The sequence below is a fragment of the Bradyrhizobium sp. AUGA SZCCT0105 genome (assembly GCF_018129565.1).
Classification (GTDB): Bacteria; Pseudomonadota; Alphaproteobacteria; order Rhizobiales; family Xanthobacteraceae; genus Bradyrhizobium.
This window is the reverse complement of the sequence record NZ_JAFCMK010000012.1, coordinates 57,672-113,179: the sequence shown is the minus strand read 5'-3', so window position 1 is coordinate 113,179 and position 55,508 is coordinate 57,672. Positions and strand designations below refer to the sequence as shown.

Here is a 55,508-nt window from a genome sequence, read left to right as displayed (position 1 = left end):
GGCGTCAGGGGCGGCCTGATGGCTTCCAATGCCTGGCTGAAACGGCATGGCGGACAATTGCTGTTCTGCATGCCCAACGACCTCGCGCTGACCAGCGAGCAAACCGAAGAGATCATGCTCAAGTCGGCCGACAAGCGGTCCGCGAAAGGCGAGATGGTGATCGCTCTCCTGCTGCTGTGGGGCATGCAGGACACCTACCCCTGCGAAAAGCCCGCCAGCCAACAGACGGCGCCCGCACCGCCCGATTGAATCAAACGCCGTTTGAAACGGGCATGATCGCCGTCCCGCCCGTCCATCGCGGGAAAAGCCCGGATTCGGCCGCTTTGACCTGACATCAATGCGGCCAAATGCGCGTTATGAGCCCTTGCGCAAACCGCGGAATGAGAATGTAATTCGGTAAAACATGTCGCGCCGGCGATGCCCCGGCAGCGAAACGGTTGAGGAGCCGCTCATGCACGGGACCATCGATCTGGTCGACGACACCAATCTGGACGCTGCACGCGAACGCGCCAACACGCTTGCTCTCGCGGATTACGATCCCGGCCATCCCGAGTTGTTCAAGACCGATACCTTCTGGCCGTATTTCGACCGGCTGCGCCGCGAGGATCCGGTACACTACTGCAAGGATTCGATGTTCGGTCCGTACTGGTCGATCACCCGCTACAACGACATCATGGACATCGAGACCAACCACGCGGTGTTCTCCTCGGCCGCCTCGCTCGGCGGCATCACCATCCGCGACGTGCCGCCGGACCTGCGCCGCGAAAGCTTCATCGCGATGGACCAGCCGCGCCACTCGGCGCAGCGCAAGACCGTGGCGCCGATGTTCACGCCGACGCACCTCGACGAGCTCGCGATCAATATCCGCAACCGCTCGACCGAGTGCCTCGACAATCTGCCGCGCGGCGAGGTGTTCGACTGGGTCGACAAGGTCTCGATCGAGCTGACCACGCAGATGCTCGCGGTGCTGTTCGACTTCCCGTGGGAGGATCGCCGCAAGTTGACCCGCTGGTCCGACGTCGCGACCACCCTGCCCGGCGCGGGCGGCCTGGTCGCCACCGAGGACGAGCGGCAGGCCGAACTGATGGAATGCGCGACCTATTTCGCAAGACTGTGGAAGGAACGAGCTGACCAGCCACCGAAGAGCGATCTGCTCTCGATGATGGCGCACAGCGACGCCACGCGGAACATGGACCCGAAGAATTTCCTCGGCAACCTGATCCTGCTGATCGTCGGCGGCAACGACACCACGCGCAACACGCTGTCCGGGAGCATCTACGCGCTGAGCAAGCATCCGGAGCAGTATCGCAAGCTCAAAGAGAACCCGGCGCTGATCGACAGTTTCGTGCCCGAAGTGATCCGCTGGCAGACGCCGCTCGCCCATATGCGGCGCACCGCGCTCGCCGACTTCGAGTTCCGCGGCCGCCAGATCAAGAAGGGGGACAAGGTCGTGATGTGGTACGTCTCGGGCAACCGCGACGAGGAGGCGATCGAAAAACCCTACGAGTTCCTGATCGACCGCGCCCGGCCGCGCACCCACATCTCGTTCGGCTTCGGCATCCACCGCTGCGTCGGGCTGCGTCTCGCCGAGCTGCAGCTCAAGATCATCTGGGAGGAGATCCTCAAGCGCTTCGACACGATCGAGGTGGTGGAGGAGCCGCAGCGGGTGTATTCCAGCTTCATCAAGGGCTACGAGACGCTGCCCGTGCGCATTGCCGCCTGACGCATCGCGAGCCAACCGGGATCAAGAATCATGAACGTCCAGACCGCCATCCGTGCCGACCGGGCCGAGCTGTTGCGCCAGGCGCGCGAGGAAGCCTATGCGACGCCCCTCAGGGATTTTCACCCCGGCGCGCCAAAACTATTCCAGAACGACACGTTGTGGCCGTGGTTCGAGCGGCTGCGCAAGGAAGAGCCGGTGCACTACTGCACCAATTCGCCGATCGAGCCCTATTGGTCTGTGGTGAAGTACAACGACATCATGCATGTCGACACCAGCCACGGCATCTTCTCCTCGGACTCCACGCTCGGCGGCATCTCGATCCGCGACGTGCCGCCCGGCTACGACTATCCGAGCTTCATCGCGATGGACCAGCCGAAGCACGCCCACCAGCGCAAGACCGTCTCGCCGATGTTCACGCCTAATCATCTCGACGAGCTGGCGAAGCTGATCCGCCAGCGCTCGGCGAGCGTGCTCGACAATCTGCCACGCAACGAGACCTTCAATTTCGTCGAGCGCGTCTCGATCGAATTGACCACCCAGATGCTGGCGACGCTGTTCGACTTCCCCTGGGAAGAGCGACGCAAGCTGACGCGCTGGTCCGACGTCTCCACCGCGCTGCCGAAGAGCGGCGTCGTCGACTCGCCGGAACAGCGGCGGCAGGAAATGGACGAGTGCTACGCCACTTTCTCAAAGCTGTGGAACGAGCGCGTCAACGCGCCGCCGAGGAACGACCTGCTGTCGATGATGGCGCACAGCGACGCCACCCGGCACATGGACCCCGACAATCTGATGGGCAACATCATCCTGCTCATCGTCGGCGGCAACGACACCACGCGCAACACCATGAGCGGCTCGGTGCTGGCGCTGCATGAGCATCCCGACCAGTTCAGGAAGCTGAAGGAGAACCCCGCGCTGATCGACACCATGGTGCCGGAGGTGATCCGCTGGCAGACGCCGCTCGCGCATATGCGGCGCACCGCGCTCCAGGACACCGAGGTCGGCGGCAAGACGATCAGGAAAGGCGACCGCGTCGTGATGTGGTACGTCTCCGGCAACCGCGACGACGAGGTGATCGACCGCCCCGACGAGTTCATTATCGATCGCGCCCGGCCGCGCATCCATCTGTCGTTCGGCTTCGGCATCCACCGCTGCGTCGGCATGCGGCTCGCCGAGCTGCAGCTCAAGATCGTCTGGCAGGAGATGCTGAAGCGCTTCGACCGCATCGAGGTGGTCGGCGAGCCGAAGCGGGTCTATTCCAGCTTCGTGCGCGGCATCGAGAACCTGCCGGTGCGGATCCCGGGCTGAGCCTGGAGCCGTTTCGGCGCGCTGTCCGGCAGCATCTTGCAGTTTGGGCCAGTTGACGGAACATGAACCGAAAAGAACGGCGTGCGGCCGGTAAGCGACGGGACGAGTCCGCCGGAAACGCACCCGCTTTCGGTTCCGCAGGCATCGGCATGGCCGGCCTTGCCGCCGAGGCAAGCCGCTTCTACGGGATGCGCCGCTTCAACGAAGCGCAGGAGATTTGCCGGCAAATTCTCGCGCGTGAGCCTTGCCATGTGCAGAGCCTGAACCTGCTCGGCCTGATGGCGCAGTCAGCGGGTGATCACCGATCGGCCGTGAAGACGTTCGCGAAGGCAATTGCCTCCGACGAGGTCAACGCCGCCTGCCACTACAACGCCGGAAATTCCTACCAGGCGCTGGGCAATCGTGCCAAGGCGGCCGCGCATTTCAGCAAGGCGCTCGCGCTCGGCATGGATGCGAGGGCCGTCAGCTTCATCCTGCAGAGTCCAACCGTCACCAGCTATGTCGGGCGGATCGCCGGCAAGTGGCCGCTGCCGGTGACGAACGCCGAATTGTTTGGCACTGACAGCGTCGCCCCGCTTGCGCGCGACCTGTTCCTGCGCTCGGCGATGGAAGCGACGACACTGGCGAACATGCAGCTCGAGGTGCTGCTGGGACATGCGCGGGCCGAACTGCTGCGGCTCGCGAGCAATCGGGACGCAGCGGACGACGAGATCGTCGCCTTTGCCTGCGCGCTTGCCCGGCAATGCTTCATCAACGAATATGCCTATGGGCAGGCCGAGCTGGAAAGCGAACTTGCGGGCGCATTGCGCGACCGATTGCTGCGCGACCCGGCATCAGGGGCTGCGATCACGCCGCTCGTGCTCGCGGTCGTCGCAGCCTATTTCCCGCTTCACGCGCTCCCGCAGGCGGACGCGCTGCTGCGCCGGGATTGGCCTGCGGCCGTCGCCGGCCTGTTGCGGGTGCAGCTCCGCGAGCCGCGCGAGGAAATGGCAGGGCGCAGCTCTATTCCAACGCTCACCCCGATCAGGAACGATGTATCCGTCGAGGTGATGCGCCAGTACGAGGAAAATCCCTATCCGCGCTGGACCGTGAACCCGCTGACGGCATTCGCGGCCGACCGGGCGCGGGGACGAACCGTCGCGACGGCCGAACAGCAAGCCAGGCTGGATATCCTGATCGCGGGCTGCGGCACCGGCTCGCACGCGATCCAGATCGCGCAGGTCTACCCGAACGCCCGCTTGCTCGCGGTCGACATCAGCATGACCAGCCTCGCCTATGCGCGCCGCAAGACGCGCGAGCTGGGCTTGACCAACATCGAATATGCGCAGGCGGATATCCTGGAATTGGGCGCGATCGACCGCACCTTCGACAGCATCGAGTCGGTCGGCGTGCTGCACCATCTTGCCGAGCCTTTTGCCGGCTGGCGCGTGCTGGTCTCGCTGCTGCGGCCGAGCGGCACGATGCGCATCGGCCTGTACAGCGACCTGGCCCGCCGCGTCATCGTGGAGGCCCGCGCCCGCATCGCCGCGCGCAACTATCGCGCCACCGCCGACGACATCCGACGGTGCCGGCGGGACATTTTTCGCGAGGCCGGACAATGGAAGCCGCTGATCGGCGCCAAGGACTTTTACAGCATGAGCGGCTGCCGCGATCTGCTGTTCAATGTCATGGAACACCGCCTCGCGATTCCCGAGATCGCGGCATTCCTCAACGAACACGGTCTGACGTTCCAGGGCTTCGAGCCGTTTGACGATCCGACGGTGCTCGACCAATTCCGCAAACAGTTTCCGGGCGCGGCCGACGAGACCAATCTGGACCAGTGGCACCGCTTCGAGGTCGATCATCCCGAGACGTTCTGGGACATGTACGTTTTCACGGTCGGCAAGACCGCAAGCTGACGGCAAGGCGCTAGCGCCATAAGGTCGAGCAGTGACCGCGATGGCACTGCGCTCCCTCTCCCCGTTCTTGCGGGGAGAGGGTTGGGGTGAGGGGCCGTCTCCGCGTATCCGGCGATAGTTGTGCTTGCGGAGGCTCCCCCTCACCCGGATCACATCCAAGGATGCGTTCCGACCTCTCCCCGCACGCGGGGCGAGGTGAAGCGGAGCCTGCCGCTCGACTCGGAGTAGGGTCATCCCTCTAGCGAACGTGCTGGCTCTTGTTCGTCGGCAACGGGCAATTGGTGCAGACCCGGTCGTCGCACATCCGGCAGATCGTGAAGCGGTCCATCTCCGAGGTATCCTGCCTTGCCAGCAGCTCGCGGATCAATGTCGCAAGCTGCTTCCGTTCGGCCGACGACAGCACATCGAGCAATGACGTGACCGCCGATATCCGGGACGCCAGCAGTTCGTTGCGGGATGCAGCGCCTGACGCCGTCAGGTGCAAGGCGACCTCGCGGCCGTCCTTTCCGGGGCGACGTTCGACAAGCCGATCCGAAACCAGGCGATCCACCAGCCGGACAGTTCCGGAATGCGACAGGCCGAGGATCCGCCTCAGCTTGTCATTGGTCATGCCCTGGCCATAGCCGATGACGATGAGCGCCGCGGGTGTCTCGCCGCCGCGGCCGACCACTTCGCGTGCGCCTTGCTCGATACGATCCGTAACGGCGAGCGACAGCGCCCCCAGCAGATTGGCGATTCCGTTTTCCATGCGGGGAATAATATGTGCGCTACGCACAAAAAACAACTTGACCAGATATGTGCGCAACGCACATATTTATCCAGGAGAGCAACGACGACAAAATATGGAGCGTAGCGATGACGACCCGAAGCACCGCACTGGCAACGCCTGACCCCGCCGGCAGCGAACCCACGCTGAAATACGTGCAGGCCAACGGCGTGCGGTTTGCCTATCTCGAACAGGGCAGCGGACCGCTTGTCATGTTCATGCACGGCTTTCCCGACAACGCCTGGTCCTATCGCAAGCAGCTGCAGGTGTTCGCGGATGCCGGATATCGTGCGGTCGCACCGTTCCTGCGCGGCTATGCGCCGACCGAGATTCCGGCCGACGGCATCTTCGATCCGATCGCGCTGGGCCAGGATCTCGAAGCGCTGATCGCGGCGCTGAGCGACGACGGACAGGCGTGTGTCGTCGGCATGGATTGGGGCGGCACGTCGACCTTCCAGGCGCTGGCCACGGCACCGTCAGCGATCAAGGCCGCGGTCGTCATGAACACCGCGCACCCGATCACAATCGCGAGCCTCAGGAGCGATCCCGATGCCGTTCGATCGGTCTTCCATGTCTATTTCTTTACGGTGCCTGGCGCTCACGCGGCGGTCGACATCGAGGGACTTCCCTTCGTCGACTACCTTTGGAAGTTGTGGTCGCCAACCCTGGAGAACGACGAGCATCTCCGCTCGGTCAAGGAGACGCTCAGCTCTCCCGGCACCATGAAGGCGGCGCTGAAATACTACAGTGGCCTGGTCGATGCGGGAGTTGCGGGCCGGCTGCCGATCAACGACATGCATACGCCGACGCTGACGATTTATGGCGGCAACGATCCGACGGCGCGGTACTCGATGAAGGAAGAGCCGCTCTTCAAGGGGCCACATCAGCGCGTTGTCCTGCCCGATGTCGGGCACTTCCCGCACCTTGAGCGCGAGGCCGAGGTCAACAGTCTGATCATGGACTGGTTCAAGACCCACGCCGCCGGCTGAACAGCCGTACTGCAACCAGCGACCACGTCACGAAGTCTTTCAATCTCTCTCTGAACAGGAGTGCGCGCAATGGACGCCACGACACAGCAGCAATACGCCGAAGCGTTTCACGGTCTTCACAGGACAGGCGATCCACTGGTCCTGTTCAACGCCTGGGATGTCGCGACCGCCAAGGCGATCGCGAAGACCTCGCCGGCCATCGCGACCAGCAGCGGCGCGGTGGCGTCCGCACTCGGCTTTGCCGATGGCGAGAATGCCCCGCTCGACATCGTGGAAGGCCTGGTCTCGCGAATGACCGCTTCCATCCCGGTCCCGGTCTCGATCGATCTGGAGGCCGGATATGGCGACACCGCGGACGCCGCAGCGCATTCGGCGGCGCGGATCTTGAAAGCCGGCGCGATCGGCATCAATATCGAGGACGGGCTTTTGCGCGGCAAGCGGCAGCTCGTCGACCCCGAGCAGCATGCCGCGAAGATCAGGGCGGTGCGGGACACCGCGCAACAGCTCGGCATTCGTCTCTTCATCAATGCGCGAACCGATCCGTTTCTGCTGAAGTTCGGCTCGCCGGAGCAATGCCTGGATGAAGCGGCGCGGCGCGCGAAGCTATATGCCGATGCCGGCGCCGACGGCATTTTTGTGCCGGGCTTGACCGATCTCGCGCTGATCGAGCGGCTCGTTCAACTGACGCCACTGCCGGTCAACATCATGGTGACGCGGGGCGTTCCCGAAATCGGCGAGCTCGCCCGCGCCGGCGTGCGCCGGATCAGCCTTGGGCCGTGGCCGATGATGGCGGCGATGCGCGTCATCGGAGAGGCCGCTGTCGCGGTGGTCACGAGAAAGCAGTACGGCACGTTTCTGCAGCCGAACGCCTGAGTTCGAAGACACTAGCCATCCTGATCCCGCAACTCGTCATTGCGAGGAGCGAAGCGACGAAGCAATCCATCCCTCCACGCATGAGGAGAGATGGATTGCTTCGCGGAGCCTGTCATCGGGCGCGCGTTCGCGCGACCCGTTGGCTCGCAATGACGGGATATACAATTCCGGCATAGCTGCGCGACACAGATGCGACGGGAGCTAAACGTCCTCACGCGCTATGGCTTCGGTGAGGACGCGCCACTGCGCGCCCCTAGCCGAGGCCATGATGGACCAGATTGCCGTTCACCAGGACAGCGCGACCAGCACCGACTGGCCGGTTGCGATCTACCGCACGCTGAAGGATTTTGGCGTGGCGCAGGTGTCCTACGTCCCCGACGCCGGACACTCGAAGCTGATCAAGCTGTCGCACGCCGATGCCGACATCAAGACCACGGTGCTGACCACCGAGGAGGAAGGCGTGGCGATGGCCGCCGGCGCCTGGCTCGGCGGCGACCGCGCGGTGCTGCTGATGCAATCGAGCGGCGTCGGCAATTGCGTCAACATGCTGTCGCTGATGGCGAGCTGCCGATTCCCGCTGCTGACGCTGGTGACGATGCGCGGCGAATGGGCCGAGTTCAATCCCTGGCAGATTCCGATGGGCCGCGCGACGCCGCAGGCCTTCGAGATCATGGGCACCACCGTGCTGCGGCTGGAGAACCCTGACGACGCCGAGGAGGTGATCTCGGCCGCCGCCTCGCTCGCCTATGACGGCGACCAGCAGGTCGCGGTGCTGATCTCGCAGCGGATGATCGGCCGCAAGAAGTGGACGAAGGAGACGCACTGATGTCAGCGCCAACAGGCACTCTCGATCGCCGCGCCGCCGTGAAGGCGCTGCTAACCGACCGTGGCGACCTGCTCGTGATCTCCGGGCTCGGCTCCTCGTCCTATGATGTGTTCGATGCCGGCGAGCATCCCGGCAATTTCTATCTCTGGGGCGCGATGGGCGGCGCGGCGATGGTCGGGCTCGGCCTCGCGCTGGCGCAGCCGAAGCGCCCGGTGCTTGTGATCACCGGCGACGGCGAGCAGCTGATGGGCATCGGCAGCCTCTTGACCATCGCCACCAAGCAGCCCGGCAATCTCTCGATCGCGGTCCTCGACAACGGCCATTTCGGCGAGACCGGGATGCAGCTCAGCCATTCCGGCTTAGGGGCCAGGCTCGAGGTGATCGCTAGCGGCGCGGGCATCGGCCATGTCTCCGACATCACCGACATGGCCGGCATTCAACGCTTCCGCGCGAGCCTGCGCGATCTCGGCGGCGGTCCGCGGCTGGCACGCATCCGGATCGCGGCCGGCGAAGTCGAACGCGCGCTGCCGCCACGCGACGGCACCTACCTGAAGAACCGCTTCCGCGGCCATCTCGGCTTCCAGGTGAAGTGATGCGAAGCCGCGCTCAGGCGAGCTGGATGTCCCAGAGCCCTTCGGCGCGGCACGCGGCGACCTCGTCACGCAGCAATTTGGCGATCAGCGTGATGGCGTTGGAGCCGGGATGCTCGACCGGCGAGGCCAGGGTCAGCTCGCGCCGCGGCGCCGGCCGCGCGATCGGCGCGGTCTCGAGCCGGCCGTCGGCGACCTCGCCGCGCACCGAGGATGGCGGCAACATGGTGTATCCGAGCCCCTCCTCGACCAGGCTCGTCAGCACGCGGAACGAATCCGCCTCGAGCTTGACGTCGAGCGTGACCTTCTTCTTTGCTGCCGCATGCTCGATCATGGCGCGGAGCCCGTGCGAATGACTTGGCAGCACCAGGCGCTGGCGCAGCAGCCATCCGATATCGACCTGCTTCTTCTGCTTCAGCCCGCTGCCGCGCGGGCCGACCGCGACGATCGAGTCGCGACCGAGGCTCTGCACCGCCAGGTGCAGATCGACCGACGGGCCGTAGATCACCGCAAGGTCCATCTCGCCGCGATGCAGCCACTCGATCAGATGGCCGCTGTAGCTTTCGACGATGCAGAGCGAGATGCCGGGATAGCGTTCCACCGTGCGCCGCGCCAGCCGCGCAGAGATCACGCAACTCACCGTCGGCACCAGCCCGAGCACGACGCGCCCGGATGGCGCGCCGCCCGCGGACTGGATGTCGTCGCGGATCTGGTCGATCTGCCGCACGATACCGCCGGTGCGCGCGAGCAGCAGCCGGCCGGCATCGGTCAGCACCATGCCGCGGCCGTTGCGCGTGAACAATTCGGTGCGCAGCTCGTGCTCCAAGAGCTTGATCTGCCGGCTCAGCGCCGGCTGCGCGACCCGCAGGGTATCGGATGCCTTGCTCAGACTCCCGAGTTCCGCGACGCACGCAAAGGTCCTAAGCTGGCGGAAATCCATACTTGCCAATCCTGGAAGGCAGGTTCATACGCTATAACAAAACAGCATAGGGAGTTTACCGGGACCCCACAACAGCGGGCGTTTTCCTCACGCGAACCGGCTTCCGCTTCGCTCGACAACGCTCTGGCGCAACCTCTCGGCAAAACGAAATCATGACCGCACACGAACAGCACACCGACGACCACACAGACATCCGCGACGCCGTCGCAAAGCTCTGCGCGCAGTTTCCCGGCGAATACTGGCGCAAGCTCGACCGCCAGATGGCCTATCCGAAGGAGTTCGTCGATGCGCTGACGGAGGCCGGCTATCTCTCGGTGCTGATCCCCGAGGAATATGGCGGCGCGGGCCTCAAGCTGTCGGCGGCGGCGGCGATCCTCGAAGAGATCCAGCGCGCCGGCTGCAACGGCGGCGGCTGCCATGCCCAGATGTACACGATGGGCACCGTGCTGCGGCACGGCAACGACGCGCAGAAGGCGAAGTATCTGCCGAAGGTCGCGACCGGCGAATTGCGGCTGCAGGCGTTCGGCGTCACCGAGCCGACCAGCGGCACCGATACCTCGTCGCTGAAGACCTTCGCGCGACGCGAGGGCGACCACTACGTCGTCAACGGCCAGAAGATCTGGACCAGCCGCGCCGAATATTCCGACCTGATGGTGCTGCTGGCGCGCACCACGCCGAAGGAGCAGTCCAGGAAGCGCACCGACGGGCTCTCGGTGTTCATCGTCGACATGCGCGAGGTGAAGGGCAAGGGGCTGGAGATCCGCCCGATCCGCACCATGATGAACCACGCCACGACCGAGGTGTTCTTCACCGACATGAAGGTGCCGGCGGAGAATCTGATCGGCGAGGAAGGCAAGGGTTTTCGTTACATCCTGTCCGGCATGAACGCCGAGCGCATCCTGATCGCGGCCGAATGCGTCGGCGACGCCAAGTGGTTCATCCAAAAGGCGACCAACTACGCCAAGGAGCGCAGCGTGTTCGGCCGGCCGATCGGCCAGAACCAGGGCATCCAGTTTCCGATCGCGAAGGCCTACGCCTCGATGCGCGCGGCCGAATTGATGGTGAAGGAAGCTACCCGCAAATATGAAGCGGGTCTCGACTGCGGCGCCGAGGCCAACATGGCCAAGATGCTGGCGGCGGATGCCTCCTGGGAAGCGGCCAATGCCTGCGTGCAGACCCATGGCGGCTTCGGCTTCGCCGAGGAGTACGACGTCGAGCGCAAGTTCCGCGAAACCCGGCTCTATCAGGTTGCGCCGATCTCGACCAATCTGATCCTGTCGTTCGTCGCCGAGCACGTGCTCGGCATGCCCCGCTCCTACTGAGTTCTCGGATCATGCTGCCGCTTGAGGGATTGACCGTCATTGCCGTCGAACAGGCGGTCGCTGCGCCGTTCTGCTCGTCACGCCTGGCCGATGCCGGCGCTCATGTCATCAAGATCGAGCGGCCCGAGGGCGATTTCGCTCGCGGCTACGACGCCGCGGCGAAGGGCCAGAGCAGCTACTTTGTCTGGCTCAACCGCGGCAAGGATTCCGCCGTGGTCGATCTCGCCACCAAGGAGGGCCGCGCGCAGCTCGAGGAGCTGATCGCGGGCGCCGACGTGCTGCTGCAGAATTTGAAGCCGGGCTCGATGGACAAGCTCGGCTTCTCGCGCGAGCGGCTGCGCAAGGCCTATCCGAAGCTGATCATGTGCACCATCACCGGCTATGGCGATACCGGCCCGTATGCCGACCGCAAGGCCTATGACCTGTTGATCCAGGCCGAGAGCGGTCTCGCCTCGATCACCGGCGGCCCCGAGGGCGCCTCACGCGTCGGCATGTCGATCGTCGATGTCGCGACCGGCGCCACCGCGCATGCTGCGATCCTCGAAGCGCTGATCGGGCGCGGCCGCACCGGAGAGGGTGCCGACATCCGCATCTCGATGTTCGACGTGATGGCCGACTGGCTCACCGTGCCGCTGCTCAATGCCGAGGACGGCAAGTCGCCGAAGCGGATCGGCCTCGCTCATCCCTCGATTGCGCCCTATGGCGTGTTCCGCTCGAAGGACGGCAAGGAGATCCTGATCTCGATCCAGAGCGAGCGCGAGTGGAAGACGCTGTGCGCCAAGGTGCTGGGCCAGCCCGGCCTGCCCGACGATCCGCGCTTTGCCAACATGGTTGAGCGCGTGCGCAACCGCGCGCTGACCGACCAGATCGTTAGCGACAGTTTCGGCAGGCTCACGCGCGAGGATTTGCTCGCGAAGCTCGCCGAGGCCGACATCGCCTTTGCCGAGGTCAACAGCATGGACGACCTCGCCAGGCATCCGCATCTGCGCCGCATCGAGGTCGACACGCCGAACGGACGTGTCAGCTATCCGGCGCCGGCCGCGATCGTGGTCGGCGAGGACAGGCACTACGGCAGGGTGCCTGCGATCGGCGAGCGCCTCAAACGATCCTGAGATCCCTCCTGCCCCGGGCAACCCAGTCATGACCGATAAACTCGACCTCGATCATCTCCGCCAGTGGATCGGCAAGACCACTGAGGCCTCCGACGTCGTCACCAAATATCTCGTGATGGGGCTGCGCGCGACGCTGTTCCAGGAGATCGGCGAGCCGAAGGTCGGCGATGCCGCGCCGTGGACCACGCATTGGTGCCTGGCGCAGCCGGTGTTTCCGATGTCGCAATTGAGCCAGGACGGCCATCCCACCCGCGGCGGCTTCCTGCCGCCGGTGCCGCTGCCGCGCCGCATGTGGGCCGGCGGCGAGCTCGAATTCTTCGACAGCTTGCGCATCGGCGACGACGCCAAGCGGACCTCGCGTATCGCCGACGTCACCGTGAAATCAGGCTCGACCGGCACGCTGTGCTTCGTCTCGGTTCATCACGAGGTGACGACCTCGCGCGGGCTTGCGGTCCGCGAGCGGCAGGACATCGTCTATCGCGAGATGACGAGCACACAAGCCGCAGCGCCCGCCAAGGCGGCGCCGCCTCCGCCGGCCGCGCAGCATCGCGAGAGCCACGTCTCCGATCCGGTGTTGCTGTTTCGTTATTCGGCGCTGACCTTCAACGGCCACCGCATCCACTACGATCGCGACTATGTCACCAAGGTCGAGGGCTATCCGGGCCTGATCTTCCACGGCCCGCTGCAGGCCTCTTTCATCGTCGAGTTCGCCGCCAAGCTCCGCGGCGGCAAGCCGCCGAAGAAGCTCACCTATCGCGGCGTGCAGCCGCTGTTCGAGGGCAGCGAGTTCTCGATCAACGCCAACGACAAGGACGGCGGCATGGAGCTGTGGACCGCGAATGCCGAGGGCCAGCCGACCATGAAGGGCACGGCGACCTGGTAAGGCACCAGCGCAGCACAGATCAGAATGCGAGGAAATAAAGAGGCGCTTTCATCAGCGCCTCGTATTCCGTATTGTGATCGCATTCACCCTTGGATCACGGGATCATGAGTCGCTTCTGGAGTTCGGTCGTCCACAATCTGTCGCCATACGTGCCCGGCGAGCAGCCGAAGATCGACGGCCTCATCAAGCTCAACACCAACGAGAATCCCTACCCGCCGTCGCCCCGCGCGGTAGCGGCGATCACAGCGACCACGGATCGCCTGCGGCTCTATCCGGACCCGCGCGCATCCGCCCTGCGTGAGGCGATCGCGACGCGCTACGGCGTCACGTCTGACGAAGTGTTCGTCGGCAACGGCTCGGACGAGGTGCTGGCCCACGCCTTTCCGGCGCTTTTGAAGCACGACGCGCCGCTGCTGTTCCCCGACATCACCTACAGCTTCTACCCGGTCTATTGCCGCCTCTATGGTGTCGGCTACGAGACGGTCCCGCTCGATGCCGCGATGCGGATACAGCTTGCGGACTACCGGCGGCCGGCCAGCGCCATCCTGCTGTGCAATCCCAACGCGCCGACTGGCATCGCGCTGCCCCGCGCCGCGATCGAGGCGCTGGTCACCGAGCATCCCGACCGTCTCGTGGTGGTCGACGAGGCCTATGTCGATTTCGGCGCCGAGAGCGCCGTGCCTTTGGTCGCGCGCAACGACAATCTGCTGGTGATCCAGACGCTCTCGAAGTCGCGCGCGCTGGCGGGATTGCGGGTCGGCTTCGCCATCGGCCAGCGCCCGCTGATCGAGGCGCTGGAGCGCGTCAAGGACAGCTTCAACTCCTATCCGCTGGATTGCTTCGCGATCGCGGGTGCCGTCGCCTCGATCGAGGACGACACATGGTTTGAAGAAACCCGGCAACGCATCATCCGGAGCCGCGAGGCGCTGGCCCGCAGCCTCACCGAGCTCGGCTTCGAAGTGCTGCCATCGCATGCGAACTTCGTGTTCGCCCGCCATGGCGCCCATCGCGGTGCGGATCTCGCCGCGAAGCTGCGGGAGCGCGGCGTCCTGGTGCGGCATTTCCAGAAGCCGCGGATCGAGGATTTCCTGCGCATCACGGTCGGCACGGACGATGAATGCGGCCGCCTGATCGGCTTGTTGCGTCAGATGGTCTGATCCCGCAGCTGCGACGACGACGCCGGCGACAAGGTCTACTCGGCGGGCGTGCACCATGTGCCGGCAACCTTGACGCCGAGTGCCGCGGTCTCCTCGCGAAACTGTGCGATCGATCGCGCATTGCGATGCGCCGCGAATGCGGCGTCATCCTGATAGACCTCGTAGAGCAGCAGCTTCGAAGCGTCCTCGCGGGGCACCAGGACATCGAACTGCAGCGTGCCCGGCTCATCCCTCAGCGAACGGGCGCGGTGCGCCAGCAACAGCGGCAACACCTCATCCCGTTTGCCAGGCGCGACCTCGATGGTGGCAACGATTGCAAGCTTGGCCATGATGGATACTCCTGCGGTTGTTTTGAATATTCAGATCAGCTGCGCAACGGTCGAAACGCATCCCGAACCTCTCGGCTGAAGATGTCCGGTTGCTCCCAGGCGGCGAAGTGGCCGCCGGCTTCGGCCTGATGGAAGTAGATCAGCTTGTGGTAGGCCTTTTCCGCCCAGCTCCGCGGCGCCACAAAGCTCTCGCCGGGAAACGCGGTGACGGCGGCCGGGATCGTGACATTGGCTGGCAGATAAAGGTTGGTCTTGTTCTCCCAGTACAAGCGGCCCGCAGAGACGGCCGTGTTGGTCAGCCAGTAGAGCGTGATGTTGTCGAGCACGTCGTCGCGGGTCAGTGCGCCGGCGGAATGTCCATTGACTGCGCGCCCGAGCACGGCTGATTGCATCGCGGAGGCCGGCTGGGCATAGCCGTCGCCGTGATCGAGCAGCCAGGCGGCGAGGCCCGCCGGCGAATCCGCAAAGGCCGCAAGCGTCTGGGGGCGCGTGCCCATGATCTGCGCGTAGGCGCGCCGTTTCGCGAATTGAAGCTTGATCTGGTCGAACGCGTGCTGCTCCTCCGCGGACAGATTGTCCGGCGCAGGGCCGCCGGTGCTGACCGCCTTGACGACCTCGGGCGGAACGACGCCGGGCAGATTGACGTGAATGCCGAGCAACTCCGGCGCACCCAGCTTGGCCATTTCATTGGAGACCGGCGAACCCCAGTCGCCGCCCTGCGCCACGAACTTGCTGTAGCCGAGCCGCTTCATCAATTGAACCCAGGCCCGTGCGATGCGCTGGGGATCCCAGCCGACCGTGGTCGGTTTGCCGGAGAATCCGTAGCCCGGCATCGACGGGATCACGAGATGGAACGCGTCCGACGCGCTGCCGCCATGCGTGGTGGGATCGGTCAGGGGGTCGATGATCTTCATCTGCTCGATGACTGAACCCGGCCAGCCATGCGTGACGATCAGCGGCAATGCATTGTCGTGCTTCGAACGAACGTGAATGAAATGGATGTCCAGCCCGTCGATTTCGGTGATGAATTGCGGCAGGGCGTTGAGCCGCGCCTCCACCTTCCGCCAGTCGTAGTCGGTCTGCCAGTAGCGCACGAGATCGCGCAGCATCGCCTGCGGAACGCCTTGAGAGTCGTCATCGACGGTCTCCTTGTCGGACCATCGGGTCGCGGTCAAACGGCGGCGAAGGTCGACAAGGTCTTCTTCGGGAATGTTGATGCGGAATGGGCGGATCGCATCACCGGTGGCCGCCGCGGCGGGATGCGAGGGGAACAGGCTGGCAGCACCGGCAGCAATCAGGCCCAACGCCGCGCCCGTCAGCAGCCTGCGCCGGTCCTGGTCGATCGCGTCCTGGTTCAATTGGCCTATCGCGATTGCAACTGGTGCCTTCGACGTCGTGGTCATTTGACTGTCTCCTTGGAAAGAGAGGCCGCCGGCAACGCCGCGATCACCTCGGCGGTTGTCAGGATGGAATGGGCGTAGGTCGGGCCATTCAACTCGTGAGCGGCGTGCATCATGTCGTGCGAGAAGGCGGCGGTGGCATCGCGCACCAGCGTCACGTGATAGCCGAGCTCCATCGCGAAGCGGCCGGTCGACTCGATGCAGGTGTTGGCCAGCAGCCCGACCACGATCACATGCGTGATGCCCTTCTGCTTCAGCAGGAAATCGAGATCTGTGTTGGCGAACCCGCTCTGCCCCCAATGCTCCCCGGCGATCAGATCGCCGGGCTTGGGCGCAAAGTCCGGATGCCAATCCCCGCCCCATTCACCGCGCGCAAAGCTATGGCGCTGCATGATCAAGCGCTGGGTTGGATTGGGATGGTCCCAATCCTCATAATCGCCTGGCTCCCAGCGCCGGTGCGGGACGATCACCACCTGGATGCCGGCGGACCGGACCGCGCCGTCGAGCTGGCGCAGATTGTCGAGCAGCCCGACCTCGTCGGCGATCGGCTTGATGCGCGGAAAGACCATGCCGCCCTCGGAGAGGAAATCATTGTAGGGATCGACGAGAAGCAGCGCGGTTCGCTCGCGTGGATAGGTGATCTGGGACATCGCTCGCTCCTTGGCCGTCAGGGGGCCGGTTGGATTGACTTCAATGTCGCGCTCCGTTCACTCGGGCAGCGGCTTGCCGGCCTGTTCGCGGACGATGTACTCGGCGTACCAATCGGGCCAGTTCGCATCGTGGCCGCCGGTCCGCTTCTCATGCTCGCCATGGGCTGCTGCCGCGCGGCGCAGCGCGGCAGCGAGATCGGCCGATGACGAGAAATTCGTGCTGTTGCCGTCGACCCGCCCGGGCAGGCGTTGCGTCACCTGCTGCAGCAGCCAGACGTTTCCGTCGGGATCGTTGAACGTAGCGAGCGCGCCATAGCTCGGCCGTTCCGGGTCCGGCCCCTTGAGGCGGCCTTCGGCGCCGCGGTGAAACACCTCACTGACATCGGCGCCGCGCGCGATCAACTCGGCGCGTGCCGCTTCGATATCATTGACGATCAGGAAGCGCGGCAGCGCGGATCCCGAGCCGAGATGGATCGAGGTCGGCGAACCCGGCGGCGTCAGTTGCACGGCGCGCGAACCGTCGGGCCTGACGAAGTCGGCATCGAGCCGCCAGCCCAGGTCCTGATAGAAGCGCTTGGCGCGGTCGACATCCGAGACCGGAATGACGACGACTTCGAGCTTCAAATCGACTTTGGCCGCTGTCGGCCCCTGTTCAGTGGTCATGGCTCGCTCCTTGGTGATGACAGACCGGCCGATCTACGGCCCATTGCATTTGCGACGATGCCGGGCCATATTACTATGAAAATCATAGCAACAAGCCTGCTGAAGAAAACGTGATGACAAAAATGAAGGACAACACGGCTGACCAAACGCTGTGCCCTGTCGCTCGCGCCGAAACCGTTGTGGGCGACCGTTGGACAGTACTTGTTCTGCGCGAACTGTTCGCGCGGAATCATCGCTTCGAGGAGATCCAGGCGCAGTCCGGCGGCACGCCGCAGATGATCACGGCACGGCTGAAAAAGCTGGAAGCGGACGGTCTGGTGACGCGGCGCATCTACAACAAGCGCCCGTTGCGCCGCGAGTATCACCTCACCGAGAAGGGCGAAGCGTTTTTTCCGGTGATGATGGCGCTCCGCGCCTGGGGCGAGACCTGGTGCAAGTCACCGCGGGAAGGCCGCGCAATGAACTACACCCATCTCGTCTGCGGCAAGCCGGCCGGGCTCGGTCCGGTCTGCGAGTCCTGCGGCGAGCCGGTCCGCCGCGCCGACATGGTGGGCGAGCGGACGCCCAAGTACCAAAAAGAGCGCGACGCGCGATGGGACGCCTTCAAGGCAAGCCGCTGAGCCCCTTTGGCGCCGCCGCCGACGAAGCGGACAACGCAATTGCTGTCACACTGCTGAACCATTTCCATCACGCGGGTCTCTCATGGCCGAGCCCCGCATAACAAAGGAGACCACCATGCCATTCGTTCGTATCGATTTGAAGCGCGGCAAGTCCGCCGAGTATCGCAAGACGCTGGGCGAGATCGTCTACAAGGCGATGCGCGAGGTGATCAACGTGCCCGAGAATGACAAGTTTCAGATCATCACCGAGCACGACCGCGGCAACCTGAACTACGCCGAAAGCTATCTCGGCAATACCTACAGCGACGATCTCATCTTCATCCAGATTACGCTGAATGCCGGGCGTACGGTCGAGATGAAGAAGGCATTCTACAAGCGGATCGTGGACGATTTCCAGAGCCAGCTGCAGGGACGTCCGGATGACATCTTCATCAGCCTGGTCGAGGTCGCCAAGGAAAACTGGTCGTTCGGCAACGGCATCGCACAATACGCGAGCTGAACACGGAACAGGCATGCGCCGGACAGGCAGTGGCATGTCCGGCGCCCTGCTGTCCGTAGCTTGCGATCGACGTTGGCCGCACGCATAGTGCGCTCCCGTGCACAAGCAACAACAAACAGGGAGGCAACCATGAGGACGATCGCAGCCGCGCTGTGCGCACTCGCGCTGATCGCAACCGGTGCGCAAGCGCAGACGCTCAAGGATTTCATGGCTGTTGTCATGAAGAAATGGACTGCGCCGTTCGAACCGTACGAGCTGATCGACAATATCTACTATGTCGGCACTGACGGGATCGCGGTCTATATCATCAAGACGTCGCAAGGGCTGATCCTGATGGATACGGCGATGCAGCAGTCGACCGGCATGATCAAGGACAACATCGCCAAGCTCGGCTTCAAGGAAGGCGACATCAAGATCATCCTCAACACCCACGCCCATCTCGATCACACCGGCGGCTTTGCCGAGATCAAGCAGGAGACCGGCGCGCAGCTGATCGCCGGCGAGCGCGACAAGCCCCTGCTCGAGGGCGGCTACTATCCGGGCGACGAGAACAACGCCGATCTTGCCTTTGCGCCGGTCAAGGTCGACCGCACCGTCAAGGAAGGCGACAAGGTGACCCTCGGCGACGTGACGCTGACCGCGCACACCACACCCGGCCATTCGCCCGGCTGCACCAGCTGGGAGATGACGGTGAAAGACGGCAACCAGCAGCGCAACGTGCTGTTCTTCTGCAGCGGAACGGTGGCGCTGAACCGGCTGGTCGGCCGCCCGACCTATCCCGGCATCGTCGACGACTACCGCTCGACCTTCGCCAAGGTCAAGGCGATGAAGGTCGACGTGCTGCTCGGGCCGCATCCCGAGGTCTACGACATGCAGGCCAAGCGCGCGGAGATGAAGGACGGCGCACCGAATCCGTTCGTCAAGCCGGGCGAAAACGCCACCTATGTGGCGGGGCTAGAGCAGGATTTCGACAAGCAACTCGCCAAGCAGACCGCTGCGTTGCAGAAGGCCAATTAGGGAGCACAGCGAAACACCATCCCGTCATCCTGAGGAGCGCGAAGCGCGTCTCGAAGGATCGACGGCCCCACTCAGGCCACGCATCCTTCGAGGCTCGCTCCGCTCGCACCTCCAGCGACAATGGCGACGCCTTTGCGCGGGGACGACGTGGAACACGCGCCGCAGTTTTTCAGCCGTTGCCGCGGCAACTATGGGTGCGGCGGCTTGACATCATCAGGCAATCCATCGAGAGGTGGATTGCCTTTCCGCTTTTGCTCCGGGCAATGACGGAACGTAACAAGACAGTAATGGGAGCCGCCCGATGTCGTCTCGCAAACCCGCCGCCAGCAAAGGCAAGACCGTCACCGTCAAGGACGCCACCTTCGGCCTCCTGCGCGCGTGGGGCATCAAAAAGGTGTTCGGCAATCCCGGTTCGACCGAGCTGCCGTTCCTGAGCGACTGGCCCGACGACATCGACTATGTGCTCGGCCTGCAGGAGGCCTCCGTCGTCGGGATGGCCGACGGCTATGCGCTGGCGACGCGCAATGCCGGTTTCGTCAATCTGCATTCGGCGGCCGGCGTCGGCAACGCGCTCGGCAACATCTACAACGCCTATCGCAACCAGACCCCGCTGGTGATCACCGCCGGCCAGCAGGCGCGCTCGATCATGCCGCTGCAGGCCTTCCTTTATGCCGAACGCGCCTCCGAATTCCCGCGGCCTTACGTGAAATTCGCGGTCGAGCCGGCGCGCGCCGAAGACGTGCCCGCCGCGATCGCGCGCGCCTATTACGTCGCCATGCAGCCGCCCTGCGGGCCGACCTTCGTCTCGGTGCCGATCGACGACTGGGCGCATGCGACGCAGCCGCTCGATGCGCGCCAGGTCAGCCGCGAGGTCGGCCCCGATGCGGCCGCGATGCAGGCGCTGGTGGCCGCGCTCGGCGAGGCCAAGCGCCCTGCCCTCGTCGTCGGTCCTGCCGTCGATCGTGCCGAGGCTGTGGGCCTCATGGTTGACGTCGCCGAGAAGACGAAGGCCGCGGTCTGGGCCAGCCCGTTCTCGGCGCGCTGCTCGTTCCCCGAGCGGCATCCGCAATTTGCCGGCTTCCTGCATGCCGCACCGGGCCAGCTCTCCGATGCCTTGCGCGATCACGATCTCGTCGTCGTGGTCGGCGCACCGGTCTTCACCTTCCATGTCGAGGGCCATGCCGCGATCTTCGACGGCGCGACCACGATCTTCCAGATCACCGACGATCCCGATGCCGCCGCGATGACGCCGACCGGCCACAGCATCGTCGCCACCATGAAGCCGGCGCTGACGGCGCTGCTCGAGATGCTGCCCGAGACCAGGCGCACCGCATCGCCGGGCCGCGTCCTGCCGCCAGCGCCCGCGGCCGGCGACCCGATCCCTGCCGAATACGCGCTGCATGCACTCTCGGTCGCGATGGGACCGCACGATGCGCTGGTCGAGGAGGTGCCGTCGCATCGCCCGCTGATGCAGAAGGCGATGCCGATGCGCGGCCAGGACAGCTTCTACACCATGGCGAGTGGCGGCCTCGGCTACAGCCTGCCCGCTGCGGTCGGCATGGCGCTCGGCCGCCGCGAGGGGCGCACGGTCTGCCTGATCGGCGACGGCTCGGCGATGTATTCGATCCAGGCGCTGTGGACTGCCGCGCAGCGCAAGCTGCCGCTGACGGTCGTTGTGATGAACAATTCCGGCTACGGCGCGATGCGCTCGTTCAGCCAGGTAATGCAGGTGCGCAACGTACCGGGCCTCGACCTGCCCGGCATCGATTTCGTCAAGCTCGCCGAAGGCATGGGCTGTGATGCAATGCGGGTGACGAAATCGACCGAGCTTCCGGGCGCCTACCGGCGCGCCCTCTCGCATCAGGGCGCCAGCCTGATCGAGGTGATGGTGGATTCCGCGGCGCCGCTGCTCTACGCGCAGAAGAGCTGAGTGGCGAGAAGGCCGATCCGTCGGATGGGTAGAGCGCAGCGAAACCCATCATCTGCGCCGCGGATGCAAATTGATGGGTTTCGCTTCGCTCTACCCATCCTACGAGACTACGACGAGAGTACGTGTTGCTCCTCCAGCACCCGCTCCGATGGCGCCGGCACCTCGCAGCCGGTGGCGCAGCAGCGGCCGGGCTGCTTCGAGACCCGCTGTCCTTCGTCGACAAGGCCGCGGCCGAGCAGATTCTCGACCAGCTCGGCCTTCTCCATGACCGGATAGTTGCGCCAGATCTCGCGCTTCATCGCCTCCGGCGAGCCGCCGCCGTGCAGCGAGATCACCGAGTACCAGCCGGCTTCGTGCGACACCGTGAGGTCCTCGATCAGCCGCGCCACCTCGGCGCGCTGCTCAGCCGGAATATCGGGCCGCCCGCCCATGACAGCGGCGAGCGAGGCGCGCGTCTCCGGATTGTGGTCCTCGTCAGGACCCGGCAGCGCGACGATCAACCCGCCGGAGACGTAGTGCGCGACGCGGTGCATGTCGTAGATCTTGGTCGCCAGCAGCAGCTTGCCGATGTTGGAGAATACCGCATCGGGCATCACCGAGCCGGCCGGATCCTTGGTGCAATAGACCGAGGACGCGACGCCGCAGGCATAGAAGCTCTCGGTGATGGTGATGAGCTCGACCATCGCCTCGCGGATATGCGCGTGCTTCTCGGCATCGAGCCCGTTGGCCTCGATCATCAGCGCGCCGGCGCCGATCAGGAGATCACCGAAGCCGGCACGCGCACCGATGCAGGAGTGGCGGTGATGCGTGGCGTAGGACGTGGTGAGGAAACCGCCCTCCTCGGTCTCGCCGGCGAGGAAGACGCGGTCATGCGGCACGAACACGTCGTCGAACATCACGACGCCGACCGACTGGCCATACTTCGCCGAGAATTTCGCCGATGCATCGCCGGGCCGGCCCGCCGGGCGCGCGACGATGGTGACGCCGGGCGCATCGACAGGCACGGCGCAACAGACCGCGAAATCCCTGTCATCGGGCACATGGGTGCGGCAGGGCATGACCAGGAATTCGTGCATGTAGGGCGCGCCGGTGACGATCGCCTTGGTGCCGCGGATCACGATGCCGTCGGGGCGCCGCTCCTTGATGTGGACATAGACGTCCGGGTTGGCTTGCAGGCCCGGGCGCTTGGAGCGGTCGCCCTTGGCGTCGGTCATGGCAATACCGAGCGTCAGGTCCTGGTCCTGCACCTCGTGCAGATAGTTGAGGAAGCGCTGGCTGTAGTCGGTGCCGTGGCGATCGTCGGCCAGCTTGGTCGCCTGATAGAGGCCATTGAGCGCATCGTGGGCGAGGTAGCGCTGGGCACAGCCCGACGTCCTGCACACCAGCCGCACCGCCTCGAGCTTGTACAGCAGGTCCTGCGAGCTCTCATTGATGTGGAGCATGCGGTTGACGGTCTTGCCCGAGGTACCCTGCCGCGCTGTCATGATCGGCACGTGCTCGGCGCGATGCGCGAAATCGTAGGTCACGCCGACGCCGGCCACGCCCGGCGCCAGCAACGGCTCGTCGGCAACGCTCGCCACGGCCGCGCCATTGACGAACACGCGCGGCTTGTAGCGGCGCAGGGATTCCCGGTAGTCCGCGGCCGTCATCAGCATGGCATTTCTCCCTTGCTCATTTATTTTAACGTCGTTAAATTATCTAACGCTGTTAAAATTGAGTCAAGAACGGATTCGCCGATGCAGATGCGCGAGAGCAGGAAGGAAGCGGTCGGCCGCCACAAGCGGGAGCTGATCCTGGATGCCGCGCGAAGCGTGTTCGCGGAAGAAGGGCTCGAGGGTGCGAGCCTGCGGGCGATCGCGACACGGGCCGGCTACACCCCGGCGGCGCTGTATTTCCACTTCGATTCCAAGGAAGCGATCTATGCCGAGGTGCTGCGGCAATCGCTGGCCTCGCTCGGTGAAGCCGTCAGCGCGGCGGTCGCGACGACGCGCGGCGCCAAACAGAGGCTGCACGCCGCCGGCATGGGCTTCTTCCGCTATTATGCGGACCACCCGCGCGACCTCGATCTCGGCTTCTATCTGTTCCGCGGCGGCATGAAGCCGGCCGGGCTGGGCCACGACCGCGACCACGAGCTGAACGCCGCGCTGGAGGCGGCGCTACATCCGATCGCCGAAGCCGCCGAGGCGCTCGGGGCGTCCAGACAGAAGGCAAACACCGTGATGGTGGATTGCTTCGCCCACGCCACAGGCCTGCTGCTGTTGCTGCACACCGGCCGCATCAGGATGTTCGGCGCCTCCGCGCCCGATCTGATGGACGCGTATCTGCGCGACAAGATTGCGCAACTCGCGAGGGTGTGAGGCCACCTCACGCGAGGATGACACCGGCGGAAGTTTCGTAGCCCGGATGAAGCGGAGCGAAATCCGGGATTCATGCGCGCACGCTCGACCCGGATTACGCTGCGCTCCATCCGGGCTACGGATCCCAAGATTCCGGGTTCGCTTCGCGCCCCGGAATGACCTTCGGTTACTTCCCCTGCGCTTCCCGCATCTTGGCCTGAATCTTGGCCATGCCGCCGATCCAGCGGTCGTAGTTCTCGGTCTTCTTGCGCATGTAGCCGAGCACCTGCGGGTGCGGCAGGATCAGGAAGGTCTCCTGCTCGATACCCCTCAGCGCGTCCTGTGCGACCTGCTCCGCCGTGAGATCGCCGTCGCCGGATTGCGGACCCTTCGGGATCGAGCGCAGCATGTTGGTGTCGACGCCCTGCGGGCAGAGGATCGAGACCTTGATGTTGTCGGCGCGGTGCGAGATCGCGAGGTTTTCGGCAAAGCCGACCGCGGCGTGCTTGGTGGTCGAATAGGCCGGGCTGCCGACCTGCGACAGCAGGCCCGCCGCGGAGATCGTGTTGAGGAAATAACCGCCGCCGCGCGCCTTCATGCGCGGCACCAGATGCCGCGCGGCATAGACATGCGCCATCACATGGATCGCCCAGCTCCGCGACCACGGCTCGTCCGAGGTGCCGCCGGCATTTTTCGACAGCGGATCGAAGCCGCCGCCGATCCCGGCATTGGAGCAGAACAGCGCGATCGGGCCGAACATGCGCTCGGTCTCGTCGATCACGTGCAGGATGTTCTTCTCCTGCCCGACATCGCACTTGAACGCGGCACCGCCGACCGAGGCCGCGACCTGCTCGGCCGCCGCATGGTCGAGGTCGACCACCACGACCTTGGATGCGCCCGCGGCGTGGAACGCCTCGCACAACGCCTTGCCGATGCCATTGCCACCGCCGGTGACCACCACAACCTTACCTGCCACCTGCATGGCTATCCTCCCGATATCTTTGCTTGCACACTGTCGCTTTGCTCACCCATCTATCTATCCCGTCATCCTGAGGAGCGCGGAGCGCGTCTCGAAGGATGCACGGCCCGGCTGGTGGCGTCGACCCTTCGAGACGCGCGTATCGCGCTCCTCCAGCGACAACGGCTTCGCCGTTGCGCGGGGGTGACGGGAGAGAGCAGGACGGGCCTACGGACTTATGATAGCCCATCCGCCGCAGATGGCGAGAAACTTCAGCTCGCCAGCACGACGTCGAACACCGCCGTGTAGTGACAGGCGGCCCCAAGCAGCACGAAGCCGTGCCAGATCGCATTCTGGAAGCGCAGCCGCCGCCAGGAGTGGAAGATCACCCCGAAGCTGTAGAGAATGCCACCCGCCAGCACGAAGCCGAGCGCCTTGGCCGGCAATGCCTTGACGACGGCGTCGTAGAGCATGACGCCGCTCCAGCCCATCGCAAGATAAAGCCCGACCGCGAGCCGGTCGAAGCGGCCGGGATAGGCGAGCTTCAGCCAGATGCCGACGATTGCCACGCACCACACGCCGATCAGCAGCGCGATGGCAAAATAACTGTCCTTCAGTTCCACGATGAACGGCGTGTAGGTCGCGGCGATCAACAGATAGATCGCGGAGTGATCGAAGCGACGGAGCACCCATTTGGCGCGCGACACCGGCCAGAGATTATAGGTCGCCGACAGCGTCAGCATCGCGAGCAGGCCCGCGACGTAGACCGAGACCACGGCAATATCGAACGGGCCGGCATAGACCGCGGTCAGCACGATCAGCGCGGTGGCGGCAACCAGCCCGAAACAGACACCGACGAGATGGACGACTCCGTCGGCGATCAGCTCGGCGCGGTCGTAGTTCCACAGCGCGGCGCCGGCCGCGTGGATCGAGGTCGAGATTTGCTTCAGGCGAAAGACCGTCATGCAGGCTTTCCGGTGTGCCGATTTGACCATGGGGTAGCGTGACGCGTTCAATCCCCCTGCAATCCCTCGCCTGCAAAGGCGCCGGAAATGTGAAGCTTGATTTTGGCTCGATAATCGCCAACTTGCGGGTGATCGCCCGCCTTTTTTTGGCTCCTCCTGCCAGGTCTTTTCGTTAACCCTCCATGCCCCCCCGCTTCTCTGATATCGTCGAGGAAGCGCGTCTGTCGGCGCGGGCGCTGCTCGACTATAGCGAGGGCCTTTTCAAGCCGACGGTGCGGCTCGGCGTCACCGGCCTGTCGCGGGCCGGCAAGACCGTGTTCATCACCGCGCTGGTGCACGGCCTGACCCGTGGCGGCCGCTTCCCGGTGTTCGAGGCCTATACCTCGGGGCGGATCGCGCGCGCCTATCTCGCCCCGCAGCCCGACGATGCGGTGCCGCGCTTCGCCTACGAGAATCATGTCCGCACCCTGATCGAGGAGCGGAGCTGGCCGAGCTCGACCACCGACATCTCCGAGCTTCGCCTCGTGATCGAGTATCAGCGGCAAAATGGCGCGGACCGCACGCTGACCCTCGACATCGTCGACTACCCCGGCGAGTGGCTGCTCGACCTGCCGCTGCTGAACAAGAGTTACGAGCAATGGTCGGCGGAGAGCCTTGCATTGTCGCGCGAGCCGTTGCGCGCAAAGCTCGCGGCGCCCTGGCACACCCATCTCGCAACGCTGAAGCCCGAGGCCAAAGAGGACGAGCAGGCCGCACGCACCGAAGCAAGATTGTTCACCGATTATCTGCGCGCCTGCCGCGACGAGCGTTTCGCGATGAGCTTGCTGCCGCCCGGCCGTTTCCTGATGCCGGGCAATCTCGCCGAAACACCGGCGCTGACCTTTGCGCCGCTCGACGTGCCCGTGGACGGCAGCGCGCCCGACGGCTCGCTATGGGCAATGATGCGGCGGCGCTACGAGGCCTACAAGGACGTCGTGGTGCGGCCGTTCTTCCGCGATCACTTCGCGCGGCTCGACCGCCAGATCGTGCTGGCCGATGCGCTGGCCGCATTCAATGCCGGCCCCGAGGCGCTGCACGATCTCGAGGCCGCGCTCGCCGGCATCCTCGACTGCTTCCGGATCGGCCGCGGCACGATCCTGAGCGCGCTGTTCCGGCCGCGCATCGACCGCATCCTGTTCGCGGCGACCAAGGCCGACCATCTGCATCACCAGAGCCACGACCGGCTGGAAGCCGTGCTGCGGCGGATCGTGGCCAAGGCTGCCGAGCGCGCCGAATATGCCGGCGCTGCCATCGACGTGGTGGCGCTCGCCGCGGTGCGCGCCACGCGCGAGGCGCAGGTCGCACGCGGCCGCGACCGGCTGCCCTCGATCCTCGGCACGCCGGCGCGGGGCGAGGTCGCCAATGGCGGGACACTGGATGGCGAAACTGAAGTTGCGACCTTTCCGGGCGACCTGCCCGACAATCCGGAGGAGCTGTTCAACGGCGGATTCCGCGGCCTCTCGAGCGCCGGCGCCGAGGCCGCCGATTATCGTTTCCTGCGCTTCCGGCCGCCGAAGCTGGAACGAGGCGGCGACGCGGAACCGACGCTGCCTCACATCCGCCTTGACCGCGCCCTCCAGTTCCTGATCGGAGACAAACTGCAATGAACGAGAAGACGCCCCCGCGGCGGCCGGCGACGTTCAAGCTCGACGATCCCGGCGTGGTCGTGATGGATCCGGACGACAGCGGCCGCCTCACCCGCGGCACGATCCAGATCGTGCCCGAGGCCGAGCCCGCGCAGCTGCCGGTGCCGGTTGATACGCCGCTGCTGCCGGCACGCCGCGGCTTCCGCTGGGGCACGCTGTTCTGGAGCGCGGTCGCGGGCCTCGTGGTGCTCGGCACCGGGCTTGGCGTCATCAACCTGGTCGAGGATCTGTTCGCGCGCAACGAGGGCCTCGGCGTCCTCGGGCTCGGGCTCGCGGTCATCGCCACGGTGGCGCTCGCGGTCGTCACCATGCGCGAGCTGGTCGGCCTGGCGCGGCTGGCGACCGTCGAGAAGCTGCATCTGCGCGCCGCCGAGGTGCTGATCAGCGACGACCGCGCCGCGAGCCGCGCTGTTGTCGCCGACCTGCTCAAGCTCGCGCACCAGACCCCGCAGCTCGCCCGCGCCCGCAGCGCGTTGCAGAGCCACACCGACGACATCATCGACGGCGCCGACATGATCCGCCTCGCCGAGCGGGAATTGATGGCGCCGCTCGACGAGGAGGCGCGGCGGCTGGTGTCGACGGCGGCGCAGCGCGTCTCCGTCGTCACCGCGGTCAGCCCGCGCGCGATGATCGACGTGCTGTTCGTGTTCGTGGCGAGCTTGCGGATGATCCGCCAGCTGGCACGGCTGTATGGCGGCCGGCCCGGCGCGCTCGGCATGATCCGCCTGTTGCGTCACGTCATCGCGCATCTGGCGATCACCGGCGGCATGGCCGCGAGCGACAGCCTGATCCAGCAGATGCTCGGCCACGGCATCGCGGCAAAACTCTCGCAGCGGCTCGGCGAAGGCATGCTCAACGGCCTGTTGACCGCGCGCCTCGGCCTCGCCGCGATCGACGTGACCCGCCCGCTCCCCTTCAACGCGCTGCCGCGCCCCGCGCTGACCGATCTGGCGAAAGACCTGATCCGCAAGCGCGAGGAAGAGGAATAGGGGTCTTCGCCTCGCCCCGCTTGCGGGGAGAGGCCTGATCGCATCGCCAGATGCGATCAGGGTGAGGGGGAGTCTCCACGAGTCTGTCCCTCACCGTCACTGCGGAGACTCCCCCTCATCCCGACCTTCTCCGCGCAGGCGGGGAGAAGGAGAAGGCCAGCACGCGCCAGCGGAAGAACGTCGTGTCCGGCGGCGGCGACAGATCGGGTGTCCAGCCGCTGATCTTCTCCAGCGCATAGGTGTCCATCACCATGCCGCGCCAGCTTCGCGTCACACGCTCCAGCGGCTGGCGCACCGCCGATGTCTCGCTCCACAGCGGCAGGTTGTTCTCGGGCTCGCGCCCGACATAGATGCCGACGTGATCCCTCATCAAGTTCATGCCGGGATCAGCAAAGCCTTGGAAGCGGCCGCGCTCGTTGATTTCGACGACCGGCACCCGCCCGCGCAGCATCCAGCGCAGCATCGCATAGGTGCGGTAATCCGTGGTCGCGACCCAGGTCGCGCCGGTCGCCTGCACCTGCGCCATGGTATGCGCAGCCACTACATCATAGCCCGCCTCAGTGCCGATCGGATCGGTACGGCCGATCAGATTCCACGGCGCGAACATGTAATATAGGAAGACGCAGACGACGAAGACGATGCCCGATGTGATCGCAGTCCGCGCCCAGGACACGGTCGATTTGACGAGCCCGACCGACCAGCCCTCGAACGGCATCCGCGTGACGTTGATGGCAACCGCCGCAAAGCCCGCCGGCCACAGAAACATCGGCCAGGTGTCGCCGACCCGCAAGGTCAGCGATTTCCAGAGGAAATATACGAACGGCACCAGCACCGTGGTTGCGAGCAGGATCGCGACCGGCTCGCGCCTGACATAGCCGCGCCATGCCGTCAGCACTGTCCCGAACAGCGTCACCGGCAGCAGCACGAAGCCGACCAGGCCGAACTGCATGCCGATGAACTCGCCGAGCGTACGGAACGTGAGATCGCGCTCGACGGTGGCGCGCACCGCCTGGAAGCGGAACGAGGCCCAGTCATGCTCGGCATTCCAGATCAGCACCGGCGAGAACACGACGATCGCGATCAGCGCGGCGAGGTAGGGATACGGACTGCGCAGCCAGCGCCAGCGCCAGTCCGGCACCAGCGCAAAGGCGAGCACCGCCGGCGCGAACATGATCGCGGTGAATTTCGACAGCAGCGACAGCCCGGCGAACAGCCCCGCGGCGAGCCACCAGCGCCCGTCATTGCTTTGCGCGAGCCGCACCAGCGACCACAGCATCGCAACCGAAAACGGGATCAGCGCCGTGTCGGGCGCGACCTTGGCCATTAACAATCCGTAATAGAGCGCCGCCTCCGGCAGCAGCAGCGTGAGCATCACGGCGCGGACATTGTTGGATGTCACGCGGCGGACGATGTCGGCGAGCAGCAGCTGGGTGGCCAGCATCGCCACGATGCCACCGAGGCGGACGCCGAGATTAGTGTCGCCGAGGATCGCTGTGCCAAAACGGATGAACCAGGCGACCATCGGAGGATGGTCAAGGAAGGACAGCACGTTTTCCTTCGACCAGGTCCAGTAATAGGCCTCGTCGGTGCGCAGATCGAGCGCATGGGCATAGACCAGCCGCATCGCAGTCATGACGACGATCACGGCGATGACGCCACGCCAATCCGGCGCGCGCGAACGGGCCGGCTTAACGCTGATGTTATCGGCTCCGGATTGGGCTGGGGCTATCGTCACGGCGCTTTTTGTTCGACTCTTAACGGAGTGTCAACGTGCCGCACGGCCAGCTACCGCGGCCCACCCGGACCCGCGGTGGTGTTCAGCTCGGGAATTAAGCACTAGAATTGCTGATATGAATCACATGGCCTCCCCCTCGCGCGAACATTTGCAGGACATGGCCCGCGGCATCGGCCAGCGGCAGGTTCGCCTGGTCACGGGGGCGATCATGTTCGCCTACCTGATCAGCCATTTCCTCAACCATGCGCTCGGCAATATCTCGACCGAGGCGATGGCGATCGGGGTGCATTACCACACCGAGTTCTGGCAGTTCCTGCCGGTCGCGATCGTGTTCTATTCTGCATGCCTGGTGCACACCGGCCTCGGCATCTGGGCGCTGTATCAGCGCCGCGAGTTCCACTGGAAGGCGATCGAGCCGCTGCAGCTGGTGCTCGGCCTGAGCATCCCGGTCTTCATCATCATCCACATCGTCGGCGTGCGGCTAGGCCAGACCCTGTACGGGCACGAAAAGCTCTACCCGCAGGAGCTCTATACCTTCTTCATCGCCTCGCCGGCCCGGCTGTGGCTAATGTTTGCGGTGCTGCTGATCGCCTGGGTGCATGGCTGCATCGGGCTGTATTTCTGGCTGCGGCTGCGCGCGTTCTTCCGGTGGGCTGCGCCGTTCCTGCTGGCCACGGCGGTGCTGATCCCGACGCTGGCAATGCTCGGCATCTATCAGGGCGGCCGCGCCACGATGGAGGACTATCAGGATCCCGACTGGCGGCGCGAGGAGCTGTCGGTGCAGAAGCTCGGCACGGCGGCCCAGGCTGCCACGCTCGAGAAGATCACAGGTGGCCTGACATCCGGCTATCTCGCCCTGCTCGGCCTCGTGCTGCTGGCGCGGGGCGCGCGTGCCCTGCTTGAGCGCCGCGGCGGCATGATCGCGCTGTCCTATGGCAACGGCCGCACGCTGCGGGTGCCAAAGGGATTGAGCGTGCTGGAGGCGAGCCTGCGCTACAACGTGCCGCATGCGAGCGTCTGCGGCGGCCGTGCGCGCTGCTCGACCTGCCGCATCCGCATCATCGGCGATCACGCCGCCCTCCCCGAGCCTTCCCCGCGCGAAGCCTTCGTGCTGCACCGGGTCGGCACCGACGATCCGTCGATCCGGCTGGCCTGCCAGTTACGGCCGACCACCGACCTGGCCTTCTTTCAGCTGTTCCTGCCGCACACGATGTCGGCCAATACGCACGCCTCCAATCCGACGCGGGTCGGCCAGGAGCGTTATCTCGTCAGCATGTTCGTCGACATGCGCGGCTCGACGCAGCTTGCCGAGAAGCGGCTGCCGTTCGACACCGTGTTCATCGTCAACCGCTTCCTCGGCGCGGTGTCGCAGGCGGTGCTGGAAGCCGGCGGCCGGCCCAACCAGTTCATCGGCGACGGCATGCTGGCGCTGTTCGGGCTCAGCACCGACCGGCAGCTGGCCTGCCGCCAGGCGCTGCGCGCGGCGGCGCTGATCGCAGCCAATATCGACGAGCTGAACCAGTTTCTCAGCCACGATTTGCGCGAGCCGATCCGCTTCGGCATCGGCATCCATGGCGGCGAGGTGATCGTCGGCGACATCGGCTATCGCGACCACATGGTGTTCACCGCGCTCGGCGACGCCGTCAACGTCGCGGCACGGCTGCAGGACATGACGAAGGCGCTGGCCTGCGAGGCGGTGATCTCCGACGAGGTGCGCGTCACCGCAGGGCTCGCCGACGATGCCCTGCCGGCGCAGGAGGTCGCGATCCGCGGCCGCAACGCGCCGATGACCGTGCGCACCGTCGAGGCGACGCGCGTCCTGTCCACGCTGGTCGATGACCGGCACGCTGTCGCGGCCTGACCAGTTCATCTCCCTCTTCACCGAATGTGACCTGCCGCACATCCGAAGCTGCGTTCAGCAGAGATGCTCGAACGTGCCCGGTGCCGGATGCGACTGACTGGCGATGGGTAACACTGCAACCGCGCCGCGACAGAGTTCAACGCGCATCTGAAGGAGACGACCATGCTTCGCAAAGTCACGCTTGCTCTCGCGACTGCCGCAACGCTTGCTGCCGCCGCGCTGGCGCCGACCTCGGCTTCGGCCAAGCCGTTCTTCTGGCATCCGTACCACCATCACTTCTGGGGCGGCCCCGGCATCTCCGTCGGCTTCGTCGACTCCGGCTGCTACGTCACCCGCCTGGTGATGACGCCCTACGGCTATCGCTATCGCACCGTGAACGTCTGCTACTGATCGAACCTTCTTCTCGACGGAAATGCCCCGGTCGTCTGATGCGGCCGGGGCTTTTCGTTGTTGCGACGCAGCGGCAGTGGACGCTGCGAAAGCTCAATTGACTTGCAGTTGCCCGATGCGACATTTGTCGCCGCGCGCATTCCATGATGCGAAGGCGCGCAAGCCAAGGTGAGCCTGGTGATGACCAGCTCACGACAGAACAGCTTCGGAGGAAGCGGAATGCTCGATCGACGAGACTTGATGAAGCGCGCCGGGTTGGCCGCTTTGGTGACGGGGCTGGGATCAAGGGGCGCATTCGCCCTCGACACCGTGACGCTGCCCTTCGGCAATGGCGAACGCCCGCTGGTGCGCTACCCGCAGAAGCGCCCGATGATCGGCCTGACCGCCCGGCCACCGCAGCTGGAAACGCCATTTGCGATCTTCAACGACGGTCCGCTCACGCCGAACAACGCGTTCTTCGTCCGCTATCACCTCGCCGGCATCCCCTACGATCTGGATCCGGACAAGTTCACGCTGGAGATCAAGGGCAAGGTCGACAAGCCCGTGAGGCTGTCGCTGAAGGAGATCCGGAAGCTGAAGGCGACCGATCTCGTCGCCGTCAACCAGTGCTCCGGCAACAGCCGCGGCTTCTTCAATCCGCGCGTCGCCGGCGGCCAGCTCGGCAACGGCGCGATGGGCTGTGCACGCTGGCACGGCGTGCCGCTGAAGACCGTGCTCGACATGGCCGGCGTGCAGGCCGGCGCCAAGCAGGTCACCTTCAATGGCATGGACGGTCCGGTGATGGACACGACGCCCGACTTCGTGAAGGCGCTCGACATCGACCATGCGCGCGACGGCGAGGTGATGCTGGCCTGGGGCATGAACGGCGAGGACCTGCCGTTCCTCAACGGCTTCCCGCTCCGCCTCGTGGTGCCCGGCTATTACGGCACCTATTGGGTCAAGCACCTCAACGAGATCACCGTGATCGACAACGTGTTCGAGGGCTTCTGGATGAAGTCGGCCTACCGAATTCCGGACACGCCGAACAATGCGGTCGAGCCCGGCACTGCACCAAAGGCGACGATCCCGATCAACCGCTTCACGGTGCGTTCATTCATCACCAGCGTTGCCGACGGCGCCAAGCTGAAGGCCGGCCGCACCACGCTGCGCGGCATCGCCTTCGACGGCGGCAAGGGCATCAAGGAGGTCGCGGTCTCGATCGACGGCGGCAAGAGCTGGACGCCGGCCAAGCTCGGCAAGGATCTCGGCAAATACGCTTTCCGTGAATGGAAGCTGAAAGTGGCACTTCCGGCCGGCGCCTCGGAGCTGAAGGTGCGCGCCACCAACAATGCCGGCGACAGCCAGCCGATGGATCCGTTGTGGAATCCCGCCGGCTATCTGCGCAACGTCGTCGAAACCGTGCGCGTCACCGCGGCGTGAGGAGAAGCATCATGACCAGCAAGCTGCTTCCCTCCCTCGCCGCGATCGCCATGCTGTCGATCGGCACAGCTGTTGCCGCGCCCGTCAACTACGCGCTTCCCGAGGAGACTGCGACCTTCAAGCCCGGTCCCAACCTCGACTTGGTGCAGAACAACTGCACCGCCTGCCACTCGGCCGACTACATCAAGACCCAGCCGCAGGGCGAGAAGTTCAAGAAGGACTTCTGGCAGGCCGAGGTGACCAAGATGATCAAGGTCTACGGCGCGCCGATCGACCAGGCCGACGTCGGCAAGATCGTCGAGTATCTTTCCGCGACCTATTGAGACGCGGCTGATCCATCCCCCGCGCGCCGGCCGAACGCCCGCGCGCGGGGCTATTGATCCAATTTGGTTCAGTGGAACGACCTTTTTTGCAGCGCATCAATTGACCACGAAACAGGCAATCCGCCGCCAAAACCCTGCAAAGCGGGTTGTTTCCGGGCAAAAACACACCGTGGTTTGATCTACCCAGCTTTTTTCAAACTGCTATCCTGTGCGGTACGGACAAGCCGGTTTGTGCGGGGACCGACTGGTCTGTTTTCGATTGATTCCGCGGAGACGACTGGAATGCCCAAAGGTACAGTGAAGTGGTTCAACCCGACCAAGGGTTATGGATTCATCCAGCCCGCAACAGGCGGCAAGGACATTTTCGTTCATATTTCAGCAGTTCAGAAGGCCGGTCTTCAGAGCCTCAACGAAGGCCAGTCCGTTGAATACGAAGAGATTGCCAATCGCGGCAAGACATCAGCCGAGAACCTCAAGGTCTAGCGCACCGCGCAAGATCCAGCGGCGCACTCTCGGACACGATCCGGGAGTGAGGGCCGATCCAACATCACACGACGTGACGTTCGGCGGAGCGGGCACGGCGCCCGCGCGCCACGGCGTTGAACTTTTTTCGGCCGCCACCGATCGCGTGCCGCTATTGGCCATTTGACCATTACATCCGGCACCGCCCCATTGCTGTGGCCGGCCGCACGTCAGCCTCACAGACAATCGCGGGATGTGTCTCTCTCCATCATGCCCGGGCGGTGACGGAAAATGCTGCGCCGTGAACGCAACGCGCGCGGCGGGAACGTTCAGCCGCTCAATCTTCCGTCACCCATTTGGCGACGGTCATGACGTCAGGCGGTTGCAGATAGCCGCGGGGCCAGAGATCGACGGCCCATTCCACCTTGGTGGCGCGTTCGAGCAGAACGGCGGTGTTGTGCGGCGTTTGGCCCAGCGAAAATCCGCGATAGTGGGGATCCCCGACGTCATGGAACTTGAACAGGTTCCACGACTGCATCACCAGCATCAGGCTGGTCGTGTTGCGCGTCGTGTCCCAGCAATCGTAATTGTGCTTGTCGTCGTTGGCGCGGAAGTCCGCTTTCGCCACGCGCTTGTCGGTGCCGAGGATCGGCCCCATCCGACGGTCGAACCAGATCACGGCCTTCTGCACGGCCGCGCGTTCGGCGGCGGCGTTGGCGCGGCCCATGGCCATGATCCTGGCCAAGGCCGCCCGGTCGGCTCCGCTGAAGTCGAGCATCTCGCGGCGCCGGCAGACGAAGCCGTAGCACACCGTCATCGCCGAGGCCGACGGTGGATAGATCGAGACCGATGTATAGAGCTGCATGATGCCGGAGCTGAACTCGGCCGCGCGGGACGGCGTCATCGCGGAGAGGGACAAGACGGCTGCGCATAACGCGCCGGCAACCCCGGTTCGCTTCGCACCTATCGGCTGATTGGCATCGTCCATGTTGCGGCCCCCAACTGAGGGCAGAATTATCGCGGGTGCGTCGCGATGCCAAGACATCCTGCGCATGGCTGTGGATCAGATCCGGAGCCCATCAGCCGACCGGAAGCGGCGCGTCGCGCTTGACTTCCTCCATCACCGCGTAGGTTCGCGTCTCGCGCACGCCCGGCAGCGCCAGCAGGGTCTCGCCGAGAAACCTGCGATAGGCGGTCATGTTGGCGACGCGCGCCTTGACCAGATAGTCGAAGCCGCCGGCCACCATGTGACACTCCAGCACTTCCGGCGCGATCTGGACTGCCTTGGCGAAGCGCTCAAACACATCGGGCGTGGTCTTGTCGAGCAGCACCTCGACGAACACCAGGAGGCCGAGGCCGAGCCGGTGCGGATTGAGCCGCGCGCCATAGCCCTCGACGAAGCCGTCGCGCTGCAAGCGCTTCAACCGCTCGCCAACCGAGGTCGGCGACAGGCCAATCCTCTCGGCCAGTTCCACATTGGCAATCCGGCCATCCCCTTGCAGGATCGAGAGGATTTTGCGGTCTATCTTGTCTATCTCTGTCATATATAAGGCAATACCTGACTTGATCCTTATTCTCTAAGGCAAATATGCTAATTTGTCTATCGAACTACGGTGCGACCGCGCGTAGGTGTTCCCGTGCAACCCCAAGGAATCGCCAAGGACCGCCAAGGAACCGCCATGCCAGACCCGTCCCCGCTCCCGCCCCCGTTCAGCGCGCCCTACGCCCCCGATGACACCGCGATCGCCGGCCGCCTGCGCCAGGACGCCAGGCTTGGCGCGGACCAGGAGGCCGGGGTCGACCGCACCGCGCGGCGCCTGATCGAGGCGATCAGGGCCAACGACGATCCGCTCGGCGGGGTCGAGGACATGCTTCGCGAGTTTGCGCTGTCGACCAAGGAGGGCCTGGCGCTGATGGTACTGGCGGAGGCGCTGCTGCGGGTGCCCGACGCGCGCACCGCCGACCAGTTCATCGAGGACAAGCTCGGCCAGGGCGACTTCGTCAACCACGAGACCAGATCGAGCGCGTTCATGGTCAACGCCTCGGCCTGGGCGCTCGGCATGTCGGCCCGCGTGATCCAGCCCGGCGAGACGCCGCAGGGCACGATCGGGCGGCTGACCAAGCGGCTCGGCGCGCCGGCAGTGCGTGCCGCAACCCGGCAGGCGATGCGGCTGATGGGCAGCCATTTCGTGCTCGGCGAGACCATCGAGGCGGCGCTGGCGCGGGCGCAATCACACACCGCGCGCGGCTCGCGCTATTCCTTCGACATGCTCGGCGAGGGCGCCCGCACCGCCGACGATGCCTGCCGCTATTTCGAATCCTACGCCCGCGCGATCGACGCGATCGGCAAGGCGGCCGGCGATCAGGCCCTGCCCGACCGGCCCGGCATCTCCGTCAAACTCTCCGCGCTGCATCCGCGCTTCGAGGCGGTCAGCCACGCCCGGGTGATGACCGAGCTGGTGCCGCAGCTCATCGATCTGGCGCGCCGCGCCAAGGCGTTCGACCTCAACTTCACCGTCGATGCCGAGGAAGCCGACCGGCTGGAGCTGTCGCTCGACGTCATCGCCGCTGCGTTCGCCGATCCATCATTCGCCGGCTGGAGCGGTTTTGGGCTTGCGATTCAGGCCTATCAGAAGCGCGCCACTGAGGTGATCGATTATATCGATGCACTCACGCGGGCGCTCGACCGCAGGATGATGGTGCGGCTGGTCAAGGGCGCCTATTGGGACACCGAGATCAAGCGCGCGCAGGAGCGCGGGCTCGACGGCTATCCGGTGTTCACCCGCAAGGCGATGACCGACCTGAACTATGTCGCCTGCGCGCGAAAGCTGCTCGCGCTGCGGCCGCGGCTGTTTCCGCAGTTCGCCACCCACAACGCGCTGACGGTCGCGACCATCCTCGAACTGTCAGACGATCCCGCGAGCTTCGAATTCCAGCGGCTGCACGGCATGGGCGAGGCGCTCTACGCACAGCTCGACGAGGACAGGCCGGAGATCGCCCATCGCACTTATGCGCCGGTCGGCAGCCACCGCGACCTGCTCGCCTATCTGGTGCGCCGGCTGCTCGAGAACGGCGCCAACTCGTCCTTCGTGGCGCTGGCCGCGGATAATCGCGTATCCATCGTGGACCTGCTGCGCCGCCCGGCCGAGATCATCGGCGTCGACAACAATGCTGCTCACTCCGGAATTCCGTTGCCCGCCGATCTCTATCGGCCGCAGCGCGAGAATTCGCACGGCATCGAGTTCGGCGAACGAAAGGCGCTCGACGCGCTGACGTCTTCGATTGCCATCGAACCCAAGGCGGCGTCAGGCATGGTCGCGACGTCGACGGTCGAACAGGCGAATGCCGCGGTCGCCGCCGCCCGCGGCGGCTTCAAGGCGTGGAACGGTACCCCGGCCACCGAACGTGCGGCGATCCTTGAGAAGGCCGCGGACCTGCTCGAGCAGCGGCGCGCGCGCTTCCTCGCCTTGCTGCAGAGCGAAGGCGGCAAGACGCTCGACGACGCACTCTCGGAGGTGCGCGAGGCGATCGACTTCTGCCGCTACTATGCAGCGCTCGGCCGGAAGCTGTTCGGGCAAGGCGAGGCGATGCCCGGGCCGACCGGCGAAAGCAACATGCTGGAGCTGCGCGGCCGCGGCGCCTTCGTCGCGATCTCGCCATGGAATTTCCCGCTCGCGATCTTCCTCGGCCAGGTGACGGCCGCACTGATGGCCGGCAACGCGGTGATCGCAAAGCCGGCTGAGCAGACCCCGCGGATCGCGGCCGAGGCCATCGCCCTGCTGCATCAGGCCGGCGTGCCGGCAACGGCGTTGCATCTGGTTCAGGGCGACGGCGCGGCCGGCGCCGCGCTGGTCAGCCATCCCGGCATCGCCGGCGTGGTCTTCACCGGCTCGACGGACGTGGCGCGCTCGATCAACCGGACGCTGGCGGCCAAGGACGGCCCGATCGTACCGCTGATCGCCGAGACCGGCGGCATCAATGCAATGATCGTCGATGCCACTGCGCTGCCCGAGCAGGTCGCCGACGATGTCGTCACCTCCGCGTTCCGTTCCGCCGGCCAGCGCTGCTCGGCGCTGCGGCTGCTATTCGTGCAGGACGACGTCGCCGACCGCATGATCGAGATGATCGCCGGCGCCGCGCGCGAACTGAAGATCGGCGATCCCTCCGCACCGTCGACGCATATCGGACCCGTGATCGATGCCGAGGCCAAGCAGCGGCTCGACGCGCATATCGCGCGGATGAAGCAGGAAGCACGGGTGCATCTCGCCGGCGAGGCGCCGGCAGGCAATTTCGTCGCGCCGCATATCTTCGAGCTCTCGGCCGCAAGCCAACTGCGTGAGGAGGTGTTCGGCCCGATCCTGCATGTCGTGCGTTACCGTGCCGAGCGGTTCGGCGACGTGCTGGCGGCGATCGAGGCGACTGGATTTGGGCTCACGCTCGGCATCCACTCACGCATCGACGACACGATCGAGCACGTGATCGACCGCCTCCAGGTCGGCAACATCTATGTCAACCGCAACATGATCGGCGCGGTCGTCGGCGTGCAGCCGTTCGGCGGCAGCGGCCTCTCCGGCACCGGCCCCAAGGCCGGCGGCCCGCATTACCTGACGCGCTTCGCGACCGAGCAGACGGTGACGATCAACACCGCCGCCGCGGGCGGCAATGCGGCACTGATGGCGGGCGTGGAGTAAGTGGGTGCGCACCCTCCCCTGGAGGGGGAGGGTCGACGCGAATGAAATGAGCGGCGGGGTGGGGTGACAGTCTCTCCACTCGAACGCCGCCCGTGTTGAGAGATCACCCCACCCCGTTTCGCATTGCGCTTCGCTCCATGCGAACCGACCCTCCCCCTCCAGGGGAGGGTGAAAGGGAGGGTAAGAAAGTGCCGTTGCATCGTGCCCCCGAGATGGGTCAAATGGCGGTCCGATCGGGATCATCGCTTGCGATTATTCCAGCTACCGGAAAAACACCAACAAGCGCCACGGGAGCGACGGCACGATGGAAAAAGGCATTTTTGACGGGCTCAAGGTCCTGGACTGCGCGAGCTTCATCGCGGCGCCCGCGGCCGCCACCGTGCTCTCCGACTTCGGCGCCGACGTCATCAAGATCGAGCCGCCGGGCGCCGGCGACCCCTACCGCAATCTGCCCAACCTGCCCGGCTATCCTGCAAGCGAGCACAATTTCGCGTGGATGCTCGAGGCCCGCAACAAGAAGAGCCTCGCGCTCGACCTCACCAAACCGGACGCGCGCGAGGTGCTCTACAAGCTCGTCGCCGAGGCCGACGTGTTCATCACCAACATGCCGCCGCAGGTGCGCCAGAAGCTCGGCATCACCTACGATCATCTTGCCCATCTCAACGACCGGCTGATCTATGCCTCCTTCACCGGTTACGGCGAGAAGGGCGAAGAGGCCAACAAGCCCGGCTTCGACTCCAACGCCTATTGGGCCCGCTCCGGCCTGATGGATCTGGTGCGCGCCGACGAGGACACCACGCCGGCCCGTTCGGTCGCCGGTATGGGCGATCATCCCTGCGCGATGGCGTTCTACGGCGCGATCGTCACCGCGCTGTTCCAGCGCGAGAAGACCGGCAAGGGCTCGCATGTCTCGACCAATCTGATGGCCAACGGCGTCTGGGCCAACGGCGTGCTGGCGCAGGCCAAGCTCGCCGGCGCCAAGTTCAAGAAGCGCAAGCCGCGCGAAGAGGCGCTCAATGCCGTCACCAACCACTACAAGTGCAAGGACGGCCGCTGGCTGATCCTGTCGCTGCTCAACGAGGACCGGCAGTGGCCGACCCTGGCGCGCTGCATGGGCCGCGAGGACCTCCTCGCCGATGCGCGCTTCGCCACCAAGGCGGACCGCCATGCGCGCTCGGTCGAGCTGATCAAGATCTTCGACGCGGTGTTCGCCGGCAAGGATCTCGCCGAATGGCGCAAGATCCTCGACGGCAACGGCCTGGTGTTCGGCGTCGTCGGCATCCTCGACGACATCCCGAACGACAAGCAGATGATCGAGAACGAGGTGCTGGTGCGCTTCGAGAACGACACCATGCTGACCGTCAACAGCCCGATCTTCATCGACGGCGCCAGGAAGGTGCAGCCGCGCAAGCCGCCCGAGGTCGGCGAGCACTCCGATGAGATCCTGCGCCAGGCCGGCTACGACGAGGCCGCGATCCAGAAGCTGCGCGCGTCCGGCGCGGTGGCGTAGCCAAATCGAACCTGGTCGTCATTGCGAGCGCTGCGCGCGATCGCTCCGCACAACGACATCCGTAGCCCGGATGAAGCGAAGCGAAATCCGGGAAAGCATGATCCGCTTGCGAGACCTGCCCCGGATTGCGCTTCGCTCCATCCGGGCTACGTAGCTAAGCCTTTGCGCCGATCAGGCCCCTGATCAACGCAAGCAGGCTCGCTGCCATCTCTCGCCGAAATCCGCGGCGGGGCGTTGCGAGCTGCTGCAGCAGCATGCCGATCAGCGCGGACACGAACAATTCCGCATGCCGGCGCGGCTCCGCGGAGCCGCCCGCGCGCAAGGCGAGCTCGGCGCTTTGCCGCCAGATGCCGAACCACCCCTCGACCACGGTCCGGTAGCGCTCGCTGCGCGCGGCGGCCAGGAAGGCTTCGTAACAGGCGATGTGGATCTCGGCCCTCGTCTTCAGCTCGTGATCGTACCAGCCCACCAGGGATTCCAGCCACGCCTCGACATCGAACGCCTTGCCTTGCAGGCTGAGCGCCAGCGCTTGCAGGCGGCCCGTCTCGCGAGCCAGGGCAAAACGAAGGGCGCCATCGATCAGCGCGTCGCGCGTCTTGAAGTGATGGGTGATCGCGCCGAGCGACAGGCCGGCCTCGACCGCCACCGCCCGGTGGGTCACGCCGTCGAGGCCCTTGCGCCCGATGATCCGGAGCGTCGCCTCCATCACCGGACGCTCGCGGCCTCCACTCTCCGGTTCGCTCCGCTTCATCGATTGCCGCTCAGTCCTGCCATGCAGAATCGACAGAACAAATGTTCTGTTTTGCGGATTATACGTATCGTCGAGTAAGTCGACAAGGATGTAGCCCGGATGAAGCGAAGCGAAATCCGGCGTGATCGGCTCGCAAGACCTGCTCCGGATTGCACTTCGCTCCATCCGGGCTACGTGGTCCGCGAGTTTTCTTTCATCGGAAGGCGTCCAACATGCCCCGCTATCGCCTGCACTACTTCCCGGAATCCGGCAACAGCTACAAGCTCGCGCTGATGCTCACGCTGTGCGGCGAGACGTTCGAGCCGGTGTGGACCGATTTCGGCGGCGGCGTCACGCGGACCGCGGAATGGCGCGCCACCGTCAACGAGATGGGCGAGATCCCGGTGCTCGAGGTCGACGGCGAGCGCCGCACCCAGACCGCGCCGATCCTGCTGCAGCTTGCCGAACAATACGGAAAATTCGGCGGCGAAACGCCTGCGGAGAAATTCGAGCTGTTGCGCTGGCTGTTCTGGGACAACCAGAAGCTCTCCGGCTACATGGCGACCTATCGCTTCATGCGCACCTTCACGCCGTCAGCCGATCCGAAGGTGCTGAAGTATTTCCGCGCGCGGCTCGACGATTTCCTCGGCATCCTCGACCAGCATGTCGGCAACAACGCCTTCATGATCGGGGCGCGGCCGACGGTGTCGGATTTCTCGATGATGGCCTATCTGCATTATCCGAGCAGCGAGACCGGCTACGATTTCGCGACCAGCCATCCCAACATCAGCGCCTGGCTCGGCCGTATCGCCGCGCTGCCCGGCTGGAAATCGGCCTATGATTTGCTGCCCGGCCCGCGCCTGCAGCACTACACCTAAGGGATCAGCGCTTCAGCCAGGACCAGACCAGGGCCACGACAATAATGCCGATGATGACCGCAAGCCCGATCGCCCAGACGCTGACGCGGACGGCGCTGACCGCCTGACGCTCGGCCTCGTTGGCCGCGATCTCGCGGTTGCGCTGCTTGTCCTGCTCGGGAGCACTCATCCGCCGGTCTCCGCTCAAGGGCTGGGCTGTTCGGGTCGTGGTCGCGAACCGCAATGTAGCATCAAATAATGACGCGCAGCCGCTTCGGTTCCGGCCGGAATTACCGGCCCTTCACGAAGCACATCCCCATCCGTGAGATCTTCCCCGCGACCTGGCAGGCGAGGCCTTCGGCGCAGGTCCAGCCGCGAAAGCTGCGGTCGGTCTCGGCCGGCCTGGCGCCCGGCAGATAGCAATGCGCGCCCCAGCCGTCGCTGTATTCGGTGCCGGCAAGCTCGGCGCCGGCGCGCAGTTGCGGCCGGTTGGAGAAGCCGCGCGAAAAGTCCGGCGCCTTGCCGTCGCGGAAGCTTGCGAGGATATCGCGGCGACGTGGTTGGTCGCCGAAGAAATGCGGCGAGGCCGGCACCACGGTGGAGTTCGACGGTTTTGCCGCCATCCAGTCGACGCCGGGGAAATGGAAGCCGCCGATGCCGCGGGTCTGGTGGCAGCCGGCGCAGGTGACGTCGTTGAGGCGCCGCTCGAGGCCGGCCAGCGACTGGATGTTTTGCAGCTTCGTTCCGTCGGCCGCGGCCTTCTGCAACGCGCCGACGACGTCACCTTCCGAGAACACCGCTGTGCCGGGCGTCCCCTCGCCCTGCACCATCCCGAACTCCGGCTCCAGGTCGCTGACGTCGAAACCGGTCGGCGTCGGCGCCACCGCACCGGTCGCGAGGAATTTGTCGGGGATCAACACGGTGCCGCGATCGAGCTCGGCAAAATGCCTGGGATCGAGCAGCCACGCCTTGAAGTCGCGCTTCAGCGCGTCGTCGGCGAGAATCCGGTCACGATCGATCTGGTTCTCCAGCGGCGCCTCGACAAAGCGTTTTGCCGCGCCGTCATAGTCGAACACTTTCAGGAGATAGTCGGTGCGGAAGTCGCGCACCGCGGATTTCGGCGCGTGCGCGATCTGCAGATTGGTCTCGATGCGGTCGATATTCCGTGCATCGATCAGGTCGAGCGGGCCATCCTTGCCGGACAACTTGTCCATCGCCGGCGGCGCGCCGGCGGTCGCGAGCCAGCGCCGCGCGATCTCGCGGCAGCTGAGCGACGGCTCGTTACCGTTGCCCTTGGCCTTCAGCACCAGATTCAGCGTCATCGGCAGCCGCTGCGACACCGCGTTCTCGCCGATCAGCGGCACGTCGGTGCGGGTCAGCCGATAGATCAGCCGGATCTCGCCGCAGCTGTTCGGCGCCACATAGGCGCGGTCCATGCGGTTGACGATGCCTGCCAGCACGAAGCGAACGTCAGGGGATTCAAACAGCGCGCGATCGAACAGCTGAAACGCAAAGCCGCCGCCGACCCCGATGCTCTCGTTCGGTAGGTTTTCCCTGTGCTTTCCGACATAACGATCGAATTCGCGATCGAGCGCCTCGCGCACCGGCACCATCGCAGGCAATCCCAAGAGATCGCGGTTCGACAGCGGCGTGTCGCCGGAGCGCTCCGGCGCGAGCATCCGGCCGAGACTGAGGCGGCCATGATCGAGCTCGCGCAGGATCGCGGGATCGATCACCGCCGCGCCGCGCTCGAGCGCGCGATCCTCCGCGGCGCGTGCCGGCACGGCGCCACCGAGCAGAACGGACATCACCAGGAGGCATTTCAGCGCGCGGCTCATGCCCCACTAACACCGCACGGCAAACCCTATTCAAGAAAAAAGGCGCTTCACATCGCAGTGAAGCGCCTTGGTATCGTCGTGTTTCGCCGATCAACGCGAAACGATCAGGCCCTTGCTGGTGACGACCACCCAACGGCCGTCCTGCTTGCGGATGGCGTCGACGCGGCCGAGGCCGGGGACGGGATCGCCGGCATAAACCTCGTAGATGCCGCCGCGGCCCTCGATCAGCGCGCCGCCATTGCCGACGTCGCGCAGCGCCCAGCCGTCGACCACCGGCATGCGGCCGACCTCGGGCCTGGGGGCCGCAGGTGCTGCCGCGGCAGTCGCCGGCGGGATCGAGCCGGTCACCTCGCGAGCCGGCGTCGCGGCGGCGACGGTCGTCTGCGGGGCGCGGAGCTTGTCGACGGTCTCGCTGAGCTTGTTGAGCTTGGCAATCGGCTCGGCCTGGGCCCTCTCGACCTTCTCGATCCGGTCGCTGGCCTTGCTGAACTGGGCCTGGCCGGCCTTGGCGGTCTGCTCCACGCTGGCCTTCAGCGCAGTGACCTCGGATTCGAGCCGGGCGAGCGCGGCGTCGGCCGCTTCCTTGGCGGCGGCGTCCTTGGCAGCATCCTGGGCAGCCACATCCCTGACAGAGGCAGCGGCAGGGGCGGCGAGATGGCCAAGCCCGGCGGTCGCGAGCGCGCCACCGATGGCTCCTGCCACGGTCGCCAGCGCAATGACCGCGGCCATGGCACCGAACCGGCGCGTGCCGGCCGGTTTGGCGGCCTGCTCGGCGCCCGGCTTGGAGGCGGATGCCTCGTGGTCCCAGGTCCGGTCACCGGGCGCCATGATCATCAGCTTGCCCGGGAAACGCGGCTCTTCACGCTTGCCGGTCTCGACCTTGGGCACGTCCATGTTGGTCGGCTCGATCTTGGCATTGATCTTGGCGTCGATCTTGGCCTCGATCATGGGATCGAGCCGGGACGGCTCAATCTTCGGGGATTCAACCTTCGGCGCGTCCATCCTGGGCGCGTCGGCCTTTGGCGACGTCTCTTCCTGCTCGGGCGCAAGCCTGACAGCCTCGACACCGGCCGCGGCCATCACGGGCTCGCTCTTCGCCGCCGTCTCGGCGCCGGCTTGACCGTTGACCGGCTCGCTCTGCTGCTCACTCACGTTCAAAGTCTCCAGACTGGGTTGACAATTCGGTAACTTTTATTGCTTGCGAAATGGTTACCCCGCTCCGCCATTACCTAAATTTTAGGGAGTTTTCCGGGCCGGATTTAGGCGATGTTGCCATGCGGCAATCTGCATCAGCTCCGTTTGCGCGCGGCGGTTTCCCGATTAACATACCGGCGTCTTCCAGCCAGAAGGCAGGAGAGCGCCATGACGATCGAGAAGTGCATCAACGAATTTGATGTCGATGACGTCATTTTTGAGGAAGGCTCGAGCGGCCGCGAGCTGTTTGTCGTGCTCGACGGCACCGTCGACATCGCCAAGATCAATGGCGGAAACAAGACAGTCATCGTGAGCCTCGGCAAGGGCGAGTTCTTCGGCGAGATGGCCGTGATCGACGGCTCGGCGCGCTCGGCAACCGCGATCGCCTCCGCACCCGCGACGCGGGTGATGCGGATCAACCACGCCCGCTTCGTCTATCTGGTCAGCCAGCAGCCGGCCTTCGCGCTGATGGTGATGGATGCGCTCTCAAAACGCCTGCGCGCATCCAACGCCGTCACTTACCGAGCGGCGGCCACCCCATGAGCGAGCGCAAACCGAGCCCGTTCAAGACGCTGTTCGAGGCCGACGTCGCCACGCTGATCCAGGCGGCCGACGACGTCTACCAGATCCGCTTCAAGAACCGTGCGGCGAATGCCTATCTCGTGCGCGGCAGCAAGCGGACCATCATGATCGACGTCGGGCTGTCGACCAACTATCCATCGCTGGTCGCCTGTCTCGACCATCTCGGCATCACGCCCGCGATGATCGACATGGTGGTGCTGAGCCACGAGCATCTCGATCACATCGGCGCGGCCTATCATTTCCACGGCAGCGCCTACATCGCGGCACACCGGCTCGCCGCCAACAAGATCATGCTGCGCGACGACTTCTCGATGCTGCGCAAGATGTTCAACGAACCGAACGTGCCGATCGACATCGACATCTGGCTCGAGGAGGGCAATCTGATCGACCTCGGCAATTTCCGCCTCAACGTGATGTACACGCCGGGCCATACATCGGCCTGCATCTCGCTGTTCGATCAGGACAAGGGACTGCTGTTCGCCGCCGACACGCTGATGCCCGGCGGCGTGATGGGCGGCGTGTTCGGCTCCGGCTCGATCGCCGACTACATCCAGTCGCTGGAGCGGCTGAAGGGCCTCAATTCGAAGCTCCTGCTGTCAGGTCATGGCCGGCTGTCCGACACGCCGCAGGACGACGTGCGGATCGCGCTGCAGCGCTCGCATGCCCTCCTCGAGGACACCGCGCAACTGTTCGACGCGCTCGATGCGCGGTCGAATTTCGAGCCGATCATGCAGTCGGTGCGCGATCTCAACAAGCTCGACGACTAACTCCGCACGTGACGGGGCGCGTGACTTTGCCTTCATTCCAGGCCTTGCCCGAACTCTGCGTGAGCCCACGCGGCAGCAAGTCATTTGACAAATCCGCGGGTGGCCTGTTCAACAACTGCAAGAATGACGCTGAAGAACGGGGAGCGAGGACCATGAAGCTTTACGACTCGATCGGACCCAATCCGCGCATCGTGCGCATGTTCATGGCGGAGAAGGGCATCGAGATGCCCAAAGAGACCGTCGACCTGCGCAAGGGGGAGAACCGCGAGGAAGCGCATCTGAAGCGCAATCCGCACGGCCAGATGCCGGCGCTCGAGCTCGACTGCGGCAACTACCTCTCGGAGATCACGGCGATCTGCGAGTATCTCGAGGAGAAGCACCCCTCGCCCGCCATGATCGGCACCACGCCGGAAGAGCGCGCGGAATGCCGGATGTGGACGCGCCGCGTCGATCTCAACATCGCCGAGCCGCTCGCCAACGGTTATCGCTTCGGCGAGGCGCTGAAATTCTTCGAGAAGCGCATTCCGGTCGCCCCCGAGGCCTCGCCCGGGCTGAAGATGATCGCCGCCAACCGCATCAAATGGCTTGATAACCAGATGGCCGATGGCCGCGACTACATCTGCGGCAAGCGCTTCACGCTCGCCGACATGCTGCTCTACTGCTGGCTCGATTTCGGTAACCAGGTCGGCCAGCCGCTGGACCAGTCGAACGGCAACATCGTGGCCTGGTTCAACCGCGTCGCCGCGCGGCCGTCGGTGAAGGCGTAGGGGTCTTCTTATTCTTATCCTCCCCTGGAGGGGGAGGATCGGTTGCATGAAGCGCAGCGCAATGCGAACCGAGGTGGGGTGATCTCTCCACTCGGGCAGCGTTCACGCGGAGAGACCTTCACCCCACCTCGCCGCTCATTGCATTCGCGTCGATCCTCCCCCTCCAGGGGAGGAGCACCGGACCAACCGTTGGTCGCTCAAATCACCACCGGCTTGTCGGGCAGCTCGTTCGGGCCTCCGGCGACATGCGGGAAATGCTGCGCCAGTTCCCGCGACACCGCCGCGATCCCCTTGATCACGCCCTGCTCGAACCGGCCCGCCCGAAAGTCGGTTTCCATCGCGCGGCAAATCGCTTCCCAACCGGCGCGGCCGACCTTCGCATCAATGCCACGATCGGCGACGATCTCGACGTCGCGGTCGGCGAGCAAGAGATAGATCAGGACGCCATTGTTGTGATGAGTGTCCCAGATCCGCAAGTGCGCGAATACGTCGAGCGCCCGCTCCCGCGCCGGCTGGTCGCGGAACAGCGGCACGCCGTCGAGCGCACCCTCGACGACGAAGCGGATCTGGCCGGAATGCGTGGCCTCGCCGGCCTTGATCGCCTGCTCGATCGCATCGAGCACGCGCGGCGGAAACTCCCGCCGCACGCGCCAGCGGTGTTCGAGCAGATGCTTGCCGATGCGCTTGATGCCCATGTGCCTACCAGCTCCCCGAAGCGCCGCCGCCGCCGAAGCTGCCGCCTCCGCCGCTGAAGCCACCGCTGTCGCTCGAGCTCGAGCCGCTGCTCCAGCCCCCGCCGCCGGACCAGCCTCCGGAATAGCCGCCGCCACGCCGGTACGGTCCCGAGCCGGCCGCCGGACCGCCAAAATTCAATCCGCCGAAGATCAGCGCCGCAACGGCGGCGAACAGCCCGACCACCAGGGCCGTGGCGAGCGAGCCGGCCACCATCCAGGCGAAGACGCCGACGATGCCACCGGTGGCGGCCGAGCCCAACAGCCGCCCCAGCATCGCGCGCAACACGCTCGCCACGATGATGACGACAAAGATCGTCACCGGATTGGCGAGATCGACGAAATTGGGACCCTGCCAATGCTCGGGCTCCGGCGCCGGCAGGTGCTCGCCATTGATCAGGCGGATCATGCGGTCGACGCCGGCCGAGATACCGCCGGCGAAATCGCCGGCCTTGAATTTCGGCGTGATGTCCTCGTCGATGATGCGGTGAGTGACGACGTCGCTCAGCACGCCTTCGAGGCCGTAGCCGACCTCGATGCGCAAATGCCGGTCGTTCTTGGCGACGACGAGCAGCGCGCCGTCGTCGACCTTCTTGCGCCCGATCTTCCAGGCCTCGGCAACGCGGATCGAGAACTGCTCGATCGTTTCCTCAGCCGTGGTCGGCACGATCAGGACCGCGATCTGGCTGCCCTTGCGGGTCTCCAGATCCTTCAGCCTGTCGTTCAGCGACGCGACGTCACTCGCCGACAGCGTCCCGGTCTGATCGACGACGCGGCCGGTGAGCTGAGGCACCGCGACCTCGGCCCACGCCGGGCACACGAAACCCAGCAGTAAGGCGAGCAGGATGATGCGTGCGGCGGTCATCGCGTTGGCGGGCACGCCCACGCTATTTCGACGGCGCGGGCGCCGGCGCCGGATTGAAATCGACCTTCGGCGCGGTCGAAATCTCCTTCTCGTTCTCGACCGAGAAGTTGGGCTTCTCCTTGTAGCCGAACACCATCGCAGTCAGATTGTTCGGGAAAGTGCGAATGCCGACATTATAGTCCTGCACGGACTTGATGTAGCGATTGCGCGCCACGGTGATGCGGTTCTCGGTGCCTTCGAGCTGCGCCATCAGGTCGCGGAACAGCGCATCCGATTTCAGCTGCGGGTAATTTTCGGTGACGACCAGCAGCCGCGACAGCGCGCTGGTCAGCTCGCCTTGCGCCTGCGTGAACTTCTGGAACGCGGCCGGATCGTTGAGCACCTCGGGCGTCGCCTGGATGCTGCCGACCTTGGCGCGCGCGTTGGTGACACCGAGCAGCACGTCCTTTTCCTGCTGCGCAAAGCCCTTCACCGAGTTGACCAGGTTCGGCACCAGATCGGCGCGCCGCTGGTACTGGTTCACCACCTCCGACCAACTCGACTTGACCGTCTCGTCATTGGTCTGGATCGCGTTGTAGCCGCAGTTGGTCAGGCTCAATGTCGCCAGCGCTGCCAGCACGGTCCAAAGCTTGCGCATGAAGTTGTTCCTCCCGGTGGATTCTCAATCAGAGTAACAGATTTTCGCCCGACAATCCCGCGTGGCGGGATTCACGGCCGGTTTTGCCGATGATGGCCCTTGCCTATCCCTCCCTGCGCCGTTCATCATGCCAAGAAAATCGATCCTGGGAGGATCCATTGGCGTCTGAACAATTCGAGACTGTCGTCGTCGAGCGGCCGGATCCTGCGATTGCGCGGATCGTGATGAACCGTCCCGAGGCCCGCAACGCCCAAAACCTGCAGATGACCTACGACCTCAATGCCGCCTTCGACCAGGCGGTGCAGGACGACGCGGTCAAGGTCATCATCCTCGCCGGCAACGGCCCGCATTTTTCGGCCGGTCATGATCTGCGGCCAGCGGGCAAGAACCAGGCGGGCGTCGATTTCCCGCCAGTCGGAAATTGGGGCGGCTTCGCCGAACCCAATGCGCATGGGCGCTTCGCACGCGAGCAGGAGATCTACCTGCAGATCACAAGGCGCTGGCGCAATCTCGCCAAGCCGACGATCGCGGAGGTGCATGGCAAGTGCATCGCCGGCGGGCTGATGCTGGCCTGGGCCTGCGACCTAATCGTCGCGAGCAGTGATGCCGAGTTCTGCGATCCCGTGGTGACGATGGGCGTCTGCGGCGTCGAATGGTTCGTGCATCCCTGGGAGCTGGGCGCGCGCAAGGCCAAGGAGATGCTGTTCACCGCCGACGTCTGGAGCGCCGACGAGGCGCATCGCCTCGGCATGGTCAATCACGTGGTGCCGCGCGGCGATCTCTCGGCCTTCACGTTGGCGCTGGCACGGCGGATCGCGACGAAGCCCGCGTTCGCGTTGAAGCTGTCCAAGGAGGCGGTGAACCGCTCGATCGACATCATGGGCCAGCCCGCCGCGATCGATCAGGCCTTCGCGCTGCATCAGCTCTGCCACGCCCACAATCTGCAGGAATTCGGAATGGTGGTGGACCCCGCGGGTCTGCATCCCTCCGTCAGAAAAACCGCCAACGTGAAGTAGACCAGATGGACCTGACCCTCAGCGACGAGCAGCGCCTGCTGCGCGAAAGTGCCGACCGCTTCGTGGCGGAGACCTTCACATCAGAGCATCGCAAGAAGGCGGCGAACGATCCGCTGGGTTATTCGCCCGCAATCTGGAAAGAGTTTGCCGAGCTCGGCTGGCTGGCGCTGCCGATCAGCGAAGCCCATGGCGGGCTTGGCGGCGGCGCGATCGAGATCGGGCTCTTGATGGAGGCATTCGGCCGCGGCCTGGTATCCGAACCATTCCTCTCCACGGTCGTGATTGGTGCTGCGCTGGTCGCCGAATGCGGCACCGAGGCGCAGCAGCAGATCATCCTGCGCAAGGTCGCCGAGGGCGCGTGCACGCTCGCCTTTGCGCATTCGGAGCGCGCCGCGCGGTTCGACCTCGGCCATGTTGACGCGGCGGCGACGAAAACTGCCGACGGCTGGCTTTTGAGCGGCAGCAAGATCGCGGTGCTCGACGGCGCATCGGCCAACCAGATCATCGTCTCGGCCCGCGTTGCCAATGCCAACGGCGCATCCGGCAAGCTCGGCCTGTTCCTGGTGCCAGCTGGTGCGCCCGGCCTTACCCTGCGCGACTACGCGCGGCTTGGTGGCGGGCGCGGCTGCAATCTTGATCTGAAGGGTGTGCAATTGCCCGCCGATGCGCTGCTCGGCGACGGCCAGGATGTGCTGCCCGCGATCGAAACGGTGGTCGACCACACGATGGCCGCGCTCGGCGCCGAGGCGGTCGGCATCATGCAGACGCTGCTCGACACCACGCTCGAATACACCAAAATTAGAAAACAGTTCGGGCGGCCGCTATCGGCCAACCAGGTGATCCGCCACCGGCTCGCCGACGTCGCGATGCAGGTCGACGAGGCGCGCTCGATGGCGCTGCGCGCTGCGCTGATGGCCAATGCCGAGCCTGTGGCCCGCGGCCGTGCGGCGTCCGGCGCCAAGGCGAAGATCGGCAAATGCGCGCGCTTCGTCGCCGAGCAGGCGGTGCAGCTGCACGGCGCGATGGGCGTCACCGAAGAACTCGACATCGGCGCCTATTTCAAGCGGCTGCTCGCCTTCGACACGCTGTTCGGCGGCAGCGCCCATCATTATCGCCGCCACGCCGCGTTGAGCGGCCGCGCCCACGCCTAACGGAGAGCGCAAGATGAATCTCACCTTCAGCGCCGAGGAACGTGCTTTCGAAAAGGAAGTCCGCGACTACATCGCCGAGAGCCTGACGCCGGAAATGAAGCGCGCCACCGCGCTGACGCCGTCGGTGTTCTCCGACCCCGACATCGGCATGGCCTGGCAGCGCGCGCTGCACAAGAAGGGCTGGGGCGCGCCGGGCTGGCCGGTGGACCATGGCGGGCCGGACTGGACGCCGGCGCAGCGCTGGATCTTCGAGGCCGAATGTGCCCGCGCCGGCGTGCCGAATGTCAACGTGATGGGCGTCAAGATGGTCGGCCCGGTCATCATCGGCTTCGGCTCTCCGGAGCAGAAGAATTTCTATCTGCCGCGGATCCTCTCCGGCGAAGACTACTGGTGCCAGGGCTATTCCGAGCCGGGTTCGGGCTCCGATCTCTCGTCGCTGAAGACTCGCGCGGTGCGCGACGGCGACGACTACGTCATCAACGGCACCAAGATCTGGACCACGCATGCGCACCACGCCAACCGCATGTTCGCGCTGGTGCGCACCAATGAGGGCGAGCGGCAGCAGGACGGCATCAGCTTCATCCTGATCGACATGAAGACGCCGGGCATCACCACGCGCCCGATCCTGACCATCGGCGGTGACCACGAGGTCAACCAGGTGTTCTTCGACGACGTTCGCGTGCCCGTCGCCAATCGCGTCGGCGAGGAAGGCAAGGGCTGGACCTACGGCAAATATCTGCTCGAATTCGAGCGCGGCTCCGGCATTGCGTCGGCCAAGCTGCGCGAGGCGCTGAAGACGATCTCCGATCTCGCCGGCTCCGAGGTCACCGGCCGCGCCATCGAGGACCCTGATATCGCGATGCGGATGTCGGAGGTCGAGGTCGATATCGATGCGCTCGAAATGACCGAGCTCAGGGTGCTGTCGGCGCTGCAGACCGGGCAGAACCCCGGCGCGGTGTCGTCGCTGATCAAGCTGCGGGTCAGCGAGATCCGCCAGGCCGTGACGCGGCTTGGTGTCGACGTGATCGGCCAGGACGGCCTTGCTGTCGAACCGGCGCGGCCGTTCTACCGGTTGAACCACGAGCCGGCGATCCCGGAAGAGCTGCTCCCGGTGGTGCCGGAATATCTCAACGGGCGGGCCTATACGATCTTCGGCGGCTCGTCGGAGATCCAGCGCGACATCATCGCGAAGATGGTGTTGGGGTTGTAACGGTCACACTCTCCGTCATTCCGGGGCGCGCATAGCGCGAGCCCGGAATCCATTTCACCGCACAACGTGCGGCCCGATGGATTCCGGGCTCATCGCTTCGCGATGCCCCGGGATGACAGAAACCTAAGCCGCCCCCGCCTTCGCGTCCTGGATCGCCTGCCAGATCTTCACCGGCGTCAGCGGCGTGTTGAGCTGGGTGATCCCGACCTCGCTCAGCGCATCCATCACGCCGTTGGTGATGCAGGGCGGGCCGCCGATCGCGCCCGACTCGCCGCAACCCTTGGCGCCCAGCGGATTGGTCTTGCACGGCGCGGAGGGATCGAGCGTCACTGACATCGGCGGAACGTCCGAGGCGCGCGGGATGCAATAGTCCTGATAGCTTGCGGTCAGAAGCTGACCTTCCTCGCTGTAGGCCACGCCTTCGTAAAGGGCCTGGCCGATGCCCTGGACGACGCCGCCATGCACCTGCCCCGTCACCAGCATCGGATTGACGGCGACGCCGACGTCGTCGACCGTGGTGTAGCGCACCACCCGCGTCACGCCGGTCTCGGGATCGATCTCGACCTCGCAGATATGGGTGCCGTTCGGCCAGCTCGGGCCGTCGACATTACCCTCGCTCTCGACCGAGAGCTTGGCGCCGCTTTCCTTCTTTGCGATCTCGAACAGGCTGATGCGCTTGTCGGTGCCGACCACGGTGAGGAAGCCGTCGCGATACTCGATGTCCCCGACGGAGGCTTCGAGCAGGTGGGAGGCCTTGTCGCGCGCCTTGTTGATCAAGTCATTGCTCGAGACTGCAACCGCGGTGCCGCCGACGAACAGCGAGCGCGAGCCGACGCTGCCGAAGCCGGTGGCGAGATCGGTGTCGCCCTGGATGACGTCGATCTTGTCCATGGCAATGCCGAGCGTATCTGATATCATCTGGGTGTAAGTGGTGGCGAGGCCCTGCCCCATCGCCATGGTGCCTGAATGCAGGATGACGCGGCCTTCCGCGGTCGCATGCAGCGAGACGTTTTCGGTGTGGGCGCGGCCGCCGGTCCATTCGATGTAGCTGGTCAGGCCGCGGCCGTAGAGCAGGCCCTTCTTCTTCGCCGCCTTCTTGCGCGCGGCAAAGCCGTTCCAGTCGGCCAAATCGGACGCGCGCTCCAGCATGTGGGCGAAGGCGCCGGAGTCATACACCTGCCCGACCGCATTGGTGTAGGGCAGTTGTGCCGGCTTGATGTAGTTGACCTTGCGGATGGTGCGCGGGTCCATGCCGATCTGGCGCGCCGCGGCATCGAACAACCGCTCGACGATGAACACCGCCTCGGGCCTGCCGGCGCCGCGATAGGCGCCGACCGGCGCGGTGTTGGTCATCACCGACTTCACCTCGAAATGCACCAGCGGCAGATCGTAGACGCCGGTCTGCACGAACGGGCCGAGCACCAGCGGAATGATGTTGGCGGTGCCCGACGAATAAGCGCCGGTGCCGCCGATCGAGCGCACGCGATAGGCCAGCACGCGGCCCTTGGCGTCGAGCGCGAACTCGCCGGTCGAGGTCAGGTCGCGACCATGGGTGCCGCCGACGAACTCGTCGGTGCGGTCGCCGCGCCAGCGGATCTTCTCGTTCAGCTTGGTCGCGGCATAGGCGACGATGCCGTCTTCGGGATAGAGGCTGGTCTTCTGGCCGAAGCCGCCGCCGATATCGCCGACCAACACGCGCACGCTGTCCTTCGGCCGCTTCAGGATCGATTCCGCCAGCAGATCGCGGGTCGAGCCCGGGGTCTGCGACTGCACATGGAGAATCAGCCGGCCGGTCTTCTTCTCGATCTCGGCAATGGTCGAGCGCGGCTCCATCGCCGACGGCACCAGGCGCTGGCTGACCAGGTCGAGCGACACCTTGTGCGCGGCGCTGGCGAAGGCTTCCTCGACCTTGGCGGCGTCGCCATAGCTCATCGCGGCCACGATGTTGTCGGGCGCCTCCGGCCAGACCGCCGGCGCGCCCGGCTTGATCGCCTCGACCGGATCGACCACCGAGGGCAGCACCTCATAATCGACCTCGATCGCCTCGGCCGCCGTCTGCGCCAGCACGCGCGAGGTCGCGACCACAGCCGCAACACCCTCGCCGGCATAACGCACCACCTCATGCGCCAGCAGGCGCCGCGGCGGCACGGTCATCGGCGAGCCGTCGGGGCGCTTGAAGATCGCCAGCGTCGGCAGCGTGCCTATATCGTCCTTGACGAGGTCGGCGCCGGTATAGACCGCCTTGACGCCGGGCATCTCGAGCGCCGCCTTGGCGTCGATCGACTTGATATTGGCGTGGGCATGCGGCGAGCGCAGCACGTGCAGCCAGAGCGCGCCGTCCTGCGGC

General features: G+C 65.3%; 53 protein-coding genes (2 of these 53 cut by a window edge). 33 read left to right on the top strand and 20 right to left on the bottom strand.

Translation table 11 applies throughout. From position 1 onward, the window contains the following. The 4 genes from JQ573_RS35605 to JQ573_RS35590 form a co-directional block, all read left to right on the top strand. Positions 1 to 249 carry the 3' portion of a hypothetical protein gene (locus JQ573_RS35605; RefSeq protein ID WP_212319520.1) on the top strand. It extends 135 nt beyond the left edge of the window, so the window shows 249 of its 384 coding nt (coding positions 136-384); its start codon lies beyond the left edge, outside the window; its stop codon occupies positions 247 to 249. A 202-nt stretch (positions 250 to 451) separates the two neighbouring features. Beyond that, positions 452 to 1,723 (top strand): cytochrome P450, encoded by a 1,272-nt coding sequence (locus JQ573_RS35600; protein ID WP_212319518.1) that lies wholly within the window; start codon positions 452 to 454, stop codon positions 1,721 to 1,723. Positions 1,724 to 1,753: 30 nt separating this feature from the next. Next, positions 1,754 to 3,028, top strand: a complete 1,275-nt coding sequence (locus JQ573_RS35595) for a cytochrome P450 (RefSeq protein WP_212319516.1) — start codon at positions 1,754 to 1,756, stop codon at positions 3,026 to 3,028. 149 nt (positions 3,029 to 3,177) lie between these two features. Further along, complete coding sequence (locus JQ573_RS35590) at positions 3,178 to 4,926, top strand: bifunctional 2-polyprenyl-6-hydroxyphenol methylase/3-demethylubiquinol 3-O-methyltransferase UbiG (protein WP_212319514.1); 1,749 nt, start codon at positions 3,178 to 3,180, stop codon at positions 4,924 to 4,926. Between the two features lie 238 nt (positions 4,927 to 5,164). Here JQ573_RS35590 and JQ573_RS35585 read toward each other — a convergent pair whose 3' ends face one another. Next, complete coding sequence (locus JQ573_RS35585) at positions 5,165 to 5,674, bottom strand: MarR family winged helix-turn-helix transcriptional regulator (protein ID WP_212319512.1); 510 nt, start codon at positions 5,672 to 5,674, stop codon at positions 5,165 to 5,167. A 107-nt stretch (positions 5,675 to 5,781) separates the two neighbouring features. On the opposite strand from JQ573_RS35585, the gene JQ573_RS35580 reads away from it, so the two are divergent. The 4 genes from JQ573_RS35580 (at position 5,782) to JQ573_RS35565 (ending at position 8,973) form a co-directional block, all read left to right on the top strand. Further along, positions 5,782 to 6,681 carry an alpha/beta fold hydrolase gene (locus JQ573_RS35580; RefSeq protein ID WP_212319510.1) on the top strand — a complete coding sequence of 300 codons (900 nt, stop codon included), beginning with the start codon at positions 5,782 to 5,784 and terminating at the stop codon, positions 6,679 to 6,681. Between the two features lie 69 nt (positions 6,682 to 6,750). Then, positions 6,751 to 7,554, top strand: a complete 804-nt coding sequence (locus JQ573_RS35575; protein ID WP_212319508.1) for an isocitrate lyase/phosphoenolpyruvate mutase family protein — start codon at positions 6,751 to 6,753, stop codon at positions 7,552 to 7,554. 265 nt (positions 7,555 to 7,819) lie between these two features. Continuing rightward, positions 7,820 to 8,380: a thiamine pyrophosphate-binding protein gene (locus JQ573_RS35570; RefSeq protein WP_212319506.1), complete on the top strand. Its 561-nt coding sequence runs from the start codon at positions 7,820 to 7,822 to the stop codon at positions 8,378 to 8,380. Further along, entirely contained in the window at positions 8,380 to 8,973 is a 594-nt protein-coding gene (locus tag JQ573_RS35565; RefSeq protein WP_212319504.1) for a thiamine pyrophosphate-dependent enzyme, read from the top strand. The genes JQ573_RS35570 and JQ573_RS35565 overlap by 1 nt, the downstream gene beginning before the upstream one ends. A gap of 13 nt (positions 8,974 to 8,986) precedes the next feature. Here JQ573_RS35565 and JQ573_RS35560 read toward each other — a convergent pair whose 3' ends face one another. After that, positions 8,987 to 9,910, bottom strand: coding sequence for a LysR substrate-binding domain-containing protein (locus tag JQ573_RS35560; protein ID WP_092116489.1), 924 nt, complete (start codon positions 9,908 to 9,910; stop codon positions 8,987 to 8,989). 152 nt (positions 9,911 to 10,062) lie between these two features. Between JQ573_RS35560 and JQ573_RS35555 the strand changes: the two genes are divergently transcribed. The 4 genes from JQ573_RS35555 (at position 10,063) to hisC (ending at position 14,384) form a co-directional block, all read left to right on the top strand. Then, positions 10,063 to 11,232: an acyl-CoA dehydrogenase family protein gene (locus JQ573_RS35555; RefSeq protein WP_212319503.1), complete on the top strand. Its 1,170-nt coding sequence runs from the start codon at positions 10,063 to 10,065 to the stop codon at positions 11,230 to 11,232. 11 nt (positions 11,233 to 11,243) lie between these two features. Further along, on the top strand, positions 11,244 to 12,344 hold the full coding sequence (locus JQ573_RS35550; protein ID WP_212319501.1) for a CaiB/BaiF CoA-transferase family protein: 1,101 nt from the start codon (positions 11,244 to 11,246) through the stop codon (positions 12,342 to 12,344). A 28-nt stretch (positions 12,345 to 12,372) separates the two neighbouring features. Then, on the top strand, positions 12,373 to 13,227 hold the full coding sequence (locus JQ573_RS35545) for a MaoC family dehydratase N-terminal domain-containing protein (protein WP_212319499.1): 855 nt from the start codon (positions 12,373 to 12,375) through the stop codon (positions 13,225 to 13,227). Positions 13,228 to 13,331: 104 nt separating this feature from the next. After that, positions 13,332 to 14,384 (top strand): histidinol-phosphate transaminase, encoded by a 1,053-nt coding sequence (gene hisC, locus JQ573_RS35540; protein ID WP_212319497.1) that lies wholly within the window; start codon positions 13,332 to 13,334, stop codon positions 14,382 to 14,384. 35 nt (positions 14,385 to 14,419) lie between these two features. Here the strand turns inward: hisC and JQ573_RS35535 are convergent, their stop codons facing one another. Genes JQ573_RS35535 through JQ573_RS35520 form a run of 4 tightly spaced genes read right to left on the bottom strand, consistent with a single transcriptional unit; the run spans position 14,420 to position 17,426 of the window. Further along, the gene (locus tag JQ573_RS35535; protein WP_212319495.1) at positions 14,420 to 14,713 is read right to left on the bottom strand and encodes a putative quinol monooxygenase; all 294 of its coding nucleotides are present in this window, start codon (positions 14,711 to 14,713) and stop codon (positions 14,420 to 14,422) included. A 35-nt stretch (positions 14,714 to 14,748) separates the two neighbouring features. After that, positions 14,749 to 16,116: an epoxide hydrolase family protein gene (locus JQ573_RS35530; protein ID WP_212319493.1), complete on the bottom strand. Its 1,368-nt coding sequence runs from the start codon at positions 16,114 to 16,116 to the stop codon at positions 14,749 to 14,751. After that, positions 16,113 to 16,763, bottom strand: coding sequence for an isochorismatase family cysteine hydrolase (locus JQ573_RS35525; RefSeq protein ID WP_212319491.1), 651 nt, complete (start codon positions 16,761 to 16,763; stop codon positions 16,113 to 16,115). The genes JQ573_RS35530 and JQ573_RS35525 overlap by 4 nt, the downstream gene beginning before the upstream one ends. A gap of 57 nt (positions 16,764 to 16,820) precedes the next feature. Next, positions 16,821 to 17,426, bottom strand: a complete 606-nt coding sequence (locus JQ573_RS35520; RefSeq protein WP_212319489.1) for a VOC family protein — start codon at positions 17,424 to 17,426, stop codon at positions 16,821 to 16,823. Between the two features lie 122 nt (positions 17,427 to 17,548). Between JQ573_RS35520 and JQ573_RS35515 the strand changes: the two genes are divergently transcribed. The 4 genes from JQ573_RS35515 to mdlC all read left to right on the top strand — a co-directional run bounded on the left by JQ573_RS35515 (position 17,549) and on the right by mdlC (position 21,492). Then, positions 17,549 to 18,046 (top strand): helix-turn-helix domain-containing protein, encoded by a 498-nt coding sequence (locus tag JQ573_RS35515; RefSeq protein WP_212319565.1) that lies wholly within the window; start codon positions 17,549 to 17,551, stop codon positions 18,044 to 18,046. A 115-nt stretch (positions 18,047 to 18,161) separates the two neighbouring features. Continuing rightward, positions 18,162 to 18,545, top strand: a complete 384-nt coding sequence (locus JQ573_RS35510; RefSeq protein ID WP_212319487.1) for a tautomerase family protein — start codon at positions 18,162 to 18,164, stop codon at positions 18,543 to 18,545. Positions 18,546 to 18,674: 129 nt separating this feature from the next. Beyond that, positions 18,675 to 19,562: a BJP family subclass B3 metallo-beta-lactamase gene (gene blaBJP / locus JQ573_RS35505; protein ID WP_212319486.1), complete on the top strand. Its 888-nt coding sequence runs from the start codon at positions 18,675 to 18,677 to the stop codon at positions 19,560 to 19,562. A gap of 301 nt (positions 19,563 to 19,863) precedes the next feature. Continuing rightward, positions 19,864 to 21,492, top strand: a complete 1,629-nt coding sequence (gene mdlC, locus JQ573_RS35500; RefSeq protein ID WP_212319484.1) for a benzoylformate decarboxylase — start codon at positions 19,864 to 19,866, stop codon at positions 21,490 to 21,492. Positions 21,493 to 21,599: 107 nt separating this feature from the next. Here the strand turns inward: mdlC and JQ573_RS35495 are convergent, their stop codons facing one another. Continuing rightward, positions 21,600 to 23,147, bottom strand: a complete 1,548-nt coding sequence (locus JQ573_RS35495) for a 4-hydroxyphenylacetate 3-hydroxylase family protein (protein ID WP_212319481.1) — start codon at positions 23,145 to 23,147, stop codon at positions 21,600 to 21,602. A gap of 81 nt (positions 23,148 to 23,228) precedes the next feature. Between JQ573_RS35495 and JQ573_RS35490 the strand changes: the two genes are divergently transcribed. Continuing rightward, complete coding sequence (locus tag JQ573_RS35490) at positions 23,229 to 23,849, top strand: TetR/AcrR family transcriptional regulator (RefSeq protein WP_212319479.1); 621 nt, start codon at positions 23,229 to 23,231, stop codon at positions 23,847 to 23,849. 166 nt (positions 23,850 to 24,015) lie between these two features. Here JQ573_RS35490 and JQ573_RS35485 read toward each other — a convergent pair whose 3' ends face one another. Together JQ573_RS35485 and trhA are read right to left on the bottom strand one after the other, a co-directional pair. Continuing rightward, positions 24,016 to 24,810, bottom strand: coding sequence for an SDR family oxidoreductase (locus tag JQ573_RS35485; RefSeq protein ID WP_212319477.1), 795 nt, complete (start codon positions 24,808 to 24,810; stop codon positions 24,016 to 24,018). A gap of 248 nt (positions 24,811 to 25,058) precedes the next feature. Next, positions 25,059 to 25,751 carry a PAQR family membrane homeostasis protein TrhA gene (gene trhA, locus JQ573_RS35480; RefSeq protein WP_212319476.1) on the bottom strand — a complete coding sequence of 231 codons (693 nt, stop codon included), beginning with the start codon at positions 25,749 to 25,751 and terminating at the stop codon, positions 25,059 to 25,061. Positions 25,752 to 25,933: 182 nt separating this feature from the next. Here trhA and JQ573_RS35475 point away from each other — a divergent pair, with 182 nt between their 5' ends. Then, positions 25,934 to 27,397, top strand: coding sequence for a YcjX family protein (locus tag JQ573_RS35475; RefSeq protein ID WP_212319474.1), 1,464 nt, complete (start codon positions 25,934 to 25,936; stop codon positions 27,395 to 27,397). Then, the gene (locus tag JQ573_RS35470; protein ID WP_212319472.1) at positions 27,394 to 28,425 is read left to right on the top strand and encodes a YcjF family protein; all 1,032 of its coding nucleotides are present in this window, start codon (positions 27,394 to 27,396) and stop codon (positions 28,423 to 28,425) included. Before JQ573_RS35475 ends, JQ573_RS35470 begins: the two co-directional genes overlap by 4 nt. Positions 28,426 to 28,540: 115 nt before the next feature. Here the strand turns inward: JQ573_RS35470 and JQ573_RS35465 are convergent, their stop codons facing one another. After that, positions 28,541 to 30,058 carry a glycosyltransferase family 39 protein gene (locus JQ573_RS35465; protein ID WP_212319563.1) on the bottom strand — a complete coding sequence of 506 codons (1,518 nt, stop codon included), beginning with the start codon at positions 30,056 to 30,058 and terminating at the stop codon, positions 28,541 to 28,543. 226 nt (positions 30,059 to 30,284) lie between these two features. Here JQ573_RS35465 and JQ573_RS35460 point away from each other — a divergent pair, with 226 nt between their 5' ends. The 5 genes from JQ573_RS35460 (at position 30,285) to JQ573_RS35440 (ending at position 34,636) form a co-directional block, all read left to right on the top strand. After that, positions 30,285 to 32,021: an adenylate/guanylate cyclase domain-containing protein gene (locus JQ573_RS35460; RefSeq protein WP_212319470.1), complete on the top strand. Its 1,737-nt coding sequence runs from the start codon at positions 30,285 to 30,287 to the stop codon at positions 32,019 to 32,021. 162 nt (positions 32,022 to 32,183) lie between these two features. After that, the gene (locus JQ573_RS35455; RefSeq protein ID WP_176529489.1) at positions 32,184 to 32,411 is read left to right on the top strand and encodes a hypothetical protein; all 228 of its coding nucleotides are present in this window, start codon (positions 32,184 to 32,186) and stop codon (positions 32,409 to 32,411) included. 219 nt (positions 32,412 to 32,630) lie between these two features. Beyond that, complete coding sequence (locus JQ573_RS35450; RefSeq protein ID WP_212319468.1) at positions 32,631 to 33,830, top strand: molybdopterin-dependent oxidoreductase; 1,200 nt, start codon at positions 32,631 to 32,633, stop codon at positions 33,828 to 33,830. Between the two features lie 11 nt (positions 33,831 to 33,841). After that, positions 33,842 to 34,153, top strand: a complete 312-nt coding sequence (locus tag JQ573_RS35445) for a cytochrome c (protein WP_212319466.1) — start codon at positions 33,842 to 33,844, stop codon at positions 34,151 to 34,153. Positions 34,154 to 34,435: 282 nt separating this feature from the next. Continuing rightward, positions 34,436 to 34,636 carry a cold-shock protein gene (locus JQ573_RS35440; protein ID WP_021079749.1) on the top strand — a complete coding sequence of 67 codons (201 nt, stop codon included), beginning with the start codon at positions 34,436 to 34,438 and terminating at the stop codon, positions 34,634 to 34,636. Between the two features lie 316 nt (positions 34,637 to 34,952). Here the strand turns inward: JQ573_RS35440 and JQ573_RS35435 are convergent, their stop codons facing one another. Both JQ573_RS35435 and JQ573_RS35430 read right to left on the bottom strand, forming a co-directional pair. Next, positions 34,953 to 35,519 carry a hypothetical protein gene (locus JQ573_RS35435; protein ID WP_249132677.1) on the bottom strand — a complete coding sequence of 189 codons (567 nt, stop codon included), beginning with the start codon at positions 35,517 to 35,519 and terminating at the stop codon, positions 34,953 to 34,955. Positions 35,520 to 35,694: 175 nt separating this feature from the next. After that, entirely contained in the window at positions 35,695 to 36,159 is a 465-nt protein-coding gene (locus JQ573_RS35430) for an Lrp/AsnC ligand binding domain-containing protein (protein ID WP_212319462.1), read from the bottom strand. Between the two features lie 135 nt (positions 36,160 to 36,294). Between JQ573_RS35430 and putA the strand changes: the two genes are divergently transcribed. Then, complete coding sequence (gene putA / locus JQ573_RS35425; protein ID WP_212319460.1) at positions 36,295 to 39,306, top strand: bifunctional proline dehydrogenase/L-glutamate gamma-semialdehyde dehydrogenase PutA; 3,012 nt, start codon at positions 36,295 to 36,297, stop codon at positions 39,304 to 39,306. Between the two features lie 304 nt (positions 39,307 to 39,610). After that, positions 39,611 to 40,816: a CaiB/BaiF CoA-transferase family protein gene (locus JQ573_RS35420; RefSeq protein ID WP_212319458.1), complete on the top strand. Its 1,206-nt coding sequence runs from the start codon at positions 39,611 to 39,613 to the stop codon at positions 40,814 to 40,816. Positions 40,817 to 40,970: 154 nt separating this feature from the next. Here JQ573_RS35420 and JQ573_RS35415 read toward each other — a convergent pair whose 3' ends face one another. After that, complete coding sequence (locus JQ573_RS35415) at positions 40,971 to 41,567, bottom strand: TetR/AcrR family transcriptional regulator (RefSeq protein WP_249132671.1); 597 nt, start codon at positions 41,565 to 41,567, stop codon at positions 40,971 to 40,973. A 212-nt stretch (positions 41,568 to 41,779) separates the two neighbouring features. On the opposite strand from JQ573_RS35415, the gene JQ573_RS35410 reads away from it, so the two are divergent. Beyond that, on the top strand, positions 41,780 to 42,424 hold the full coding sequence (locus JQ573_RS35410) for a glutathione S-transferase family protein (RefSeq protein WP_212319456.1): 645 nt from the start codon (positions 41,780 to 41,782) through the stop codon (positions 42,422 to 42,424). 4 nt (positions 42,425 to 42,428) lie between these two features. Here JQ573_RS35410 and JQ573_RS35405 read toward each other — a convergent pair whose 3' ends face one another. From JQ573_RS35405 to JQ573_RS35395, 3 genes are all read right to left on the bottom strand, one after another. Next, positions 42,429 to 42,593 carry a hypothetical protein gene (locus tag JQ573_RS35405; protein ID WP_212319454.1) on the bottom strand — a complete coding sequence of 55 codons (165 nt, stop codon included), beginning with the start codon at positions 42,591 to 42,593 and terminating at the stop codon, positions 42,429 to 42,431. A 100-nt stretch (positions 42,594 to 42,693) separates the two neighbouring features. Beyond that, positions 42,694 to 44,241: a hypothetical protein gene (locus JQ573_RS35400; protein WP_212319452.1), complete on the bottom strand. Its 1,548-nt coding sequence runs from the start codon at positions 44,239 to 44,241 to the stop codon at positions 42,694 to 42,696. 90 nt (positions 44,242 to 44,331) lie between these two features. After that, positions 44,332 to 45,399, bottom strand: a complete 1,068-nt coding sequence (locus tag JQ573_RS35395; RefSeq protein ID WP_212319450.1) for a hypothetical protein — start codon at positions 45,397 to 45,399, stop codon at positions 44,332 to 44,334. Between the two features lie 204 nt (positions 45,400 to 45,603). Here JQ573_RS35395 and JQ573_RS35390 point away from each other — a divergent pair, with 204 nt between their 5' ends. From JQ573_RS35390 to JQ573_RS35380, 3 genes are all read left to right on the top strand, one after another. Next, a complete protein-coding gene (locus tag JQ573_RS35390) occupies positions 45,604 to 45,978 on the top strand; it encodes a Crp/Fnr family transcriptional regulator (protein ID WP_212319448.1) in 375 nt (124 codons plus the stop codon). Then, entirely contained in the window at positions 45,975 to 46,784 is an 810-nt protein-coding gene (locus tag JQ573_RS35385) for an MBL fold metallo-hydrolase (RefSeq protein WP_212319446.1), read from the top strand. The genes JQ573_RS35390 and JQ573_RS35385 overlap by 4 nt, the downstream gene beginning before the upstream one ends. Positions 46,785 to 46,936: 152 nt before the next feature. Then, positions 46,937 to 47,551, top strand: a complete 615-nt coding sequence (locus JQ573_RS35380) for a glutathione S-transferase family protein (RefSeq protein ID WP_212319444.1) — start codon at positions 46,937 to 46,939, stop codon at positions 47,549 to 47,551. A gap of 197 nt (positions 47,552 to 47,748) precedes the next feature. Here JQ573_RS35380 and JQ573_RS35375 read toward each other — a convergent pair whose 3' ends face one another. From JQ573_RS35375 to JQ573_RS35365, 3 genes are read right to left on the bottom strand one after another with little or no spacing between them, the layout of a single operon-like run. Continuing rightward, on the bottom strand, positions 47,749 to 48,246 hold the full coding sequence (locus tag JQ573_RS35375) for a TPM domain-containing protein (protein WP_212319442.1): 498 nt from the start codon (positions 48,244 to 48,246) through the stop codon (positions 47,749 to 47,751). A gap of 4 nt (positions 48,247 to 48,250) precedes the next feature. Next, positions 48,251 to 49,147 carry a YgcG family protein gene (locus JQ573_RS35370; RefSeq protein ID WP_212319559.1) on the bottom strand — a complete coding sequence of 299 codons (897 nt, stop codon included), beginning with the start codon at positions 49,145 to 49,147 and terminating at the stop codon, positions 48,251 to 48,253. 22 nt (positions 49,148 to 49,169) lie between these two features. Beyond that, entirely contained in the window at positions 49,170 to 49,784 is a 615-nt protein-coding gene (locus JQ573_RS35365; RefSeq protein WP_212319440.1) for a LemA family protein, read from the bottom strand. Positions 49,785 to 49,942: 158 nt separating this feature from the next. Between JQ573_RS35365 and JQ573_RS35360 the strand changes: the two genes are divergently transcribed. Genes JQ573_RS35360 through JQ573_RS35350 form a run of 3 tightly spaced genes read left to right on the top strand, consistent with a single transcriptional unit; the run spans position 49,943 to position 53,161 of the window. Beyond that, positions 49,943 to 50,800 (top strand): enoyl-CoA hydratase, encoded by an 858-nt coding sequence (locus tag JQ573_RS35360; RefSeq protein ID WP_212319438.1) that lies wholly within the window; start codon positions 49,943 to 49,945, stop codon positions 50,798 to 50,800. Positions 50,801 to 50,805: 5 nt separating this feature from the next. Continuing rightward, the gene (locus JQ573_RS35355) at positions 50,806 to 51,951 is read left to right on the top strand and encodes an acyl-CoA dehydrogenase family protein (protein ID WP_212319436.1); all 1,146 of its coding nucleotides are present in this window, start codon (positions 50,806 to 50,808) and stop codon (positions 51,949 to 51,951) included. A gap of 13 nt (positions 51,952 to 51,964) precedes the next feature. Next, positions 51,965 to 53,161, top strand: a complete 1,197-nt coding sequence (locus tag JQ573_RS35350; protein WP_212319434.1) for an acyl-CoA dehydrogenase family protein — start codon at positions 51,965 to 51,967, stop codon at positions 53,159 to 53,161. Positions 53,162 to 53,284: 123 nt separating this feature from the next. On the opposite strand, the gene JQ573_RS35345 is transcribed toward JQ573_RS35350, so the two are convergent. Next, positions 53,285 to 55,508, bottom strand: partial view of a xanthine dehydrogenase family protein molybdopterin-binding subunit gene (locus JQ573_RS35345; protein WP_212319432.1) — the 3' portion only. Its footprint extends 104 nt past the window's final position; the window shows 2,224 of its 2,328 coding nt (coding positions 105-2,328); its start codon lies beyond the right edge, outside the window; its stop codon occupies positions 53,285 to 53,287.

What these genes read in the sequence shown, in the direction of transcription:
- JQ573_RS35430 (WP_212319462.1), bottom strand. Translation starts at nt 36,159, where the DNA reads ATGACAGAGATAGACAAGATAGACCGCAAAATCCTCTCGATCCTGCAA.
- JQ573_RS35385 (WP_212319446.1), top strand. Translation starts at nt 45,975, where the DNA reads ATGAGCGAGCGCAAACCGAGCCCGTTCAAGACGCTGTTCGAGGCCGAC.
- JQ573_RS35410 (WP_212319456.1), top strand. Translation starts at nt 41,780, where the DNA reads ATGCCCCGCTATCGCCTGCACTACTTCCCGGAATCCGGCAACAGCTAC.
- JQ573_RS35475 (WP_212319474.1), top strand. Translation starts at nt 25,934, where the DNA reads ATGCCCCCCCGCTTCTCTGATATCGTCGAGGAAGCGCGTCTGTCGGCG.
- JQ573_RS35600 (WP_212319518.1), top strand. Translation starts at nt 452, where the DNA reads ATGCACGGGACCATCGATCTGGTCGACGACACCAATCTGGACGCTGCA.
- JQ573_RS35575 (WP_212319508.1), top strand. Translation starts at nt 6,751, where the DNA reads ATGGACGCCACGACACAGCAGCAATACGCCGAAGCGTTTCACGGTCTT.
- putA (WP_212319460.1), top strand. Translation starts at nt 36,295, where the DNA reads ATGCCAGACCCGTCCCCGCTCCCGCCCCCGTTCAGCGCGCCCTACGCC.
- JQ573_RS35465 (WP_212319563.1), bottom strand. Translation starts at nt 30,058, where the DNA reads ATGACTGCGATGCGGCTGGTCTATGCCCATGCGCTCGATCTGCGCACC.
- JQ573_RS35420 (WP_212319458.1), top strand. Translation starts at nt 39,611, where the DNA reads ATGGAAAAAGGCATTTTTGACGGGCTCAAGGTCCTGGACTGCGCGAGC.
- JQ573_RS35585 (WP_212319512.1), bottom strand. Translation starts at nt 5,674, where the DNA reads ATGGAAAACGGAATCGCCAATCTGCTGGGGGCGCTGTCGCTCGCCGTT.
- JQ573_RS35405 (WP_212319454.1), bottom strand. Translation starts at nt 42,593, where the DNA reads ATGAGTGCTCCCGAGCAGGACAAGCAGCGCAACCGCGAGATCGCGGCC.
- trhA (WP_212319476.1), bottom strand. Translation starts at nt 25,751, where the DNA reads ATGACGGTCTTTCGCCTGAAGCAAATCTCGACCTCGATCCACGCGGCC.
- JQ573_RS35450 (WP_212319468.1), top strand. Translation starts at nt 32,631, where the DNA reads ATGCTCGATCGACGAGACTTGATGAAGCGCGCCGGGTTGGCCGCTTTG.
- JQ573_RS35515 (WP_212319565.1), top strand. Translation starts at nt 17,549, where the DNA reads ATGAAGGACAACACGGCTGACCAAACGCTGTGCCCTGTCGCTCGCGCC.
- JQ573_RS35510 (WP_212319487.1), top strand. Translation starts at nt 18,162, where the DNA reads ATGCCATTCGTTCGTATCGATTTGAAGCGCGGCAAGTCCGCCGAGTAT.
- JQ573_RS35545 (WP_212319499.1), top strand. Translation starts at nt 12,373, where the DNA reads ATGACCGATAAACTCGACCTCGATCATCTCCGCCAGTGGATCGGCAAG.
- JQ573_RS35370 (WP_212319559.1), bottom strand. Translation starts at nt 49,147, where the DNA reads ATGACCGCCGCACGCATCATCCTGCTCGCCTTACTGCTGGGTTTCGTG.
- JQ573_RS35440 (WP_021079749.1), top strand. Translation starts at nt 34,436, where the DNA reads ATGCCCAAAGGTACAGTGAAGTGGTTCAACCCGACCAAGGGTTATGGA.
- JQ573_RS35535 (WP_212319495.1), bottom strand. Translation starts at nt 14,713, where the DNA reads ATGGCCAAGCTTGCAATCGTTGCCACCATCGAGGTCGCGCCTGGCAAA.
- JQ573_RS35525 (WP_212319491.1), bottom strand. Translation starts at nt 16,763, where the DNA reads ATGTCCCAGATCACCTATCCACGCGAGCGAACCGCGCTGCTTCTCGTC.
- hisC (WP_212319497.1), top strand. Translation starts at nt 13,332, where the DNA reads ATGAGTCGCTTCTGGAGTTCGGTCGTCCACAATCTGTCGCCATACGTG.
- JQ573_RS35590 (WP_212319514.1), top strand. Translation starts at nt 3,178, where the DNA reads ATGGCCGGCCTTGCCGCCGAGGCAAGCCGCTTCTACGGGATGCGCCGC.
- JQ573_RS35375 (WP_212319442.1), bottom strand. Translation starts at nt 48,246, where the DNA reads ATGGGCATCAAGCGCATCGGCAAGCATCTGCTCGAACACCGCTGGCGC.
- JQ573_RS35390 (WP_212319448.1), top strand. Translation starts at nt 45,604, where the DNA reads ATGACGATCGAGAAGTGCATCAACGAATTTGATGTCGATGACGTCATT.
- JQ573_RS35570 (WP_212319506.1), top strand. Translation starts at nt 7,820, where the DNA reads ATGATGGACCAGATTGCCGTTCACCAGGACAGCGCGACCAGCACCGAC.
- JQ573_RS35455 (WP_176529489.1), top strand. Translation starts at nt 32,184, where the DNA reads ATGCTTCGCAAAGTCACGCTTGCTCTCGCGACTGCCGCAACGCTTGCT.
- JQ573_RS35555 (WP_212319503.1), top strand. Translation starts at nt 10,063, where the DNA reads ATGACCGCACACGAACAGCACACCGACGACCACACAGACATCCGCGAC.
- JQ573_RS35445 (WP_212319466.1), top strand. Translation starts at nt 33,842, where the DNA reads ATGACCAGCAAGCTGCTTCCCTCCCTCGCCGCGATCGCCATGCTGTCG.
- JQ573_RS35595 (WP_212319516.1), top strand. Translation starts at nt 1,754, where the DNA reads ATGAACGTCCAGACCGCCATCCGTGCCGACCGGGCCGAGCTGTTGCGC.
- JQ573_RS35530 (WP_212319493.1), bottom strand. Translation starts at nt 16,116, where the DNA reads ATGACCACGACGTCGAAGGCACCAGTTGCAATCGCGATAGGCCAATTG.
- JQ573_RS35490 (WP_212319479.1), top strand. Translation starts at nt 23,229, where the DNA reads ATGCAGATGCGCGAGAGCAGGAAGGAAGCGGTCGGCCGCCACAAGCGG.
- JQ573_RS35355 (WP_212319436.1), top strand. Translation starts at nt 50,806, where the DNA reads ATGGACCTGACCCTCAGCGACGAGCAGCGCCTGCTGCGCGAAAGTGCC.
- JQ573_RS35495 (WP_212319481.1), bottom strand. Translation starts at nt 23,147, where the DNA reads ATGCTGATGACGGCCGCGGACTACCGGGAATCCCTGCGCCGCTACAAG.
- JQ573_RS35435 (WP_249132677.1), bottom strand. Translation starts at nt 35,519, where the DNA reads ATGACGCCGTCCCGCGCGGCCGAGTTCAGCTCCGGCATCATGCAGCTC.
- JQ573_RS35520 (WP_212319489.1), bottom strand. Translation starts at nt 17,426, where the DNA reads ATGACCACTGAACAGGGGCCGACAGCGGCCAAAGTCGATTTGAAGCTC.
- JQ573_RS35550 (WP_212319501.1), top strand. Translation starts at nt 11,244, where the DNA reads ATGCTGCCGCTTGAGGGATTGACCGTCATTGCCGTCGAACAGGCGGTC.
- blaBJP (WP_212319486.1), top strand. Translation starts at nt 18,675, where the DNA reads ATGAGGACGATCGCAGCCGCGCTGTGCGCACTCGCGCTGATCGCAACC.
- JQ573_RS35560 (WP_092116489.1), bottom strand. Translation starts at nt 9,910, where the DNA reads ATGGATTTCCGCCAGCTTAGGACCTTTGCGTGCGTCGCGGAACTCGGG.
- JQ573_RS35485 (WP_212319477.1), bottom strand. Translation starts at nt 24,810, where the DNA reads ATGCAGGTGGCAGGTAAGGTTGTGGTGGTCACCGGCGGTGGCAATGGC.
- JQ573_RS35580 (WP_212319510.1), top strand. Translation starts at nt 5,782, where the DNA reads ATGACGACCCGAAGCACCGCACTGGCAACGCCTGACCCCGCCGGCAGC.
- JQ573_RS35350 (WP_212319434.1), top strand. Translation starts at nt 51,965, where the DNA reads ATGAATCTCACCTTCAGCGCCGAGGAACGTGCTTTCGAAAAGGAAGTC.
- JQ573_RS35565 (WP_212319504.1), top strand. Translation starts at nt 8,380, where the DNA reads ATGTCAGCGCCAACAGGCACTCTCGATCGCCGCGCCGCCGTGAAGGCG.
- JQ573_RS35365 (WP_212319440.1), bottom strand. Translation starts at nt 49,784, where the DNA reads ATGCGCAAGCTTTGGACCGTGCTGGCAGCGCTGGCGACATTGAGCCTG.
- JQ573_RS35380 (WP_212319444.1), top strand. Translation starts at nt 46,937, where the DNA reads ATGAAGCTTTACGACTCGATCGGACCCAATCCGCGCATCGTGCGCATG.
- mdlC (WP_212319484.1), top strand. Translation starts at nt 19,864, where the DNA reads ATGTCGTCTCGCAAACCCGCCGCCAGCAAAGGCAAGACCGTCACCGTC.
- JQ573_RS35470 (WP_212319472.1), top strand. Translation starts at nt 27,394, where the DNA reads ATGAACGAGAAGACGCCCCCGCGGCGGCCGGCGACGTTCAAGCTCGAC.
- JQ573_RS35415 (WP_249132671.1), bottom strand. Translation starts at nt 41,567, where the DNA reads ATGAAGCGGAGCGAACCGGAGAGTGGAGGCCGCGAGCGTCCGGTGATG.
- JQ573_RS35460 (WP_212319470.1), top strand. Translation starts at nt 30,285, where the DNA reads ATGGCCTCCCCCTCGCGCGAACATTTGCAGGACATGGCCCGCGGCATC.
- JQ573_RS35400 (WP_212319452.1), bottom strand. Translation starts at nt 44,241, where the DNA reads ATGAGCCGCGCGCTGAAATGCCTCCTGGTGATGTCCGTTCTGCTCGGT.